The 56309-nt window shown below is 58.4% G+C and carries 59 protein-coding genes (1 of these 59 running past the window's edge); 17 read left to right on the top strand and 42 right to left on the bottom strand.

All coding sequences use genetic code 11. The annotated features are described in order from the left end of the window. The first annotated feature begins 43 nt into the window (after nt 1–43). The 3 genes from H035_RS0106130 to H035_RS0106120 all read left to right on the top strand — a co-directional run bounded on the left by H035_RS0106130 (nt 44) and on the right by H035_RS0106120 (nt 3227). Nucleotides 44–1264: an IS110 family RNA-guided transposase gene (locus tag H035_RS0106130; RefSeq protein WP_022947256.1), complete on the top strand. Its 1221-nt coding sequence runs from the start codon at nt 44–46 to the stop codon at nt 1262–1264. Nucleotides 1265–1376: 112 nt separating this feature from the next. Then, the gene (locus H035_RS0106125) at nt 1377–2225 is read left to right on the top strand and encodes a transposase (protein WP_026596318.1); all 849 of its coding nucleotides are present in this window, start codon (nt 1377–1379) and stop codon (nt 2223–2225) included. Between the two features lie 450 nt (nt 2226–2675). Continuing rightward, a complete protein-coding gene (locus H035_RS0106120; protein WP_022948118.1) occupies nt 2676–3227 on the top strand; it encodes a pyridoxamine 5'-phosphate oxidase family protein in 552 nt (183 codons plus the stop codon). Nucleotides 3228–3347: 120 nt separating this feature from the next. Here H035_RS0106120 and argC read toward each other — a convergent pair whose 3' ends face one another. Next, the gene (argC, locus tag H035_RS0106115; RefSeq protein ID WP_022948117.1) at nt 3348–4376 is read right to left on the bottom strand and encodes an N-acetyl-gamma-glutamyl-phosphate reductase; all 1029 of its coding nucleotides are present in this window, start codon (nt 4374–4376) and stop codon (nt 3348–3350) included. A 109-nt stretch (nt 4377–4485) separates the two neighbouring features. On the opposite strand from argC, the gene H035_RS0106110 reads away from it, so the two are divergent. Further along, the gene (locus H035_RS0106110) at nt 4486–5838 is read left to right on the top strand and encodes an aspartate kinase (RefSeq protein ID WP_200861531.1); all 1353 of its coding nucleotides are present in this window, start codon (nt 4486–4488) and stop codon (nt 5836–5838) included. 87 nt (nt 5839–5925) lie between these two features. Here the strand turns inward: H035_RS0106110 and mltF are convergent, their stop codons facing one another. Next, complete coding sequence (mltF, locus tag H035_RS0106105) at nt 5926–7293, bottom strand: membrane-bound lytic murein transglycosylase MltF (RefSeq protein ID WP_022948115.1); 1368 nt, start codon at nt 7291–7293, stop codon at nt 5926–5928. Between the two features lie 441 nt (nt 7294–7734). On the opposite strand from mltF, the gene H035_RS0106100 reads away from it, so the two are divergent. The 3 genes from H035_RS0106100 to tsaD are packed head-to-tail and all read left to right on the top strand — an operon-like array spanning nt 7735 to nt 12040. Further along, a complete protein-coding gene (locus tag H035_RS0106100) occupies nt 7735–8973 on the top strand; it encodes an ATP-grasp domain-containing protein (RefSeq protein WP_022948114.1) in 1239 nt (412 codons plus the stop codon). An 11-nt stretch (nt 8974–8984) separates the two neighbouring features. Beyond that, entirely contained in the window at nt 8985–10970 is a 1986-nt protein-coding gene (locus H035_RS0106095; protein WP_022948113.1) for a hypothetical protein, read from the top strand. 2 nt (nt 10971–10972) lie between these two features. Then, a complete protein-coding gene (tsaD, locus tag H035_RS18455; RefSeq protein WP_022948112.1) occupies nt 10973–12040 on the top strand; it encodes a tRNA (adenosine(37)-N6)-threonylcarbamoyltransferase complex transferase subunit TsaD in 1068 nt (355 codons plus the stop codon). 110 nt (nt 12041–12150) lie between these two features. On the opposite strand, the gene H035_RS18450 is transcribed toward tsaD, so the two are convergent. After that, a complete protein-coding gene (locus H035_RS18450) occupies nt 12151–13029 on the bottom strand; it encodes a DUF6748 domain-containing protein (protein ID WP_051149749.1) in 879 nt (292 codons plus the stop codon). Between the two features lie 112 nt (nt 13030–13141). After that, nucleotides 13142–13702, bottom strand: coding sequence for a glycerol-3-phosphate 1-O-acyltransferase PlsY (gene plsY, locus H035_RS0106075; protein ID WP_022948111.1), 561 nt, complete (start codon nt 13700–13702; stop codon nt 13142–13144). 128 nt (nt 13703–13830) lie between these two features. Between plsY and folB the strand changes: the two genes are divergently transcribed. Together folB and folK are read left to right on the top strand one after the other, a co-directional pair. After that, nucleotides 13831–14193, top strand: a complete 363-nt coding sequence (gene folB, locus H035_RS0106070) for a dihydroneopterin aldolase (RefSeq protein ID WP_022948110.1) — start codon at nt 13831–13833, stop codon at nt 14191–14193. Further along, nucleotides 14186–14722 (top strand): 2-amino-4-hydroxy-6-hydroxymethyldihydropteridine diphosphokinase, encoded by a 537-nt coding sequence (gene folK / locus H035_RS18445; protein ID WP_022948109.1) that lies wholly within the window; start codon nt 14186–14188, stop codon nt 14720–14722. The genes folB and folK overlap by 8 nt, the downstream gene beginning before the upstream one ends. On the opposite strand, the gene H035_RS0106060 is transcribed toward folK, so the two are convergent. From H035_RS0106060 to def, 21 genes are all read right to left on the bottom strand, one after another. Next, a complete protein-coding gene (locus H035_RS0106060) occupies nt 14679–15407 on the bottom strand; it encodes a pteridine reductase (protein WP_022948108.1) in 729 nt (242 codons plus the stop codon). The two genes, folK and H035_RS0106060, sit on opposite strands and share 44 nt — an antisense overlap. Further along, on the bottom strand, nt 15397–16194 hold the full coding sequence (locus H035_RS0106055; RefSeq protein ID WP_022948107.1) for a sulfite exporter TauE/SafE family protein: 798 nt from the start codon (nt 16192–16194) through the stop codon (nt 15397–15399). Before H035_RS0106055 ends, H035_RS0106060 begins: the two co-directional genes overlap by 11 nt. 6 nt (nt 16195–16200) lie before the next feature. Continuing rightward, entirely contained in the window at nt 16201–16641 is a 441-nt protein-coding gene (gene gspG / locus H035_RS0106050; RefSeq protein WP_022948106.1) for a type II secretion system major pseudopilin GspG, read from the bottom strand. Nucleotides 16642–16705: 64 nt separating this feature from the next. Then, nucleotides 16706–17455, bottom strand: a complete 750-nt coding sequence (gene tatC / locus H035_RS0106045; protein ID WP_022948105.1) for a twin-arginine translocase subunit TatC — start codon at nt 17453–17455, stop codon at nt 16706–16708. Further along, the gene (tatB, locus tag H035_RS18440) at nt 17439–17819 is read right to left on the bottom strand and encodes a Sec-independent protein translocase protein TatB (protein WP_022948104.1); all 381 of its coding nucleotides are present in this window, start codon (nt 17817–17819) and stop codon (nt 17439–17441) included. Before tatB ends, tatC begins: the two co-directional genes overlap by 17 nt. Nucleotides 17820–17868: 49 nt before the next feature. Next, complete coding sequence (gene tatA, locus H035_RS0106035; protein ID WP_022948103.1) at nt 17869–18132, bottom strand: twin-arginine translocase TatA/TatE family subunit; 264 nt, start codon at nt 18130–18132, stop codon at nt 17869–17871. 10 nt (nt 18133–18142) lie between these two features. After that, nucleotides 18143–18472 carry a phosphoribosyl-ATP diphosphatase gene (locus tag H035_RS0106030; protein WP_022948102.1) on the bottom strand — a complete coding sequence of 110 codons (330 nt, stop codon included), beginning with the start codon at nt 18470–18472 and terminating at the stop codon, nt 18143–18145. Continuing rightward, nucleotides 18462–18869 carry a phosphoribosyl-AMP cyclohydrolase gene (hisI, locus tag H035_RS0106025; RefSeq protein ID WP_022948101.1) on the bottom strand — a complete coding sequence of 136 codons (408 nt, stop codon included), beginning with the start codon at nt 18867–18869 and terminating at the stop codon, nt 18462–18464. Before hisI ends, H035_RS0106030 begins: the two co-directional genes overlap by 11 nt. Next, complete coding sequence (hisF, locus tag H035_RS0106020; protein ID WP_022948100.1) at nt 18866–19624, bottom strand: imidazole glycerol phosphate synthase subunit HisF; 759 nt, start codon at nt 19622–19624, stop codon at nt 18866–18868. The genes hisI and hisF overlap by 4 nt, the downstream gene beginning before the upstream one ends. Next, the gene (gene hisA, locus H035_RS0106015) at nt 19624–20355 is read right to left on the bottom strand and encodes a 1-(5-phosphoribosyl)-5-[(5-phosphoribosylamino)methylideneamino]imidazole-4-carboxamide isomerase (RefSeq protein WP_022948099.1); all 732 of its coding nucleotides are present in this window, start codon (nt 20353–20355) and stop codon (nt 19624–19626) included. Before hisA ends, hisF begins: the two co-directional genes overlap by 1 nt. Before the next feature lie 12 nt (nt 20356–20367). Next, a complete protein-coding gene (gene hisH, locus H035_RS0106010) occupies nt 20368–21003 on the bottom strand; it encodes an imidazole glycerol phosphate synthase subunit HisH (protein ID WP_022948098.1) in 636 nt (211 codons plus the stop codon). Beyond that, nucleotides 21000–21599 (bottom strand): imidazoleglycerol-phosphate dehydratase HisB, encoded by a 600-nt coding sequence (gene hisB, locus H035_RS0106005; RefSeq protein WP_022948097.1) that lies wholly within the window; start codon nt 21597–21599, stop codon nt 21000–21002. Before hisB ends, hisH begins: the two co-directional genes overlap by 4 nt. Nucleotides 21600–21690: 91 nt before the next feature. Further along, nucleotides 21691–23508 carry a translational GTPase TypA gene (gene typA, locus H035_RS0106000; protein ID WP_022948096.1) on the bottom strand — a complete coding sequence of 606 codons (1818 nt, stop codon included), beginning with the start codon at nt 23506–23508 and terminating at the stop codon, nt 21691–21693. 35 nt (nt 23509–23543) lie between these two features. After that, on the bottom strand, nt 23544–23966 hold the full coding sequence (locus H035_RS0105995) for a rhodanese-like domain-containing protein (protein WP_022948095.1): 423 nt from the start codon (nt 23964–23966) through the stop codon (nt 23544–23546). After that, nucleotides 23956–24561: a class I SAM-dependent methyltransferase gene (locus H035_RS0105990; RefSeq protein ID WP_022948094.1), complete on the bottom strand. Its 606-nt coding sequence runs from the start codon at nt 24559–24561 to the stop codon at nt 23956–23958. The genes H035_RS0105995 and H035_RS0105990 overlap by 11 nt, the downstream gene beginning before the upstream one ends. Before the next feature lie 40 nt (nt 24562–24601). Next, the gene (locus tag H035_RS0105985) at nt 24602–25957 is read right to left on the bottom strand and encodes a sigma-54-dependent transcriptional regulator (RefSeq protein WP_022948093.1); all 1356 of its coding nucleotides are present in this window, start codon (nt 25955–25957) and stop codon (nt 24602–24604) included. Between the two features lie 98 nt (nt 25958–26055). Further along, entirely contained in the window at nt 26056–28275 is a 2220-nt protein-coding gene (locus tag H035_RS18435) for a sensor histidine kinase (protein ID WP_022948092.1), read from the bottom strand. After that, nucleotides 28257–28811: a DUF4390 domain-containing protein gene (locus H035_RS21225; RefSeq protein ID WP_084684939.1), complete on the bottom strand. Its 555-nt coding sequence runs from the start codon at nt 28809–28811 to the stop codon at nt 28257–28259. Before H035_RS21225 ends, H035_RS18435 begins: the two co-directional genes overlap by 19 nt. Further along, a complete protein-coding gene (rsmB, locus tag H035_RS0105970; protein ID WP_022948090.1) occupies nt 28796–30100 on the bottom strand; it encodes a 16S rRNA (cytosine(967)-C(5))-methyltransferase RsmB in 1305 nt (434 codons plus the stop codon). Before rsmB ends, H035_RS21225 begins: the two co-directional genes overlap by 16 nt. Nucleotides 30101–30128: 28 nt before the next feature. Then, nucleotides 30129–31052 carry a methionyl-tRNA formyltransferase gene (fmt, locus tag H035_RS0105965; protein ID WP_022948089.1) on the bottom strand — a complete coding sequence of 308 codons (924 nt, stop codon included), beginning with the start codon at nt 31050–31052 and terminating at the stop codon, nt 30129–30131. Nucleotides 31053–31057: 5 nt separating this feature from the next. Beyond that, nucleotides 31058–31588 carry a peptide deformylase gene (def, locus tag H035_RS0105960; RefSeq protein ID WP_022948088.1) on the bottom strand — a complete coding sequence of 177 codons (531 nt, stop codon included), beginning with the start codon at nt 31586–31588 and terminating at the stop codon, nt 31058–31060. Between the two features lie 175 nt (nt 31589–31763). Here def and H035_RS0105955 point away from each other — a divergent pair, with 175 nt between their 5' ends. From H035_RS0105955 to H035_RS0105935, 5 genes are all read left to right on the top strand, one after another. Next, nucleotides 31764–32807 (top strand): LysM peptidoglycan-binding domain-containing protein, encoded by a 1044-nt coding sequence (locus H035_RS0105955; RefSeq protein WP_022948087.1) that lies wholly within the window; start codon nt 31764–31766, stop codon nt 32805–32807. After that, a complete protein-coding gene (gene dprA / locus H035_RS0105950; RefSeq protein ID WP_022948086.1) occupies nt 32804–33919 on the top strand; it encodes a DNA-processing protein DprA in 1116 nt (371 codons plus the stop codon). Before H035_RS0105955 ends, dprA begins: the two co-directional genes overlap by 4 nt. Before the next feature lie 27 nt (nt 33920–33946). Beyond that, entirely contained in the window at nt 33947–34411 is a 465-nt protein-coding gene (locus H035_RS0105945; RefSeq protein ID WP_022948085.1) for a DUF494 family protein, read from the top strand. 63 nt (nt 34412–34474) lie between these two features. Further along, on the top strand, nt 34475–36790 hold the full coding sequence (gene topA / locus H035_RS0105940) for a type I DNA topoisomerase (RefSeq protein ID WP_022948084.1): 2316 nt from the start codon (nt 34475–34477) through the stop codon (nt 36788–36790). A gap of 14 nt (nt 36791–36804) precedes the next feature. Then, the gene (locus tag H035_RS0105935; RefSeq protein WP_022948083.1) at nt 36805–37374 is read left to right on the top strand and encodes an L-threonylcarbamoyladenylate synthase; all 570 of its coding nucleotides are present in this window, start codon (nt 36805–36807) and stop codon (nt 37372–37374) included. A gap of 160 nt (nt 37375–37534) precedes the next feature. Here H035_RS0105935 and H035_RS18425 read toward each other — a convergent pair whose 3' ends face one another. The 7 genes from H035_RS18425 to H035_RS0105900 are packed head-to-tail and all read right to left on the bottom strand — an operon-like array spanning nt 37535 to nt 43981. Continuing rightward, nucleotides 37535–38272 (bottom strand): 4'-phosphopantetheinyl transferase family protein, encoded by a 738-nt coding sequence (locus H035_RS18425; protein ID WP_022948082.1) that lies wholly within the window; start codon nt 38270–38272, stop codon nt 37535–37537. A 2-nt stretch (nt 38273–38274) separates the two neighbouring features. Continuing rightward, on the bottom strand, nt 38275–39948 hold the full coding sequence (gene ggt, locus H035_RS0105925; protein WP_022948081.1) for a gamma-glutamyltransferase: 1674 nt from the start codon (nt 39946–39948) through the stop codon (nt 38275–38277). Next, nucleotides 39948–40196, bottom strand: coding sequence for a YfhL family 4Fe-4S dicluster ferredoxin (locus H035_RS0105920; RefSeq protein ID WP_022948080.1), 249 nt, complete (start codon nt 40194–40196; stop codon nt 39948–39950). The genes ggt and H035_RS0105920 overlap by 1 nt, the downstream gene beginning before the upstream one ends. Nucleotide 40197: 1 nt before the next feature. Then, nucleotides 40198–40689, bottom strand: a complete 492-nt coding sequence (gene coaD, locus H035_RS0105915; protein ID WP_022948079.1) for a pantetheine-phosphate adenylyltransferase — start codon at nt 40687–40689, stop codon at nt 40198–40200. After that, nucleotides 40686–41252, bottom strand: coding sequence for a 16S rRNA (guanine(966)-N(2))-methyltransferase RsmD (gene rsmD / locus H035_RS0105910; protein ID WP_022948078.1), 567 nt, complete (start codon nt 41250–41252; stop codon nt 40686–40688). The genes coaD and rsmD overlap by 4 nt, the downstream gene beginning before the upstream one ends. Next, nucleotides 41236–42573: a M16 family metallopeptidase gene (locus tag H035_RS0105905; protein ID WP_022948077.1), complete on the bottom strand. Its 1338-nt coding sequence runs from the start codon at nt 42571–42573 to the stop codon at nt 41236–41238. Before H035_RS0105905 ends, rsmD begins: the two co-directional genes overlap by 17 nt. Further along, complete coding sequence (locus H035_RS0105900; RefSeq protein WP_084684938.1) at nt 42563–43981, bottom strand: M16 family metallopeptidase; 1419 nt, start codon at nt 43979–43981, stop codon at nt 42563–42565. Before H035_RS0105900 ends, H035_RS0105905 begins: the two co-directional genes overlap by 11 nt. Before the next feature lie 128 nt (nt 43982–44109). On the opposite strand from H035_RS0105900, the gene cyoE reads away from it, so the two are divergent. Further along, nucleotides 44110–45009 carry a heme o synthase gene (cyoE, locus tag H035_RS0105895; RefSeq protein ID WP_022948075.1) on the top strand — a complete coding sequence of 300 codons (900 nt, stop codon included), beginning with the start codon at nt 44110–44112 and terminating at the stop codon, nt 45007–45009. A gap of 4 nt (nt 45010–45013) precedes the next feature. Here cyoE and rpoH read toward each other — a convergent pair whose 3' ends face one another. The 6 genes from rpoH to H035_RS18420 all read right to left on the bottom strand — a co-directional run bounded on the left by rpoH (nt 45014) and on the right by H035_RS18420 (nt 51141). Continuing rightward, nucleotides 45014–45874 (bottom strand): RNA polymerase sigma factor RpoH, encoded by an 861-nt coding sequence (gene rpoH / locus H035_RS0105890; protein ID WP_022948074.1) that lies wholly within the window; start codon nt 45872–45874, stop codon nt 45014–45016. Between the two features lie 132 nt (nt 45875–46006). Beyond that, on the bottom strand, nt 46007–46972 hold the full coding sequence (gene ftsX / locus H035_RS0105885) for a permease-like cell division protein FtsX (protein ID WP_022948073.1): 966 nt from the start codon (nt 46970–46972) through the stop codon (nt 46007–46009). Between the two features lie 7 nt (nt 46973–46979). Further along, on the bottom strand, nt 46980–47633 hold the full coding sequence (gene ftsE / locus H035_RS0105880) for a cell division ATP-binding protein FtsE (protein ID WP_022948072.1): 654 nt from the start codon (nt 47631–47633) through the stop codon (nt 46980–46982). 111 nt (nt 47634–47744) lie between these two features. Then, on the bottom strand, nt 47745–49757 hold the full coding sequence (ftsY, locus tag H035_RS0105875; protein ID WP_022948071.1) for a signal recognition particle-docking protein FtsY: 2013 nt from the start codon (nt 49755–49757) through the stop codon (nt 47745–47747). Nucleotides 49758–49783: 26 nt separating this feature from the next. Next, nucleotides 49784–50392 (bottom strand): hypothetical protein, encoded by a 609-nt coding sequence (locus tag H035_RS0105870; protein WP_040574351.1) that lies wholly within the window; start codon nt 50390–50392, stop codon nt 49784–49786. Further along, nucleotides 50389–51141 (bottom strand): SURF1 family protein, encoded by a 753-nt coding sequence (locus H035_RS18420; protein ID WP_022948069.1) that lies wholly within the window; start codon nt 51139–51141, stop codon nt 50389–50391. Before H035_RS18420 ends, H035_RS0105870 begins: the two co-directional genes overlap by 4 nt. A 33-nt stretch (nt 51142–51174) precedes the next feature. Here H035_RS18420 and H035_RS18415 point away from each other — a divergent pair, with 33 nt between their 5' ends. Continuing rightward, on the top strand, nt 51175–51420 hold the full coding sequence (locus H035_RS18415) for a twin transmembrane helix small protein (RefSeq protein WP_022948068.1): 246 nt from the start codon (nt 51175–51177) through the stop codon (nt 51418–51420). Nucleotides 51421–51445: 25 nt separating this feature from the next. On the opposite strand, the gene H035_RS0105855 is transcribed toward H035_RS18415, so the two are convergent. The 4 genes from H035_RS0105855 to H035_RS0105835 form a co-directional block, all read right to left on the bottom strand. Then, nucleotides 51446–52318 carry a cytochrome c oxidase subunit 3 gene (locus H035_RS0105855; protein WP_022948067.1) on the bottom strand — a complete coding sequence of 291 codons (873 nt, stop codon included), beginning with the start codon at nt 52316–52318 and terminating at the stop codon, nt 51446–51448. Between the two features lie 198 nt (nt 52319–52516). After that, nucleotides 52517–54124, bottom strand: a complete 1608-nt coding sequence (gene ctaD, locus H035_RS0105845) for a cytochrome c oxidase subunit I (protein WP_022948065.1) — start codon at nt 54122–54124, stop codon at nt 52517–52519. A gap of 34 nt (nt 54125–54158) precedes the next feature. Continuing rightward, on the bottom strand, nt 54159–55286 hold the full coding sequence (coxB, locus tag H035_RS0105840; protein WP_022948064.1) for a cytochrome c oxidase subunit II: 1128 nt from the start codon (nt 55284–55286) through the stop codon (nt 54159–54161). 34 nt (nt 55287–55320) lie between these two features. Then, nucleotides 55321–55803: a DUF2244 domain-containing protein gene (locus tag H035_RS0105835; protein ID WP_022948063.1), complete on the bottom strand. Its 483-nt coding sequence runs from the start codon at nt 55801–55803 to the stop codon at nt 55321–55323. Nucleotides 55804–55947: 144 nt separating this feature from the next. Here H035_RS0105835 and H035_RS0105830 point away from each other — a divergent pair, with 144 nt between their 5' ends. After that, a protein-coding gene (locus H035_RS0105830; RefSeq protein WP_161624007.1) for a cytochrome c oxidase assembly protein crosses the window boundary here: on the top strand, nt 55948–56309 show its 5' end (the start). Its footprint extends 604 nt past the window's final position; only the first 362 of its 966 coding nucleotides appear in the window; the start codon lies at nt 55948–55950; its stop codon lies off the right edge, out of view.

The following is a 56309-nucleotide window of genomic DNA, read 5'->3' as shown; positions in this document are numbered from 1 at the left end:
GATGATTTTCTTCTACTGGTTCTGACTTACGGAGACACCAACAATGACAACAACCTCCGACATTCGCGTCAGCATTGATGTGGGCTGTCACAGTCACAGTGTAGCGATCGGCCTGCCCTGTGGAGAAGTGCTGGACGAATTCGACCTGCCCCACCGGCCGGAAGGCTTCGAGCTTTTCTTCGAGCGAATCGAACACCACCACCATCGCTATGGGGGTGAGGTCTCGGTGGCCATGGAAGGGTATAACGGCTGGGCTCGCCCGTTGGACACCCTCGTGCGCTCCCATGGTTATCGCCTTTTCAATATCAATAATCTGAAGCTTGCCCGCTTCAAGGAGATTTTCCCGGCGGCGGCTAAAACAGACCGAATCGATGCACGGAAAGGCCTCGAGCTGTTCCAGCTGCGGGACTATCTCCCATCGGCCAAAGGGGTGCTCCAGGAGGTCTCAGCAACGCCGGTTGAGAACGAAAAACTGAAGCGTCTGACCCGCCGGCGCCGTTCGCTGGTTAATGAGAAAAGTCGCCTTCTGAGCCGCATGCAGGCTGATTTGCAGGCGGTTTGCCCCGGATTGCTGGCAATCACCAAGGATGCGGAAAACCTCTGGTTTTTGAACTTTATCACCTATAGTGACGACCTTCGTAAGCTTGCCCGTATCCGTCGGAAGACGGTGCTTTCGATCAAAGGCATCGGACGCACATACGTCGAGGTGATAGGCGGTTGGCAGAAGGCTGCGAGCTTCAGCCACGATGTTGAGTGGGTCGGCCCGATGATTGTTGAAGATGCCCGTCGAATACTGGACCTGAGACAGAAGATAAAGGCGCTTGAAGTCCGCTGTGAAGAACTCATGGGCCAGTCAGAGATTGCACAGCTGGTCGATACCATACCCGGCTTTGCGACCGTATGTGCGTCGGAGCTGGCCGGTGAACTCGGTACCATCGAGCGCTTCGCCAAAGAAGGTAGTCTTGCGGTCTACGTGGGCATGGCGAACCTCGACAACAGCTCAGGAAATCAGCGCGGCTCGAAGAACCCAAAGCATGTGAATACGCGCGCAAAAGCGGCGATGCTGGTGGGTGTCGATCGGCACCGAAAGCAGGTTCCTGAATCACAGCGCTTCTATGAGAAAAAGCGCGCCCAGGGTAAGAGCCATAATCAGGCTATCCGTGCGTTGGGGCGCCATCTGTGCCGCGTGCTATTTCGAATGCTCAAACAGGGAAGGGCGTATGAGCTCAGGATAGCTTCACCAGAGAAAACTAGCTCGAAATAGCTTGAAAATACCAGCGGGATGTTCAGTTCTAACATTCCGACATTCAATATTCTGCGACATAGGGGTCAGTTCTAACATTCCGACATTCAATATTCTGCGCTATACTCGCTTCATGGCTAGACCTTTACGATTGGAATTTGCGGGTGCCGTCTACCATGTGACCTCGAGAGGAGACCGGCGCGAGGACATCTATCTGGACGATGAGGACAGGCTGGCATGGCTGGAAATCCTGGGCCATGTCTGCGCCCGCTTCAACTGGGTAGTGCATGCGTATTGCCAGATGACCAACCACTATCACTTGGTGGTGGAAACGGTCGATGGACACCTGTCCAAAGGCATGCGGCAGTTGAACGGCGTCTATACGCAGCGTTTTAATCGTCGCCACGGCCTGGTGGGTCATCTATTTCAAGGGCGTTACCAGGCAATCCTGGTGCAGAAGGAAACTTACTTGCTGGAACTGGCCCGCTATGTCGTGTTGAATCCGCTCAGAGCCCATCTGGTGGAACAACCGGAAGATTGGCCCTGGAGCAGCCATCGGTCGATGATCGGCGAAGCGAAGGCGCCGGCGTGGCTGGATAGGGATGGACTCCTCGGCCAGTTTGGCAAGAAACGGAAAAGCGCAATCGAAGCCTACCGCCGATTCGTCATGGAAGGCCAGGGGCTGTCCAGCCCACTGGACCAGACCCGACATCAATTGTTGCTGGGGGATGATGGATTCGTGGCACGGCACCGGCAAGACAAAACGCCGGAAGCACTCCGGGAAGTTCCCAAGGCGCAGCGGCGCGCCGTCGCCCTTTCCCTGGACGACTATCGAAAACGCTATCGGAACAGACATGAGGCGATGGCCCGGGCCTATCTGTCCGGCGCTTACACCATGGCTGAAATCGGTGCGTATTTCGGGGTGCATTATATGACGGTGAGCCGTGCGGTGCGGCGATTTGAGCTGAATAACCGGGATTAATGTTTGAATGTTAGAACTGACCCCGTTCTAAGATCCCATAATTTTTTTATTTAAAATTGATAATTGGGCATAATTGGAAACATACCTCTTCAAACTGAGTATTACAGCTGGCTTTTGTTATGAAAGTATTATGTTTCATAATCGCAACATTAATTTCGGCTTGGTATGTTAATCCTGTTACAGCAGGTCCCCTTTTGGACAATACACAAGAAGATTTGTGTCTGCTCAACAATCTGCCGGAAATGAAAACTAACGAGTCTATTTCTCTGGTCAGGGAAATGTGCAGAGAAACCCAAAAGAAACGATTACGCATATCGACGGAGAAGAGAGAATACTACTCATGTGCTGTCCGCCATTTACGAGGTGTCGATAATCCTGATATTGCATCAGAAATCATTGATATATGCAGACGTCTTCACTTGAAATAGCTTTCAGCATTATGGAATCCCCATGGGCCAAACATTCAACGCACTTTCCGAGAAACATATCCAGTTCATTTCCCGGCAGAAAATTTTCTTTGTCGGGACGGCTACCGAGGACAGTCGGGTAAACGTTTCGCCAAAGGGCATGGACTCGTTGAGAGTGCTGAGCAAGTCCCGTGTCGCCTGGCTGAACGTGACCGGTAGCGGCAACGAAACGGCCGCTCATGTCCAGCAAGATCCGCGCATGACCCTTATGTTCTGCGCTTTCGAGGGCAAGCCGTTAATTCTTCGGCTGTACGGCTCGGCGAAGGTGGTGCATAAAAACGACCCCGATTGGAAGCGCCTCTTCCCCTTGTTCAATCCACTGCCCGGCGCCCGGCAAATTTTCGATGTCGCAATCGACCTGGTGCAAACTTCTTGCGGAATGGGCGTCCCTTATTTCTCTTATAGCGGAGATCGGGAATTACTCTCCGACTGGGCCGCCAAAAAAGGCGAGGAAGGCTTGAAACGCTACTGGGAGGAAAAGAACACAGTGAGCATCGACGGCATTCCTACGCGCATCGGCGAAAAAAATAGCTGACTTGACGACACCGGGAAATACCGACTCCCGCTCCCGACGGGATGGCGGACGCATGGGGCGCAGGTCGATCGGGCAGCGGAAGATTGCGCTGAATCGAGCGATCGGCAGCCGCACTCAGGGCTAAGGATAGAGCGCGATCGTTTCCAAGCCCGTGATTTCCGGCAAGCCGAACACCAGGTTCATGTTTTGAACCGCCTGCCCCGCCGCGCCTTTGACCAGGTTGTCGATCACCGCGAGCACCACCACCGTCTCTCCGCCGCCGGGACGATGGACCGCGATCTGGCACCGGTTGGCGCCACGCACGTCGCCGGTATCGGGATGGGCGCCTGCGGGCAACACATCCACGAAAGGTTCGTCGGCGTAATGGGTTTCGTAGAACGCCTGCAAGTCGATGTCTTCCAGCAAGCGTCCGTAAAGGGTGGCGTGGATGCCGCGGATCATGGGAATCATGTGGGGGACGAAAGTCAGCCCGACGGATTTTCCGGTCAGCGCCCGGAGCCCCTGCCCGATTTCCGGATGATGGCGGTGGCCGGGCACGCCATAGGCTTTGAAGCTCTCTCCGGTCTCGGCCATCAAGGTGGCGACCCGGGCTTGGCGGCCGGCACCGGAAACCCCGGATTTGCAGTCGGCGATGAGATGATCCGTATCCACGATGCCTTTTGCGACCAGCGGTCCGTATCCCAATTGGACCGCGGTGGGATAGCATCCGGGACACGCCACCAGGCGTGCTTTGCGAATCTGTTCGCGGTTGACTTCCGGCAATCCGTACACCGCCTCCGGAAGCAATTCCGGACAGGCATGAGGTTGACCGTACCACTGCTGCCACACCCCGGCGTCGCGCAGACGGAAATCGGCCGAGAGATCGATCACCGTTCGCCCCCGGGCGAGCAATTCTTTGGCCGATTGCATGGCGACACCGTTGGGAGTGGCGAAGAAAACCACGTCACACGCGGCCAAAGCGTCCACTTCCGGTGCTTCGAAAACCGCGTCCACCGCACCGCGCAAACTGGGGTAGACCTCCCCCACCGTTTTACCGGCATCGCTCCGAGAGGTGACCGAAGTGATCGCCACTTCGGGATGGCGGGCCAGAAGGCGCAATAACTCCACTCCCGTGTAACCGGTTCCGCCGACAATTGCCGCTTTGATCATTACATCTCCCAAGACAAACTAAATCCTGGAATTATAACAAGCTTTGGTTTTGTTATACTGATACTCTACTTCATAGATAATAAAATCTTTTTATATGTCAGATGCTTTTGTGTGCAAATTCGGCGGGAGCTCGGTTGCGAGCGCCGGCCAAATAGAAAAAGTCAAACAAATCGTCCAAGCGGACAAGCGGCGCCGGTATGTGGTGGTCTCCGCACCGGGTCGCAGCCGCTCCGACGAACAGAAAGTCACCGACCACCTGATCAATATCGCCACTTCCGGCGCGCACTTCCGCGATCAGCGCCTGTCCATCACTCCCAATGAGAGCAAGAAAGCCGTATTGGAAAAATTCACCCGAATCGCCTCCGAATTGGGGGTGGATGCGGGAGATATCCTGGCGTCCTTGAAAAAGGATTTGGCCACCTCCCTGGAAGGAGACCGCCGCATCGCTTTCCTCGCCTCCCGCGGCGAGCATTACAACGCCCGCATCGTGGCCGAATATTTCCAAAACTCCGGCATGACCGCCCGGGCCCGCCTCCCGGAAGATTTCGGTCTGCTGGTCAGCGACGATTATCTGGGCGCCAAGGTGCTCAGCGAGGCCTACGCCAATATCGCCGAGCTCACCTCCGAGGATGGCATCGCCGTGATTCCCGGCTTCTACGGGGTCACTCAGGCCGGCGAAGTGGCGGTGTTTTCCCGCGGCGGTTCGGACCTTACCGGCGGCGAAGTCGCCTACGCCATCGACGCCGATACCTACGAGAACTGGACCGATGTGAGTGGTGTGTTCGAGGTGGATCCCAGCCTCATCCCCGAGGCCCGGGCCATCCCCCGGCTGACCTTCAAGGAAATCCGCCTGCTCTCCTCCAAGGGCTTCAACGTCTTCCATCTGGACGCCATGTTGAGCTGCAAGGAGCGCAAAATCCCGATCCACATCCGCAACACCAACCGTCCGCAAGAACCCGGCACCATCATTCTGAACGAGCGGGTGCCCGAAGAAGGCATTGTCGGTATCGCGCGGCTGGAAAACATGGCGTATATCTATCTGGAAAAGGACATGCTGGGGGAAGAGGTGGGCTTCACCGCCTCCTTGCTCCAAATCTTCCAGGAATTCAATATCAACACCTACCACTACCCGACCGATAAGGACGATATCGCCGTGCTGGTGAATCAGGACGACCTCACCGGCAACATCAACGATCTGCGCCGTCATATCGAGAAAAAGCTCAAACCCGACTACATGGACGTGGTCTACAACCTGGCCATCATCACGCCGGTGGGCCTGGGACTCAAGGGCAACTCCTACCCGATCGTGGACGCCCTGCTCGCCCTGAGCCGGAACCATATTCCCATCGAGATGATCGATCAGGCCCCTTCCCAAATCTGTTTCCACATCGGGGTGAGTCAAGCGGTGGCGGACGACGCCTTGAAGATCCTTTACGATCAGTTGATCAAAGGGGGCGTGTAACCGGCCGATTTTCCGCGACGCCTTTTCACAAGCGGGTATCCCAACGCCGCCGGATACCCGCCTGTAAGGGGGTGACGAACCAAGGAATCAATTCAACGCGTTCTCCAAAACGTGCCGGTATTCCCGAATGCGTTGCACATAACGGACCGGTTCCGTCCCGCGCGCGTAACCGTACTTCAAATTTTTGTAATATTCCTTCTTCGCCAAAAGCGGGAGGACTTGCTTCATGTCCTTCCACCGATAAGGACTGAGTCCGAGCGTCCTGGCCAAGGATTGCGCATCGTGCATATGGGCACGGCCGACGTTGTAAGCCGCCAGGGCCAGCCAGGTACAATCCGGTTCCACGACCTTTTCAGAAAAGCGATTCATCATTTTGGCCAGGTATTTGGCACCGCCGAATATGCTCTGACGAGGATCGAGGCGGTCTTCCACCCCCATGGATCGGGCCGTATTGAGGGTCAACATCATGATGCCGCGAACGCCGGTGGGGGATTTGGCCCTGGGATTCCAGTGCGATTCCTGATAGCCTTGCGCCGCCAGTGTCAGATAGGGGACCCTATATTTTTCCGCCGCTTCCTTGAAGTACTGTCGGTATTTAGGAAAGCGTTGATCGATTCGGCGGATGTAGGTTTTGATATCCGTATAATCGAACACTTCGAAAAAACCGTAATAGCGCTCCCGGACGCCGGCCAGGCGACCGCTGGCGCGAAATTTCTCGAACCAGTCTTTGACCGCCTGTTGCAGATCCTCCCTTTGCCGGGACATCAGCCAGCCCAAGGATTGCGAGCGCGATAGATTCATGGGCGCGATCAATTCCGGGAAATAACGGCGATTGATATCCACGATGTTGGAATCCGCCACCGTGCAGTCCAGCTTCCGACGCCAAACGTCCCGAAGCAGCTGCTCGGTGGTCTTGGTTTGGGTCTCGGTCCATTCGAGCCCCGGAAATTCGGTATGCTTGAGTTCGGCCAGACGATGGCTGTAACTACTGTCCGCCAAGACTTCGATGTTCAGCCCCACCAACTCTTTGACCTTTTCCGGCTGCACATTGTCGCGGCGACAGACCACCTGCTGGGTCACTTCCTGATAGGCGGGACCGAAGCGGAATGTCTTCCTGCGCTCATCGAGAATGGTCAAACCGGCCGCCGCCAGATCCCCTTCCCCTTTTTCCAGGGATTCGAGAATTTCCGGCACCGTGGCTTTGACTTTAAACGCCACTTCCACGCCGAGATGGGAGGCAAACGCTTCGACCATCTCGTATTCCGGGCCGGCGGGCACGCCTTCGCGGCCGATATACCAGGTGGTCGGGGCATTGCGAGTAAGTACGATAAGTTTGCCGGACTCCTTGATGGCGGCAACATCCCGGCTGCCGAAATCGATCCCCAGCTTTTCGTTGCAAGCGGCCAGAAGGGCCAACAAAATCGGGAGAGCGACAAGATAACGAGTGAAAAACATAAAGATATGGCCTTCCTTGCTTGTTCCAGGCATAAAAGAAGGGTAGCAAATCCCCGCAGTGATTCCGGGCCAACACCTCAATTTAACCAACTTGTGTCCCCCAACTTGTTTCAACTGAAAGGATGTGTGAATAAGTTCATGTTTTTCGCTTCTACGCTCAAAAATTGCAACTTCTTCTCTCATTTGTTTAAAATGAATTCATTGCAGGCAACCACATGGCGGTTCCCATCGACGGGCCCATCCGAAATCATTCCTTAATTTTTCCTGCTTCTTCATCAGAAACCCCATCTGTTTTACCGCCTTCCCCATTCCACCCCCTGAGAAATGCTTGGATGATACCGTGTGCCCCTTGCCTACCGGGCATAATACGACGCCGATCCCCTTTAACAACTCGCATTGTCAGAGGCAGTAGCTTATTCGCGAACTCATAAGGAGCGTTTCATGACTGATCGCATTACCCAAAAGAATCCGGATAAAGGTTATGTCGCAATTCTTGGCTGGAGCTTGAACGCCATCGATGCCATCGACCGTTTCGACCGCCGCTACATTATCGTCGCCCCGGAATGGGCCGAGGAATACGCGAGAGAGCACGGCATTCCTTTCATCTCTTGGAACTTCGAACGTCTAAACGATCGCTCAATGGAAATCGCCGAACGTCTGCAAGAAGAGGGCGTGGATGTGGCTATTCCCCTGTACGAAGAAACGGTGGAATGGGCGGGAGCGATCAACTCGGTACTGCTCAATAATCCGCGTTTGATGGGACAGGCCATGTTGTTCCGCGACAAGGCGTTGATGAAACGCCGCGCCCAACTCGGTGGCATCCGCGTGGGAATTTTCGAGGAGGCACACGACAAGGGCGACGTCATCCACTTCCTCAAACGCGTCAATCAGGCCTTACTGAAACTGGACGGCGATCCCAACGACCCCATTCACTTCAAGGCCTTCGACAAGGCCGGCTGCTTGGGACATCGGGTGATCCGCACCCCGGACGACGTGGACAATATCCCCGAGGAGGAATTTCCCGCCCTCATGGAAAGCCACCTGGACGGTTGGGAATTCGCTGTGGAAGCTTTCATCAAGGATCGCAAGATCCATTTTCTCAATATTTCCGAATACGTCACCCTGGGTTATTCGGTGTTCGTTCCCGCCACACCGGACTTGGAGAAGTGGCGCCCCCGGGTCACCGAGGAAATCGAGAAGCTCATCGAGACCTTCGACATCGACTTCGGTTTCATCCACCCGGAATACTTCGTCACCAGTGACGGCAAGATGTATTTCGGGGAGGTGGCCTATCGCCCGCCCGGCTTCAACGCCTTCGAGCTCATCGAACGAGCCTACGGATTCAATGCATACCAGGCGCTGGTGCTGATGTTCGACCCCAAGACCACAGAAGAGGAAATCCAGGCGTTCTTCCCGCGGGAGGTGGTGGACGCCAAAGGCCACGCCGGATGCTTCGGCGTTTATCCGCGCCGGCGAGTGATCAGCGAGCTGCGCATCCCCGAGGAGACGGAAATCGATCCTTACTTCGAGTACCACGAACTGCAATCGCCGATGCAGAACAAAGTCCCCAAACGCAGCGCTTTCGGCACCCATTGGGGCCTGGTTTATTTTTTCGGCGAGGACCCGTATCGTATGCGTGATCTACTCAAGGCACAGGAAGAGCTGGACTTTTATATCTAACGAGGGAAACGATGAACTCCAACATGGAACCGGGCGCTCCCGACCCTCAATCCGGACTTCTGGAAGAAAAGCTGGAGCATGCCCTGGTTCGGCTGGAACAGGCCCGCTCCTTCACCAAACCCCGCTTTCAGGGGCCCGTGCTGGATCTGGCCGGACGCCTGATGACTCGGCCCGACGGCATGCAAAGGCTTTATCGGCTTGCCCCGCGCCTGGATATGGCCGGGGTGTTTTCCGGCACCGACTGGGACGATCCTGCGGCCCTGTTACCGAGCCTGGTACGCAACACCCTGGAACACGGCGAAAAATCCACCGTCGTACTCGAGTGCCTGAGTCAGTTGCGCCTGCTGGCGGTGGCCAACGGTGCTTGTACCCATCCGGGCGTGTCGGTGGAAGGAGCGCGGCACTTTCTCACTCAAGTGTTGGCTCTCAACTTGAGTCACTTGTTCGGTGCCACCGCCGAAACCCAGAGGATTCGATTGGGACCGATCGGGGAGGCGGTGGGGAGATTGTTCCGGTTTTTGTTGGACCACATCGGTTTCAAAGACATCCTGGGCAGTCTGATCGACGAAATCTGGCGAATCCTCGCGCAACGCCCGATTCAGGTGGATCATATCAAGGCGATGATCACTCAGATCGCGGTGACTCTCTCCCAAGGAACCGGCAATATCGGCGAGGCGCGACTGGGAGCCGACCGGCTGATCAGCGCCCTGTTCGGGCCCACCCAGGGCTGCCTGGACGACCCGGGGGTGGGCGTTTACGAAGGGCGGCTGGAAATGATGGACTTCGCCGGTCTGCAACAGGAAGCCAACGGCTTTGCCCGCGCCATGCACGACGTCGGGCTGGTGTCCGACTACCACGCCATTTTCCTCCGCTGGATTCTGAACCACCGCCAAGCCCATTTGATCCCCGACGCGCTGGGGTTAAGCAGCACCGGGCGGGATGTTCTTCACTGCTACCAGGATTTGATCCATCGCCTGATCCTCGAAGCCATTTATCCCGAGACGGCCCAAGTCGTCTATGGTTTAGCCATGCTCCTGGAGCGCGGCATTCTCTATGCTTCCCCCATCGCCCCGGGTCTATGGCGCCAAATCGGCCTCAAGCTCTCGGCGCAAACCTCGGCCACGCTTGCCGGCGTATTCGGCGATACCCTGCCGACCCGGGTTCACTTACTGGCGGGAGTCATCGCCCTGTTAGGTCAACCTCTCGGCGTGGGCCAGGGCAACAACCCCACCTGTCAGTCCGCACGCGCCATCTCCATGTGGTCGTATAATGAACCGGATTATCTGCTGCATCTGATCGCCCAGGCTGCCTGCTATGACGGCATCTTGATGCATTTCGAGGGGACGCCCCTCGCCTCGGCGCAATTGCCGGCAGGGCTCGCCCATTCCGCGCCCTTGGATACGGATCCGGTTTCGGTCTTACTGGTCCCGCATCTGGATCGCATCTACAATGAAATGGGCCGGATATGTGCAAGCCGCAGCGGAGATCCTCACCGCTGGATCAACCCCGAGTTTCACGGCTGGTGGGTGGGTCGCGAATTCGCGATTGCGGTGGATGTGGCCACCGGAGGTCTCAAGGATTACGATGATTTTCTGCATAAGTTTTATACCAGCTATCACCCCTACTACAATGGCAACCAACCCGTCATTCATCCCCAACCGATCGGGATCGCGGTTACCGACAGCACCGCCCAATTCGTCGGCTGGCACGCCATCACTCTCATCCGCGTGGCCCTCGACCAGGAAAATGTGATGCGAGTGTATTTTTACAATCCCAACAACGACAGCGGCCAGAATTGGGGCAACGGGGTGATTGTGTCCACTCACGGCTACGGCGAGCGCTTTGGCGAAGCGTCACTGCCATTTGCGCAACTGGCATCCCGGCTATACATTTTTCATGACGATCCGGTAGAGGCGCGGGGCGATCGCCAGGTATCGTCCGAAGAACTGGAAGCAGTCAAGGCAATGGCCTTGTCGAGCTGGGCGGCAGGGCGGTAACGATGTACGTCCTCGGTCTGGAAACCTCCTGCGACGAAACCGGTGTCGCCGTTTATCACGCTCGGCGCGGTTTGCTTGCCCATCGGTTGTTCAGCCAAATCCGGCTTCACGCCCCTTATGGCGGCGTGGTCCCCGAATTGGCTTCCCGCGATCACATCCGCAAACTGATTCCGCTGATCCGCCAGACCCTGGACGATGCCGGGCTGACCATCCGAGATCTCGAAGGGGTGGCCTACACCGCCGGCCCCGGACTGATCGGCGCCTTGCTGGTGGGCGCGTCGGTGGGTCACAGTCTCGCCCGGGCGTTGAACGTGCCGGCAATCGGCGTGCATCATATGGAAGGCCATTTGTTGGCTCCCCTTCTGGACAACCCCGAGCTCAGGCCGCCTTTTCTGGCGCTGCTTATTTCCGGCGGCCACACCCAATTGATTCAGGTGGATGATCTGGGTGCCTATCGGCTATTGGGAGAATCCATCGACGATGCCGTGGGAGAAGCCTTCGACAAGGTCGCCAAGATGTTGGAATTGGGCTATCCCGGCGGGCCCGCCCTGGAACGCGTGGCGTTGGAGGGGAATCCCGAACGGTTCCGTTTTCCTCGTCCCATGACCGACCGGCCGGGACTGGATTTCAGCTTCAGCGGTCTCAAGACCTTTGTCATGAACACCCTGGGCAAAACTTCGGCCACTTCCCAAGATCGGGCCGACATCGCCTACGCCTTCCAAGAAGCGGTGGCCGATACGCTCGCCATCAAGTGCCGGCGGGCCTTGCGCCAGACCGGCCTGAAGCGTCTGGTGGCCGCCGGCGGGGTGTGCGCCAACCGGACCCTGCGCCGGCGCCTGGGAGAAGTGGCGGCTCATGAAGGCGCCCAGTTGTTCCTGCCCCGGCTCGAGTTCTGCACCGACAACGGCGCCATGATCGCTTTTGCCGGCTGCTTGCGGCTGCTTTCGGGACAAAGGGAAAAAGGGGAAATCAAGGCCCAGGCCCGCTGGCCATTGGAGGAATTGCCGCCGATCGCTTGCCGAGCCGAGTTTCCTCTCCCGGAAATTGCCGCCGAAAGTTATCCCAGATAAAGCCTAATCAATTTCCGCCGATGACCAACAGCATCATCACCATAGTGGTTTAATTGGGGTACGCAGTGCCAGTCAAATAGCAGAAAACCAGGACTCGCAGAGCCGACGTCCTATCGCCCGTTTTTGAATGGAAGCGGCCCTGATTCTGACTGTTCGCAAACCATCTGGATGCACGCACCGTTCAAAGGAGCGCAGATCCCGCAGCTTGCATTACAGCAATACTCGCCCTCACCGCAAATATTATCACCGCACGGTTCACCCACATCGCAATTCTCGCCAACGCAAGATTTCCCTTCCTCTGAAGGAAAAGGGAGATAGAACTCGCTAGCAATCAGTTCCAGCCCTACCCCGCCCGGCCCGATCTCCGTGCGATGCACGCCTGCCACCAGAATGCCCGATTCCAGCGCTCTATACGCCTCGTCAAGCTCCTCCTGACTCGCGCCTGAGGCGGCGAGATTCACCGTCGATATCCTTTGACTCACACCGGAAGTATTGAGCCGAGTCTCCTCGAATGACGGGCAGGGGCTGGTAATACAGACAATTCCGGTTCCAATCACACTGTAAAAAGTCCCTACCGATTCCGATTGAGCCTGACCAAGCCATAATTCATCCGCGACTAACACCGGAATTGGTTCGTCAGCACCCGCTTGTTCGACGAGCTTGCCTCGCACCAATCCCCCCTCTTGGGAGAAGGCATGGTCGTATTCCGCCTTTTCTTCCTCCGTCAGATTGAGCGCCGCCATATCGAGGTGAAACACCTGACATTGAGCCCGCCTTTGACCATTTGCACAAAGCGTCATAGCACGATTCACTGCTTTCACAAAATAGCCACCGCAACTGGGATAGAGACACTGCCTCATATCCTGTCGAGTGACAATATAGTAATTGGGGTCATCAGGATCGTTAGGGGCAGCAAAAGCGAAAAAGGAACTCCCCAAAAGCCCGAATAGACTCAGCAAAATCATGACCGGAGATCGCAGGATACGCATCGGTTCCTCCCTATTCTTAGGATTAATTAGGCATTTAAAAACCAATTTCCGTCCTATCGATAAACCAAGCCTACATCAAAGGTAATTCAACTGGCAAGCGTTTATGAACGGATTACCCGCCGATCCGGCCTTCCTCTCCCTGAAGCAGCCGCCGAATATTATCCCGATGTCGCCAGATCAACCAGCCGGCAATGATTGTCGCCATGGCGGTGATCCAGGGAGTACGCAGGATCCAATGGACGTAGATGGGTGCCAGTGCCGACGAGGTGAGCGCCGACAAGGAGGAGATCCTGGTGAGTTTGGCCATTGCCAACCAGGTAGCCGCCAAGAGCAACCCCACCCCCCAATGGATGCCGGTAAACACCCCCAGAGCGGTAGCCACTCCCTTCCCCCCCTGAAAACCGAAAAACACCGGGTAGAGATGCCCCAGAAACGCCGCCAGACCGGCCGCCGCCGCGATGGTGGGATCGCCGGTCAGCCATTGGGCCAGCACCACCGGAACCCACCCCTTGAGCACATCTCCCAACAGGGTCACCGCGGCCGCGCGCTTGTTGCCCAACCTGAGCACGTTGGTGGCGCCCGGATTGCCGGAACCGATGGTGCGCGGATCCGGCAGCCGCCACAGTTTACATACAATCACCGCGCTGGAAATCGAACCCAACACATAACCCATAGGCACCCACAGCCAAGACCACACCTTGCTTTCCCCCTTCTTCTTATGTCAATCTAAACGGTCAACTGAACGAGACTCGAACAGTGATCGGACAATCTTTGCCATTCCTTAATTAAAAATCAACCAAGATGGACATTATATTTCTGCGCGGCCTCGAGATCGAGACGACCATCGGCATCTACGAATGGGAACGCGAAATCAAGCAAGTCGTGATTATAGACTTGGAAATGGCCACCGACATTCGTCAAGCGGCCGCCACCGACGATATCCAGCATACAGTGGATTACAAATCGGTCGCCAAGCGGCTCATCGCGTTTGTGGAAGAAAGCGAATTCTTCCTGGTGGAAACCCTGGCGGAAAAAATCACCGGGATCGTGCTTGACGAATTTTCCGTTCCCTGGGTCAAGCTTTGCTTGAACAAGAAAGGCGCTATCCGCGGCGCCAGCGACGTGGGAATCATCATCGAGCGGGGTCGCCGAACCGATGCCTAAAACCTTCGTCAGCATCGGCAGCAACTTGGAGCGCGAAGAGCATATCCCGCAAGCGCTTGCGGAGCTGGAGGAAACCTTCGGTCCACTGTCCGTATCCAGCGTATACGAAAGCGAGGCCGAGGGTTTTGAAGGACCGCCCTTTTACAATCTGGTGGTGGGGTTCGACACCGAGTTGTCCCGTCCGGCGGTCTTGGAAAAACTGAAGGAAATCGAACATAACCACGGACGGGGTCCCCAGAGCCGAAAATTCGCCTCCCGCACCTTGGACCTGGATCTGATCCTCTACGGCGATCTGATCCTCGAGAAACCCGATTCGGATCGGTTGCAGCTGCCTCGGGAAGATATCCTGCGATACGCTTTCGTGTTGGAACCTTTGAACGAAATCACACCGGAACGACGGCATCCCGTGACCGGCAAAACCTATCGCGCCCATTGGCAAGCATTCGATCCCGGCAAAGTCAAACAGCGGCGCCTTCCCTTGTCGGTCATAGGCTACGCCCCCCGTCCACGGCCAGAATCTGACCGGTGACGTAATCGGCGTCGCAAACCAGGTAACGCACGGCCTTGGCGATGTCGTTCACATCGCCCATCCGGCCCAGGGGAATCGATGCCAACAGGGCTTCCTTTTCTGCTTGACTGACCTGGTCCTCGGGCCACAGGATCGCTCCCGGCGCCACCCCGTTGACCCGAATCTTCGGCGCCATCTCCCGGGACAGGGCCAAGGTCAAGGCCGCCAGACCCGCCTTGGTCACGCTGTAGATGGGATAGCCGGGGCGGGGGCGATAGGCGTAAATATCGATCAAATTGACGATGCAGCCACCGTGGCGTTGCAACTCGGGAAACGCCGCCTGAGACAAAAAGAACGGTGCCTTCAGATTGCTGTCGAGAAGCTCTTCCCAGTGCGCTTCGGTCGCCTCCCCCAAGGGCGTCGGATAGAATGCCGACGCGTTGTTGACCACCGCGTCGAGCCTTCCCCAAGCGGCGACCGCTTGCTGCATCATTTGCTCGATGGCATTCACCGAGCGCAGATCCGCCTCGACCAACCGTACCGAGCCGGGCCGCCGCGCCTCCAAGCGACTTTTCAGCGAGGCGGCCTCACCCTGCGAGCTGCGGTAATGCAGGACGATGTTAAACCCCGCCTGATGAAGCGTTTCGGCAATGGCTGCCCCGATGCGACGGGCACCCCCGGTGACCAAAACGACTTTAGCCGCCATATAGAACCTTTCCTCCAATCAAGATCAAGACCCCGGCAAACAGTTGCCTGAGCGTTTCTGCCGGCAGCCGATGGGCCAGCCGAGCGCCCAAGGGAGCGGTCAGCATACTGGCGGCGATAATACCGAAAAAAGCCGGAAGATACACATAGCCGGCGCTGCCCGAAGGCAGATCCGCTACCTCCCAACCCAATATTCCGTAAGCAATCGTTCCCGCGAGGGCGATGGGAAAGCCGCAAGCACTCGAGACCGCCACCGCCACCCGCATGGGATAAGCACATTTCACCAGAAAAGGCACCGTCAGGGTCCCGCCGCCGATACCCAGCATAGCCGACAAGGTGCCAATGGCGCCGCCCACTCCGGTCAGAAGCCAGGGTTGGGGTTGGGTGACAGCCGGGGCGGGTCGCCAACGCCAAAGCATTTGCATGGCGACCCCTAACAAATAAACGGCAAATACTGTTTTGAGCCAATCACCAGGCAGCTGGTCGGCCAACCAGGCGCCGAACAAGGAACCTATGACGATCCCCGGAAAAAGACGGGATGCCGCACGCCAATCCAGCGACCCCAAGCGGTGATGGGCGCCAATTGAAACGATGGCGGTCACCATAATCGTCGCCAAAGAAGTGGCCACGGCGGCAACGGGAATGTAGGGAGGCGGAAATCCCTGCCAGGCGAACAGATACAACAAAGCCGGCACCAATACCACCCCACCGCCCAGCCCGAACAAGCCGGCGGTCAAACCCGCCAGCCCGCCGGCCGCGGCATACAGCAGGTACGGGACTGTCTCCATCGAGACTTACCAATTGCCGATATCGGCGTCCTCTCCTTCACCGCCTTCGCTGTTGTCGGCGCCGAGGGAATAGAGATCGTAATCCATGCCGCCGCGGCGGGGTGGATTTTCATAATGGAAGGGAAAACCCCAGGCGTCCTTGGGCAGTTCTTTCTTGCGCAAATAGGGGCCGTTCCAGTTGGCAAGCCCTTCCGGCGCAGTCAGCAAAGCCTCCAAGCCTTCTTCCTGGGTGGGATAGCGGCCGTTGTCGAGGCGGAAAGTATCCAGCGCGGTCGCCAGCATCTCGATCTGGGATTTGGTGGTCTTGACCTGGCCCTGCCCCAAGGCATTCATCAAGCGGGGACCCACCAAAGCCGCCAACATCCCGAGAATGGCCAACACGATCAACAACTCGATAAGGGTAAATCCCGAATGTTTCCGCCGCAATTGTCCAATTCGTTTTCGCATTGCTCACTTCTCCTGTTTGCTCATTTTCAAATCCAAAAGACATTTCTCCGACCGCGAGGCACCGTCAGGTTTCACGGGCGAAAGGCCGGGAAAACAACAAACCCAGTTCATACAAAAGCCACACCGGTACCGCCAGCAGCGTCTGGGAAATCACGTCGGGCGGAGTCAGCAGCATGCCGATCACGAAGGCCGCCACGATCACGTAGGGACGCTTGGCGGCCAGGGCCTTGCGGGTGGTGATTCCGCTCCAAATCAGCAAAATCGTGGCGATGGGCACTTCGAACGCCACCCCGAAAGCGAAAAACAGGGTGAGAACGAAATCCAAGTAGCGGCTGATGTCGGTCATCACCGATACCCCCAGGGGAGCGGTGGCGGTCATGAATTGAAACACCAACGGCAGTACCACGAAGTAGGCAAACGCCGCGCCCGCGTAGAACAACACGGTGCTGGCCGCCAACAGAGGCAGCAGCAAGCGTTTTTCGTGGCGATACAGTCCCGGGGCGACAAAGACCCAGATCTGATACAGGCTGAACGGCATGGTCGCGAAGATCGCCGCCACCAGCGCCAACTTGAACGGGGTCAAGAAAGGCGAGGCCACGTCGATGGCGATCATGCTGCTTTGCTCGGGCAGGTACTTGAGCAAGGGACCTGCCAGATAGGTATAGAGTTGATCGGCGAACGGCGCCAAACCCAGAAACACCACGAGCACCACCGCGATGATCTTGAGCAAGCGGCTGCGCAACTCGATCAGATGAGCGATGAAAGGCTGCTCCTGGCCTTCCGGTTCCGCTTCGCGCTCAGGTGGAGTTGTCATCGACAACGCGGGGTCTTTTCTCGGTAGCAGCGTGGCTTGTCCGCTTATCTCCGGGGGCAGCGGCGGGAGACGATCTTTCGGAGGAATCACCCTCGCCGGTGCGCGGCTCCACTTCCACCGGCCGGCGCAATTCACGCTCCAGCGCTTTCAGCTGGCGGAAGGATTGGTCCCGCTCCAGGGACGACTTGACATCCTCCAGGGCCAGTTCGTGCTCGATCTCGGCTTTCACCGTGGCCGCCATCTGACGCGCCCGGCGCAGCCATAGAGCCGTCGTGCGCACCGCGCCGGGCAAACGCTGCGGCCCCAACACCAACAAGGAAATCAAACCGATCAAGGTCAATTCCCAAAAACCGACGTCAAACATTGCACGGCCTCATAGGTGTGGTGAACGCTCCGCCTCATCGTCGGTTTTTTCAAAGCGGTTTGCGTTCGGGCTTGTCCGCCTTTTCGTGGGTCGATTCGGGGTGAGCCTCGGAGCGCCATTCGGGCGCTTGATCCGCTTCCAGATGCTCGGGGTTCTCCGTTTTCCCGGCTTCGCTTTCCTCCTCGCCCATCGCATTCTTGAAACCCCGGATCGCGCCGCCCAGATCCGATCCGAGATGCCGCAACCTGCGGGTGCCGAACAACAACAGCACGATCGCCAACACGATCAACAACTGCCAAATACTGATTCCCATCTAAGTCTCCTCACGACTGATTGCGTGCGGCCTTTTCTTCCAGTCCCGACAAACCGAAACGCCGCTTGAGTTCGGCCAGCACATTTTCCGGCCCCAAACCCTGATGGGCCAGCAATACCAGGGTATGAAACCACAAATCGGCGGTCTCATAAATCAACTGCTCGCGATTTTCTCCCTTGGCCGCGATCACCGTCTCGGTGGCCTCCTCGCCGATCTTCTTCAAAATCCCGTCCATGCCCTTGGCATAAAGGGACGCCACGTAGGACGTTTCGGGATCGGCGTGCTTGCGTTTTTCCAAGACCTCGGCCAACTCCTCCAATATCCGCTCGTCAAGCGCCATAAATCTCCTCCGGATCTTTCTTGACCGGATCGACGATCCGCCAGCGACCGTCTTCCCAGCGGCGGTAAAAACAATGGTGACGACCGGTGTGACAAGCGACGCCGCCTTCCTGGACCACTTGGAGCAACACCGTGTCGCCGTCGCAATCGAGACGCATCTCACGGACCCACTGGCGATGGCCCGAGGATTCGCCCTTGCGCCACAAGCGTCTCCGCGAACGCGACCAATAAACGGCCACGCCCTCTTCGGCGGTCAGACGCAAGGCCTCGCGATTCATCCACGCCAACATCAATACCCGCCCCGTTTCCTGTTCCTGCGCAATGGCCGGCACCAACCCCTCGGGATTCCAGGCCACCTGATCCAGCCATTCTACTTGATCGGTTCGGGAATCGCTCATTGGCGCACCTCGATTCCTCGCTCGGTCAGATAAGCTTTGGCCTGGTGAATGGAATACTCGCCGAAGTGGAAAATGCTGGCCGCCAACACGGCATCCGCGCGGCCTTCCACAATCCCCTCGGCCAGATGTTCCAGATTTCCCACGCCACCGGAGGCGATGACGGGAATTCCGACCCGCTCGCTTACCGCCCGGGTCAAGGCCAGGTCGAAGCCTTCCTTGGTGCCGTCGCGGTCCATGCTGGTGAGCAGGATCTCCCCCGCCCCCAGCGCTTCCATTTTGGCGGCCCAATCCACCGCATCGAGGCCGGTGGGTTTGCGGCCGCCGTGGGTGAATATTTCCCAGTGATCGCCGACCCGCTTGGCGTCGATGGCCACCACGATGCATTGGGAACCGAAACGCTCGGCCGCCTGCTGGACGAATTCCGGATGGAACACCGCGGCGGTATTGATGGCAACCTTATCGGCGCCGGCATTGAGCATCCGGCGAATGTCGTCCAAGGTCCGGATGCCTCCGCCCACCGTCAGGGGAATGAACACGCAGCCGGCCACCTGCTCCACCACGTGCACCATGGTATCGCGGCCTTCATGGCTGGCGGTGATATCGAGGAAAGTCAGTTCATCCGCCCCTTCCTCATCGTAGCGCCGGGCAATTTCCACCGGATCGCCCGCATCGCGGATGTCCACGAATTGAACCCCCTTGACCACCCGTCCGCGATCCACATCGAGGCATGGAATGATGCGTTTGGCCAATCCCATCAATACTGCTCCGCCAATTTCAAGCCCGCCGCGAAATCCAGGGTCCCTTCATAAATGGCGCGGCCGGTAATGGCGCCGATGACCCCGTTCTCGGCGATCTTTCCCACGCTGCGGACATCGTCCAAGCTGCGAATCCCGCCGGAAGCGATCACCGGAATCTGAATCGCCTCGGCCAGACGCGCGGTCGCCTCGACGTTGACGCCCTGCAACATGCCGTCCCGACTGATATCGGTGTAGATGATCGCCTCCACCCCTTCGTCCTCGAAACGCCGGGCCAGGTCGATCACATCGTGGCGCGAGAGTTTCGACCAACCGTCGATGGCCACTCGCCCCTCCTTGGCATCCAGGCCGACGATGATGTGGCCGGGAAATTCCATCGCCATGTCTTCCACGAAATGGGGCGCGGTCACCGCGCGCGTCCCGAGAATGGCATATTGCACCCCCGCGTCCAGATAGGCTTGGATGGTATCCCCGTCGCGGATTCCGCCCCCCACCTGCACGGCCACTTCCGGAAAGGCTTCGGTGATGGCTCGGATCACGTCGGCGTTTCGAGGCTTGCCGGCGAAGGCGCCGTCCAGATCCACCAAGTGCAAGCGCTTCGCGCCCATTTCCACCCAGCGTCGCGCCACCGCCACCGGATCATCCGAAAACACCGTATCGTCCTCCATTCGTCCCTGACGAAGACGCACACATTTACCGGCTTTCAAGTCAATCGCGGGAATCAACAACATGATTTCAATCTCTCAAGGTGACCAATGCAAAAAGTTAGACAATAGACGCAGCCCTTGGATCTGGCTTTTTTCCGGATGAAACTGCACCGCGAATAGGTTATCGCGGGCCAGCGCGCAGGCGAACGGATCGGGATAATCGCAAGTTCCGGAGATATCTTCGTTTCGCTCGGGCCGGGCATAATAGCTATGGACAAAATAAAACCAACTTTCCGTAGGAATACCCTTCCACAGCGGATGGGGTTGAACCTGGCGCACCCGGTTCCACCCCATATGGGGAATTTTCAAAGGCACGCCTTGAACTTCGCGTCCCGGTGAGAAACGCACGACCTTGCCCGGAAAAATCCCCAAGCAGGGCACATCGCCCCCCTCTTCGCTCGCCTCCAAAAGCGCTTGCAGTCCCAGACAGATACCCAGCAGGGGACGGGTGCGCGCCACGTGCTGCAGCACATCGACCAGATGCAAGCGGCTCAGGGCGGCCATGCAGTCGGCGATCGCCCCCACCCCCGGAAACACCACCCGGTCGGCGGACAGAATCCGCCCCGAATTGGCGGTCACATGAATGTGGGCCTCGGGCGCCACATGGTGGAGCGCCTTGGCGATGGAGTGCAGATTTCCCATTCCATAATCGATGACGGCAACGCGAATCATACCAGCGTCCCCTTGGTGGAAGGAACGATCCCACCGCGGCGTTCGTCCACCGCCAACGCAGCTCTCAAGCTGCGACCGAAAGCCTTGAACACGGTCTCGGCGATGTGATGGGCGTTGCGGCCGCGCAAATTGTCGATATGCAAAGTCACTTGGGCGTGATTGACGAAACCTTGAAAGAATTCTCGGATCAAGTCCACGTCGAAACCGCCGATCATCGCGCGCTGGAAGTCCACCTCATACACCAGTCCGGGGCGGCCGGAAAAATCCACCACCACCCGCGACAATGCCTCGTCCAAAGGCACATAGGCGTGGCCGTAGCGATAGATGCCCTGCTTGTCGCCCACCGCCTTGGAAAAGGCCTGGCCCAGGGTGATCCCGATGTCTTCCACCGTATGGTGGGCGTCGATGTGAAGATCCCCCTCGGCGGTGATTTCCAGGTCCATGACGCCATGCCGGGCCACTTGATCCAGCATGTGTTCGAGAAAAGGCACGCCGGTCTCGAAGACGGCGCGCCCGGTTCCATCCAGGTCCAGGCGGACGGCCACCCGGGTTTCGAGCGTGCTGCGCTCCACCGCAGCTTGACGGGAATGGGTCATGTTGGTCTCTTCTTAAACGCTACAAGTCGGCTTTGCTTGAAAAGCTTCTATCATAAACGGAAGGCCGGCTGGGCAAAAGCGTATCCCCGGATCAACTGGCGGCGCGCATCGCCCGTTTACGCTCGTGCTCCTTGAGGAGTTTTTTGCGCAAACGGATCGCTTCCGGCGTCACTTCCACCAATTCGTCCTCGTCGATGAATTCCAACGCCTGTTCCAAGCTGAATTGGACCGGCGGCGTCAAGAGCAGGTTCTCGTCGCTGCCGGCGGCGCGGACATTGGTCAACTGCTTGGCCTTGGTGGGGTTGACCACCAGATCGTTGCCGCGTGAATGGATACCGACGATCATGCCTTCGTACACCTCGTCCCCGTGCCCGAGAAACAGCCGCCCGCGTTCCTGCAGGTTGAACAAGGCGAAGGTCAAGGCCTTGCCGTCCGTATTGGAAATCAAAACCCCCTGGTTGCGGCAGCCGATGTCGCGAGATTTGATCGGGCCGTAGTGATCGAACACATGATAAAACAAGCCGGTCCCGGAGGTGGCCGACAAAAATTCGGTCTGAAAACCGATCAACCCCCGCGAGGGAATCAGATATTCCAGCCGGACCCGACCGCGTCCGTCCACGTTCATATCCTTCAGCTCTCCCTTGCGCGCGCCCAGGTTTTCCATCACCGCGCCTTGATGCGTCTCGTCCACTTCCAGGGTAACCTGTTCATAGGGTTCGCACATTTGACCGTCGATCTCCCGGAGAATCACTTCGGGGCGCGAAACCGCCAATTCATAGCCTTCCCGGCGCATGGTTTCGAGCAGGATGGACAAATGCAGTACGCCGCGTCCGGAAACGCGGAACTTGTCCGGATCGTCCCCTTCTTCCACCCTTAATGCCACGTTATGCTGCAACTCCCGGGTAAAACGCTCGCGCAGATGACGGGAAGTGAGGAATTTCCCCTCCCGACCGGCGAAGGGCGAGGTGTTGACCTGGAAGGTCATGCTCACGGTCGGCTCGTCCACGGTCAAGGCGGGCAAGGCCTCCGGCTGGGCCGGATCGCACACCGTATCGGAAATATGCAGGGGATCGAGGCCGCAAAAGGCCACGATGTCGCCCGCCTGGGCCGACTCGGTTTCGATCCGCTTGAGCCCTTGGAAACCGAACACTTGGGCGATCTTGCCGCCACGCGTTTGGCCGTCGCGGTCCACCGCGGTCACCGTCTGATTGCGCTTGAGACTGCCGCGTTGAATCCGGCCGATGCCGATCACCCCCACGTAGGCGTTGTAATCCAGACTGCTGACCTGGAGCTGCAAGGGGCCGTCCGGAGAGACCGGCGGCGGCGAAACGTGGTCGACGATGGTCTCGAACAAGGGGGTCATGTCGCCGCTGTCGATTTCCGCATCCATATTCGCATAGCCCTGCAGGGCGGAAGCGTAGACCACCGGGAAATCCAGCTGTTCGTCGGTGGCGCCGAGCCGGTCGAAGAGGTCGAAGGTTTGGTCCAGCACCCAATCGGGACGCGCGCCGGGGCGATCGATCTTGTTGATCACCACGATCGGCCGGAGACCGCGCGCCAAGGCCTTCTGCGTCACGAAACGGGTCTGGGGCATGGGGCCTTCCACCGCGTCCACCAGCAGCAGGACCGAATCGACCATGGACAGGACGCGCTCCACCTCGCCGCCGAAATCGGCGTGTCCCGGAGTATCCACGATATTAATCCGGAAATCGCGCCATTGAATGGCGGTATTCTTGGATAGAATGGTGATTCCCCGCTCGCGCTCCAGATCGCCCGAATCCATCACCCGATCGTTGACTTGCTCGTGGGAGGCGAATGCCCCGGACTGCTGCAAGAGCTTGTCCACCAAAGTGGTCTTGCCGTGGTCCACGTGGGCGATGATAGCGATGTTACGGATATTTTGAGTCACGTAGTTGAAAACTCCTGCATGAGAGGTTCGAAAAATTAATTCTGTTCCCAGGGTAAATCATGGAAACGCCAGCCGCCCCGGGTACCGCGGTGTTTTTTTTCGTCCAGCGGCCCTTCGAAGCCTTCGTCGATGTTGATCAAAGTCCGATAGCCGGCCTCCGCCATCGTCTTGGCCGCTTCCATGGAGCGCTGGCCGCTGCGGCACAGAAATAAGACCGGGATTTTCGGATCGGGCACGGCTTCCTTGACCGCCCCCACGAAATCGGGATGGGGCTGCATGGGAATGCCGTCCTTCCAAGGAATCAGCTTGCAGCCGGGAGGATGCCCGACGAACAGGTGTTCGTAAGTGGTGCGCACGTCGATCAATACCGATTCCGGATGTTCCTGCATGAATTTCCAAGCGGCGGGGGGCTTCAGATTCATGATTTGAGGTTCTGCTTCGCGGCTTTTATCGGACATGATTGTATTCTCCTTCAGGTCGTTGGCCCACCAGGCAGGCCTCGTTACGGAAACCCCGGCGGATATCGCCGCAGCCGGCTTCCTCTCGATAGACTCGGACGATTAGACCGGGAAACAAGCGCAACAATTCGTTCTCGTCCAACAAATACGCCGGATTACGGGGCCCTTCCGGGGCCACCTTGGCACGGACGAAGGTTTGATAAAAAAGCACCCCGCCCGGCTTTAGCGCCGCCTCGATGACGGGAACCAAGGCCCGAATCAAAAAGCGGCCGACCACGATCACATCGAAAGCCATTTTCGGCCACGCAATCGCTTCCGCGTCCACCACTTGGGCATCGATCGGCAAGCCCACGGCCCGGCGGCGCAATCGTCCGATCGCCTCCACGGAAAGATCCCACGCCTGGACGGCGAAGCCCCGCCGTGCCAGGAACAAGGCGTTGCTTCCCAGCCCGCAGGCCACATCCAAGGCGGTCCCGGAATCCGGCAACAAATGGTCATTCTCCGCCAATACCCGGGAAGGCTCCGGAGACTCGTTTCGATCGCGGTAAATTCGATCCCATTTGGATTGAAGGGATGGGCTATCGGCCGAAGTCATGGGAACAAGACGAATGCTCGTGCAAAGCTAAGGCGATTATTCAGCGCTTGTCCTTGAATTTGATCCCCAACGCGTGAAGCTTGCGATACAAATGGGTCCGCTCCATCCCGATCGCCTGGGACAGGCGAGCCACGTTGCCGCTGTGCTTTTCCAAATGGTATTCCAAATAAGATTTTTCGAATCGTTCGCGCGCTTCCTTGAGGGGTAAATCGTAGAACTCGGGCGCCTCCACCGATTCCTTGGTGACGATTTCGCCCAAGGCGGTCTTGACCTCTTCCAGTTCCACCTCCTCGCCGCTCCCGAGAATCAACAAGCGGTGGACCAGATTTTTGAGTTCGCGGATGTTACCCGGCCAGGCATAATTGCGCAAGAAATTCTGCACTGCCACCGGAAAACGCCGGAAATCCAATTTTTCCCGCGTCACGAAGCGATCCACGTAGTAGTTCAAAAGCTCCGGCACATCCTCGTTATGTTGACGCAGGGGAGGCACGCCCAAGGTGACTTCGTTCAACAGGTAAAAAAGATCCTTGCGGAACCTCCCCGCCTTGACTTCTTCCTCCAGGTTACGTCGGGTCGAAGTCAATACCCGCATATCCACCTTGACCTGTTCGCTCCCCCCCACGCGCAGGAACGCCTTGGATTCCAGGGCGCTGACCAGACGCAGTTGGGTTTCGGCGTCCATATCGCCCACTTCGTCCAGGAACAAGGCGCCGCCGTGCGCCTGCTCCAGCAAACCGTGATGAATTTTGCCTTGCTCTTCTTTACCGAAAAACTCCACCGCCGAATATTCCGGCGCGATGGTTCCCACCCCGACGGGAATAAACGGACCCTCGCGGCGCAAGCTGTGTTTATGCAGATAACGGGCGAAGGTTTCCTTGCCGCCCCCCGGCTCGCCCACGAACAATACCCGGGTATCGTACTGGGCCAAACGCTTGACTTGGTCGCGCAAACGCGCCATTGCCGGGCTTTTTCCGATCGGTTCGATGCTGGCCTCGCCGTCAACGCGCTGGGGAATCCGTTGGTATCGCCGACTCTCCAAAGCACGCTCCACGGTGGACAAAAGCTTGGCCATGGAGAGGGGTTTTTCCAAATAGTCGAACGCCCCCAGCCGGGTCGCTTCCACCGCCGTCTCGACCGTCCCGTGGCCAGACATCATGATCACCGGGCAAGGGGCGACCCCGTCCACCACCCACTCGTTGAGCAGACTGACGCCGTCCACATCCGGCATCCAAATATCCAGCAGCACCAGATCGGGGCGCTCTACTTGCCAATGACGCCGGGCCTGCGCCCCGTTTTCGGCGGTCACGACTTGAAACCCCTCGTCCTCCAGGATTTCCTGGAGCAGGTGGCAGATATCCGGCTCGTCATCGACGACTAAAATCGTTGCCTGGGTCATGGTGCATCTCCCTGTACACCACTCTGAGGGCGTACTACAGTGGGTGCAAATTTTCCATCCTGATAATTTGTCATGGGGTACTCGCCGCAAATTCTCTTCTACTCATTGTGCCACAGCTCGCTGACTTCTCCTTGCGCCTGGGTCAAGGCGCTGAACGCGGCCGGCAATCGGATCACGAATCGGGCACCGCCGGTAAATTGCCGATCCAAATAAATCGCTCCGCCGTGTTCCTCGATGATTTTCCTGACGATCGCCAACCCCAATCCGGTGCCTTTGGATTTCGTGGTCACATAGGGGTCGAAAACCTGATCCATCCGTTCCGGTTCCACCCCCGGACCATCGTCTTCCAATACCAATTCGACGCCCGCAAATCCGCGCTCATCCACCCGCTGGGCGACGATATGCATATGGACGGGGGGCGTGCCGGCCTCCAACGCATTCTTAATCAGATTGTGCAACACCTGGCGCAGCCGCGAGGGGTCCACATTCACCTCAGGCAGATCCGGCGCCAACGCCACCTGAAATTCTAACCCCGAAGACGACGGGTACAACGCCAGCACCTCGTCTACCAGTATACTCAGATCCAAGGCTTGTGGCTGCATCTTCGGCAGGCGGGCATATTCGGAAAAAGCGTTGACCATCGCTTTCAACGCCTCCACTTGTTGGACGATGGTGGCGGTGGATCGTTCCAGTACGGCCTGACCGTCCCGCTCCAACTGCGGTTTCAATTTATGCGACAAGCGTTCGGCGGACAATTGAATGGGCGTCAGAGGGTTTTTGATTTCATGGGCCAGGCGCCGCGCCATTTCGCTCCAGGCGGCGTGCTTCTGAGCTTGCACCAGCGCGGTGATATCGTCGAACACCAGCACCGCGCCGTGATGACGTCCGTCGGCGCCGAGCAGGGAACTGCCGCGGCACAATAGGACTTTCTGTCCCTGGGCGCCGGTCAGCGTCACTTCTTCCTGCCAGACGCCTTCCTCGCGCGCCAGACGCGCCCAAATCAACTGCACCAAATCCACCAGGTCCGGATTGATTTCACCCAGAGATCGCAAAGGTTTGTCCTGGATTTGCTCGAGGTCGATCTCCAGGATCGTTTCCGCCGCTTGATTGACGGTCTTGAGACGAAACTGCTCGCTGAGAGTGAGCACCCCGGAGGAAAGATGCCCCAACACCGTCTCCAGATAGGCACGCTGATCTTCCACCTGACGCCGGGAGCGTTCGGCTTCGTCTCGGGCACGAGCCAAGCGGGAGGTCATGGCATTGAAGGAACTGACCAAAAACCCCATGTCGTCCTTTTGCAGAATCGGCAAGCGTTGATCCAGATCCCCCTGGGCCACCGCCCGAGTTCCTTGGACCAACATTTTCACCGGGGCCACGATCCGCCGAATGCTGAGGAAGGCCGCCCAAATCGCGGTCAACATGCTGACCAAAAGAATCAGGGCGAGGGTCAGGGAAAAACTGAATTTCAGCGAACGGCGCAAATAAACCATCTCCCGGTAATGGGCGTAGGCCGACTCCACCGTCTGGGCCAGTTGATTCAAACGCCGCGGGAGATGATAAATCGCCTGCAAAATATACGGGCGCTGGTCTCTTTGCAGCGGCGCCAAGGCGCGCACTTGGAAGACCGGCTCTTTTTCGTCCACCACCAACGGACCGGTGGCCGGATCCAAGCCCACATAACCGGCATCCTCGGCCCAGGTCAACAAAGTGGGATCGGGTAAATTGGGCAGAATCAACTCGATCCCCGCGCTGCTGGTCGCCACGATCCGCCCTTGGCGGCTCAACAGAGTGAGTTCCACCGCATCGCTGCGTTCGCGCAAATGGTCCAGCTCGATGGGCAAAATCCCCTCGGGCACATCTCCGAGTTCCTCGGTCAAATGACGCGTCCGCTGCAACAGGGTCCGCATCCGCTGGTCGAGTGCGGCCTTGCTCAATTCCAGCGAACTTTCCATGGCCCGATCGATCTGGACGTCGAACCAGCTATCGATGCTCCGATGGAGAAATTGAAAAGAATAATAAAATACGATTGACGCCGGCGTCAGGGCCAGAAACACGAACAACAAAACCATCCGCAAAGCCAAGCGGGAACCGGCCGCGCGTTTGCGAAATTGGCGCACCAACCACCAGATATTGGCGCCCACCAGCCCCAGCAGCAACATCCCCCCCAAGACGTTGAGAACGAGCAGCCAGGAATACCAGCGGCTGAGCTCGGACGCCGCCTGGGTCGCCGAGCTCATCAAGTGCAAAGGCACCAGGATGACCCCGAACAGGATCATCACCAAGAAACTGAGAGGGAACTTTAATCGTTCAGTTGCCATCGGTATTTCGGCGAATGCAAACGCCATTGGGGCGAGAAATAGGCCGGCACGCGCAGTGCCCAGGGCAAGCGTTCAATATTGAGTTCGACCGCCACCTCGGCATAATGCTCGGAGCCGGTCAAGCGCCATTCCTCGGCCACCGGCAAGGCGATATCCTGCAGGTCGCCCAAGGCCCTGAGGGCGGCGGACAACTCGGCGAAACTGCGTTGGAAACGATTGGTCTCGTCGATCACACGGTAAACCTTGGCCAAGGGATAATACTGGATACGGAAATTCAGCGTCCGCTGCCACCGGGTCGTATCCCATAACCAATCGTGCGGCTGGCGGATTCGGGTGGTCACCGTAAGCACCACGGGTAAACCGTGATTCAAGGCATCGATCACCGGCGGACTGAAACGATAGTCGATCTCGGCGGTCAAGGTATAAGCATCGCTCTGGCGCAACAGTCTGGCCTCGCGGACCCGGAAACCGTAGTCGGCCGCAAGCGCGGTCGCCCATAGGGCGGCTGCGGCGGCAACCGTCAAGACGACGCGCATTTTTCCAGGCAGGCGTAAAAGAAGCCATCCATGTCCGGTTCGCCTCCGGTCAGAATCTGGCGGCCGCCTCTCCGATCCTCACCCCAGGCGCCCTCGATGGGAGCACAGCGCGCCTCGGGATGGGCTTGCAAAAAATCCCGGATTTGCGCTTCGTTTTCCTCGGGCAGCACCGAGCAAGTAGCGTATACCAACCGGCCCCCTTCGGCCAACAGCGGCCAAACTTGGCGCAAAATTTCCTGCTGCCCTTCCACCAAAGCGGCAATATCCTCTTCCCGGCGCAGCACCTTGATATCCGGATGCCGACGAATGACGCCGGTGGCCGAACAAGGGACATCCGCCAAGATACGATCGAAAGGCTTGCCGTCCCACCAATCGGCCGGGGAGCGGGCGTCGCCGCAGATAAGCGCAACCCCTGCTTCCTTCCTTGCCGCCCGGGCCAAATTCTCCCGGATACGCGCCAAACGCGTCTCCGAGATGTCCACCGCCACGATTTCGGAAAATCCGGAGCAGGACTCTAATAGATGCAATGTCTTGCCGCCGGGAGCGGCGCAGAGATCCAACACCCGCTGCCCCGGCCGTAGGTCCATCAGAGAGGCGGCCAACTGGGCCGCGGCATCCTGCACCGAAACCAGTCCCTCGGCGAACCCCGGCAACGCTTCCACCGGCACCGCCCGCGCCAATATCAGCGCCGAATCCACCCCCGCCACGGGCAAGGCCGTCATGCCTTCGTCCAGCAAACGATTGCGGTAGCGCTCTCGATCGATTCTCGCCAAATCGACTCTCAAGGTCATCGGCGGCTGACGGTTGTTGGCGGTCAAGATGGCCGCGGCTTGCCGGGGCCAATCACGCTCGAGCCGGCGGCGCAGCCAGGCGGGGTGGCTGACGGCGGCCTCGAAATCGGCATCGGCGGCCGTTTCCAAGGCTTCCCGACGGCGCTGAAAGTTGCGCAAAAGCGCGTTCAAAAGAGGTCGCGCCCAAGTCTTGCTTCCCGCCGCCGCCACCGTTTCGGCCACGGCGGCGTGGGGTTTGACCGCCATGAACGCCAACTGATGGAGTCCAATCAGGGCCAGGGCATGAATTTGGGCGTTCTTGATGGGCCGGTGCGCCAACTGCTGTAAAATGAACTCGAGCCGGTGAAACCAACGCAAGGTACCGAAACACAAGGCTTTCAGAAGGGCGTGTTGGTTTGGGGGAAGCTTGGCCAATGCCGACGGCAACGCATCGGCGAGAGATTGGCCGGCCAACACTTGGCGCACGACGTCGGCGGCGGAAGAACGGACATTGCTCACGACGCGAAAAGCTCTGCAGGAGAAGCGTTCAGATCAGGCACAGGCCCTCGCAGGGATGGGCATTGAGAAAAGCTTCCGCCGACATCGGCCTCCCCCCGGGCAATTGCACCTCCAATAGGCGCAAGCAGCCCTCGCCGGTAGCCACCTCCAAGGTTTTCTTGGCGCTGACGACGGTGCCAGGCGCTTCCGAGACCGATCGATCCACGGCTTCGGCCCGCCAAATCCGCAGCGTCTTATCTCCCAGGTGGGTAAAAGCCACCGGCCACGGATTGAAGGCGCGCACGACGAGAGCCAATTGCCGCGCGGATTGGGACCAGTCGAGGCGGGCTTCCTCTTTGCGGATTTTGTCGGCATAGGTGGACCGGGCATCGTCCTGGGGTTCGGCCACGAGCGTACCGGCCGCAACGGCGGGCAAGATGTTTTGCAGGGCTTCCGCGCCCAAGCGGGCCAAGCGGTCGTGAAGCTCACCCCCGGTTTCCTCGGGCAAAATGGGAATGGCCTTGCGAAGCAGCATGGGACCGGCGTCCAAACGTTCCACCACCTGCATGAGGGTGACCCCGGTTTCCCGGTCGCCCGCCAGAATCGCGCGCTGAATCGGTGCCGCTCCCCGCCAGAGGGGAAGGAGGGAAGCGTGGATGTTGATCGCCCCGTGGGTGGGAATTTGCAAAAACTCCCGCGGCAACATCAAACCGTAGGCGACGACCACCAGCAGATCCGGCCGGAGGCGGGAGAAGTCCTCGACCGCCTGACCGCTGCGCAGCGTTTCGGGTTGGTAGACGGGAATGGCGTGGTTCAAGGCCGTTTGCTTGATTGGACTGGCCCGAAGCCGACGGCTGCGCCCTGCCGGCCGATCCGGTTGCGTGTACACGGCGACCACCTGATGATCGGAAGCCAAGACCGCTTCCAGGCTGGGCACCGCAAATTGCGGCGTTCCTGCAAATACGATCCGCATCAACTTCAAACGGTCGCCGCCGCGGGCGCCCTGTCCCTGGCGTGACGCTGGGCCTTGAGTTTTTTCTTGCGAATTCTCTGGCGCTTGAGAGGGGAGAGATAATCCACAAACAGCTTGCCTTCCAGGTGATCGATCTCATGTTGGATGCATACCGCCAACAGCCCTTCGGCCTCCCTCTCGAAAGGCTCGCCCTCGCGATCCATGGCGCGCACCTTGATCCGATCGGCCCGACGCACCTTTTCAAAGATTCCCGGTACCGACAGGCAACCTTCTTCGCTTTCTTCCTCCCCGCTCCGGGCGAGAATCTCGGGATTGATCAGGCACAATGGCTGATCCTTGGATTCGGACACGTCAATGACGATCACCCGTTTTTGGACATTGACCTGGGTCGCGGCGAGGCCGACACCGGGCGCCTCGTACATGGTCTCGAACATGTCATCGACCAGTTGTCGGATAGAATGATCCACCGCCTCCACAGGCTTGGCCTTTTTACGTAACCGAGGGTCCGGAAACTCCAAAATTTCCAATAAGGCCATGAGCGACTCCTACTGCAGATCGTTGCGTTGCTAGCATTTTAGCCGAATTGATCTAAACTTTTAAACGAAAGGAGCGGGACGGGGCCTTCGGCTTCCCTCCGACCTTGTCCCATAAACCATATAGAAATGACCGATCCCCTTGGCAAAAGTTGCAACCGCTGGAGGAACCGTCGCCATGCACGCTTTCCGCGTTTTCGTCATCGCCCTGGCGCTAGGCAGCGCCGTCATCGCTCACGCCAAGGAAATTCCCTTGGCACAGGGCCATCCCCAGCGTTATACCGTGGTCAAAGGCGACACCCTCTGGGACATCGCCGCCCGATTCTTGAAAAACCCCTGGCAATGGCCGAAGATTTGGAAAGCCAATCCCCAAATCGAAAATCCCCATTGGATTTATCCGGGGGACGTGCTGACATTGAAATACATCGATGGCCAACCCCGGCTCGTCCTACAGCGCCACGAAAAAACGGAGAAACTTCAGCCCCAAATCCGGGAAACGTCCCTGGATGAGGCGATTCCCACCATCCCTTATGAAGCTGTCCGCCAGTTCCTGACCACCCCTCGGGTGGTCACCGAGGAAGAAATCGAAGAGGCGCCCTATATCGTTAGCTTGCGCAACAATCGCCTAATCGGCGGCAACGGCGACACCATTTATGTTCGAGGGCTCGAAAAACATTCCAAGGAGATCCGGGGCTATACCATCTTCCGGCAAGACGAACCCTTGAGAGATCCGGAAACCAAGGAAATTTTGGGGTACAACGCCTTGTACGTCGCCGACGCCCACTTGGAACGCAGCGGCGATCCCGCCTCCCTCTCGGTCAGCCGCAGCGTGCGCGAAGTGCTGGTGGGAGACCGTCTCCTCCCCATCGCCCGGGAAGCGTTGGCGATGGATTACTACCCCCACCCGCCGGCCGAGGAAATCGAGGGGCATATCATCGAAGTGATGGACGGTGTCTCGCAACTCGGCCAGTACCATCTGGTGGTAATCGATCGAGGGCGCCAAGACGGGCTGGAAAAAGGGCACGTTCTGGACATCTGGCAGCACGGCGTCAAGGTGCTGGATTCGGTGGGCAAACGGGCATCGGAATGGGTCACCCTGCCGGATGAAAAATCCGGGCTGGTATTGATCTTCCGTCCGTTCGAGCGGGTCAGTTACGGGATTATCATGAAAGCGACCTACCCCATCCATCTGGGCGATTTGGTTAAAAAGCCCTTGCTTTGACCTTTTCCCCCGATCTGCGCCACCTCATCGCCCTGGCGCAAATTCCCGGCGTCGGGGCGCAAGCGTTCAAGACCCTGCTGGAGGCGTTTCCCGACCCGGAAATATTGTTCGAGCAACCGCTCCCCGCTTCCTACCGACGGGGACTAAGCGAGCGAACACGGCAAGCGCTGCGCCAACCCGACTGGGATTTGGTCGATCGTACATTGACTTGGGCGGCCGAACCCGACCGCCACCTCCTGGCGGTGACCGACCCCGGCTATCCCCCGCAACTCAAGGAAATCTCCTCCCCGCCCCCGCTCCTATACGTCCACGGCCAATTGGAATGTTTGCGCCGCCCCCAATTGGCCGTGGTGGGCAGCCGCAACCCCTCCCGCAACGGCCGCCAAATCGCATTCGAGATCGCTCAAGCCCTGGCGGAATTGAACTTGGTCATCACCAGCGGCTTGGCGCTCGGCATCGACGGCGCCGCCCATCAGGGAGCGCTGGCCGGAGGCGAATCCACCGCCGCCGTGATGGGCACCGGCCCGGACCGGATTTACCCCGCCCGTCACAAAAACCTGGCCGCAGAGATTGTCACCCACGGCGCAATCGTGTCAGAATTCCCCCCGGGCACGCCGGTGCGCGCACAACATTTTCCGCGCCGCAACCGAATCATCGCCGGCTTGTCCTTGGGTACTCTGGTGGTTGAAGCAACGCGCCGAAGCGGTTCATTGATCACGGCACGCTTCGCACTTGAACAGGGACGGGAGGTGATGGCGATTCCTGGAGACATCCATAATCCTCAGGCGAAAGGATGTAACGCCTTGATTCGCGAAGGCGCCCAACTGGTGGAAACCGTCGATGATATTCTGGAGGCACTGAATCTGCTCACACCTCCTGTAAACGAACCGGATACCCCGACACCTTCTTCCACTTCCCCTAATCCGAGCAATGAACTCAGCGGCGATTATCGAGACTTATTAAATAAAATCGATTACGCTCCCACGCCCGTGGATCAGCTGGTGGAAACCACCGGAATGCCACCCGCGGAGGTGGCTTCCATGCTGCTGGTATTGGAGCTGGAAGGTTACATTACCGCCGCCCCCGGCGGCTGTTATCAACGGATTCGTTAATCGAGTCCAAGGCCCGGAAAAAGCGCCATGAAAGAGAATGTATTTGACGTATTGATGTATTTGTTCGAAAACTACATGGATGAAGATCCGGAAATGATGCCCGATCCGGACTCGATCCGCACCGAATTGGTGGCGGCCGGATTTCCCCAACGAGATATCGACAAGGCGTTTCAATGGTTGGAATCCCTGACCCAGGGCCAAACCATTCAAACCACCATGCCCACGTTCCGCGTCTATGCGCCGGAAGAAACGAGCAAGCTGGATAAGGAATGTCGCGGACTTCTATTGTTTTTGGAACAAAGCGGCATTCTCAATCCTTCCAATAGGGAACTGGTCATCGATCGCGCCATGGCGCTGAGCCGCGACGATTTAACCCTGGAAAACCTGAAATGGATCGTACTCATGGTGCTATTCAGTCAGCCCGACCAGGAAGTGGCCTTCTCGCGCATGGAGGATCTGGTCTACGACAACACCCCGATCGCGCTGCACTGAGCAATTGCCCGGAGCGCGGGAGGCGCTCCCCAACTCACCAACCCGATAGAATACGCAATATTCATGGCTCAAAATCTCGTTATCGTCGAATCGCCGGCCAAGGCCAAAACCATCACCAAGTATCTGGGACCCGGCTTCAAGGTGCTGGCATCCTACGGTCACGTGCGCGATCTCGTTCCCAAGGAAGGCGCGGTCGATCCCGAGCACGATTTCGCCATGAAGTACGAGCCCATCGATAAAAACAAAAAACACATTCAAGCCATCAAGCAGGCGGCCAAAGGGGCTTCGGCCTTGTATCTCGCCACCGACCCCGACCGGGAAGGCGAGGCGATCTCTTGGCACATTCTGGAGATCCTCAAAAACAGCCGTTGCCTGAAAGGCAAGTCCGTTCACCGAATCGTGTTCCACGAAATCACCCGGCGGGCGATTCAAGAGGCGCTCAACCACCCCGGGGAACTGTCCACCGATCTGATCAACGCCCAGCAGGCCCGCCGCGCCCTCGACTATCTGGTGGGTTTCAATCTCTCGCCGCTATTGTGGAAAAAGATTCGACGGGGCCTGTCGGCCGGCCGGGTGCAAAGTCCGGCCCTGCGCATGATCGTCGAACGCGAGCTCGAAATCGAGCAGTTCGAGCCGCAGGAATACTGGACCATCGACGCCGCCTGTCGGGCGGAGCAGCAGCCTTTCAGCGCCAAGCTGACCCGGTACCAAGGCGAGAAAATCAAGCAGTTCAGCATCACCGATGCCGAGCGAGCCAACGCGGTCCGGCAAACTTTGCTGGATTTGGCTCAAGGCCACCTGACCGTGGCCAAGGTGGAGAAGAAGCAGCGCAAACGCAATCCGGCGCCCCCCTTCATCACCTCCACCCTGCAACAGGAAGCGGCGCGCAAACTGGGCTTTTCCACCCGCCGCACCATGACGGTGGCGCAGCAGCTCTACGAGGGCATCGATATCGGCGGCGAAACGGTGGGTTTGATTACCTACATGCGCACCGACTCCACCCAATTGGCGCAAGAGGCGGTGGCCGAAATCCGCGATCTGATCGCATCGAGCTACGGGCAAGACCATCTGCCGTCCAAGCCCCGCATTTTCAAAGCCAAGTCCAAAAACGCCCAGGAGGCGCACGAAGCGATCCGTCCCACCTCGAGCGCCCGCCTGCCCGATCAGCTCAAGCCGCATTTGACCTCGGATCAATTCAGGCTGTACGAGCTGATTTGGAAACGCACGCTGGCGTGTCAGATGATCCACGCCACCCTCAATACCGTCGCTGTGGATCTGACTTGCGGCACCCCCGACAATCTGTTCCGCGCCACCGGCTCCACTATCGCCCATCCGGGTTTCTTGGTGTTGTACGAAGAAGGCAAGGACGATGCCGGCCGGGAAAACGGGGACAAATTGCTCCCTCCCTTGAAAGAAGGCCAGCAAGTGGCATTGGAGGATATCCTTGCCGGTCAGCACTTCACCGAGCCGCCGCCCCGCTACACCGAAGCCAGCCTGGTCAAGGCCCTGGAAGAATACGGCATCGGTCGACCTTCCACGTATGCCAGCATCATCTCGACTTTACTCAACCGGGAATACGTGGTATTGGAAAGCAAACGCTTCCAACCCACCGACGTGGGCCGGATCGTCAACCGCTTCCTTACCGAGCATTTCACCCGCTACGTGGACTACCACTTCACCGCCAATCTGGAGGATCAACTCGACGCCGTCTCCCGCGGGGAAACGCAGTGGGTCCAATTGCTGCGTCAATTTTGGCGTCCGTTCAAGGAATTGGTGGACGACAAGGAAGTCAGCGTTCAGCGCAAGGACGTCACCCAGCAACCGATCGACGAACGCTGCCCGGAATGCGGCGGCCAATTGGCGATCCGGCTGGGACGCAACGGTCAATTCATCGGCTGCAGCAACTACCCGGAATGCAAATATACTCGCAACCTGGGCGAAGACAAGGAAGCACCTCAACCGGAAACCCTCGATCGGGCCTGTCCCGAATGCGGCGGTCAGCTGCAGATCAAAACCAGCCGTTACGGCCGCTTCATCGGCTGCAGCAATTACCCCAAATGCCGTCACATCGAGCCCTTGGAAAAACCGGAAGACACCGGGGTTACCTGTCCCCAATGCGGCAAAGGGACGCTTCTGAAGCGCAAATCCAGGAGCGGTAAAATTTTCTATTCGTGCTCCACCTATCCCAAATGCAACTACGCGGTGTGGAATCCTCCCCTGGCGGAACCCTGCCCCCAATGCGGCTGGCCGATTCTGACCCTGAAAACCACCAAGCGCCGGGGGACGGAAAAGGTATGTCCGCAAAAGGCATGCGGTTATGCGACACCCTACGAGGGTGAAACGTCCGACACCGAAGCCAAGGCCGCCGCTTCCCGATAATCCTTTGCAATACAATGAATCGGCGTTTACCCGCTTGGCGGCGACACTTGGCGGTTCGCCTTTTGCGGCATGGAGGCATTGTCGCCTACCCTACCGAGGCGGTGTACGGATTGGGGTGCGACCCTTGGAATCAAGCGGCGGTGCAAGCCATCCTGCGCCTCAAGTCGCGCCCCTGGCAGAAGGGTTTGATTCTCATCGCGGCTTCGTTCGAGCAGCTATCGCCGTTCATTCTGCCGCCGCCTGCGGACATTCTGACCCGGATCCTGCCCACCTGGCCGGGGCCGGTCACCTGGCTCCTTCCCGCCGCTCCGGGCGTGCCGCGCTGGCTTAGGGGGAACCACGCCACCCTCGCGGTGCGGGTCACCGCCCACCCCGTCGCCGCCGAGTTGTGCCGAGCCTTCGGCGCGCCGCTGGTATCCACCAGCGCCAACCCGGCCGATCTCCCGCCGGCTCGTTCTCTCCTCAAGCTGAGGAAATATTTCGCCGAGTTCGCGGAAAATCCTCTAATCGTTCCCGGCCCCCTGGGAGGGCTGGAACGCCCGACGCCGATCCACGACCCTTACCGCAATCAAAGACTTCGTTAAGTGCCGGAGTGTTGGCGTGGGGGATGGCTTTCGGGGAACGCCGTGAACCCATCCCTGGGAGCTTGATGGCGACCATCCAGGTCGCCAACATCCCCGAAAGCCATCCCCCACGCCCTTAGCAACGTGTTCCGGATCGTTCTCTCCGGCTCCCCTTCAAGGGTCAACAGAGTCTAGAATTCTCGATCCAGTCCGCCGGCAGGCAACGGTCCACCACCCGGATATTCCCCGGACGCGCGCAGAGCGCGGCGCAATAATTGTCTTTTCCCGTCAATTCGTGAACCGTCCAACTGGCGGGCAGCCCGCATTCCTTCGGCGCCGTGAGCAAACGGGCGCGATCGTCCAGGGCGAAAGCGCAGTGCTGAATCCCGAGCCCCAAGCCCCGCCCATGGGCTTTGGCCAAGGCCTCCTTCAGGGTCCAGAAACGCAGAAACCCCGTCAGACGATCCGCTTTCGCGAGGCTTGTCCACGTTTTCCATTCCGCTGGCGCGAGGCAGCGCCGTGCCAGGCGCTCCAAATTGGCGTGCGGTCGGATCGCTTCCACGTCCACCCCCAACGCCCGATCCCTTCCCACCGCCAGCAATAGGTAATCTTGAGAGTGGGAAAGGTTGAAGACGATCCCCTCCGGTCCCGGAAGAAACGGCTTGCCCCATTGGCCGCGGATGAAATGCACTGCCTCGGGGGATTGATTCAAGCAAGCACCCAAAATCCGGCGTACTTGCCCCCAGCAAGCGATTAAACGCCTCCGCCCTTCCGGGCGAAGCAATTTATCGGCCTGCATTCTTTCCTTCGCCGAGAGCACCGCCTTACAGCGAACCAGTGCCTTGGCGGAAAGCGACAGGGACAAGCGCCAGACAATCACCTCGTCGGTGGCGGGACAGGAAAAAGCGGACGGATCCATAGTTATTCGACGCGGGCCGATCCCTCGCCGCGAGGATCGGAAGCCGCTTCCACTCGGTTCAGCACCCGGTCCCAGACGATGGCTTGCATGTTGCCGTAAGGACGCTTCCGGGCTTGAAGACGATGCCCCAGGGACTTGAGCGCTTGCCGTTCGCGGGCCGACAGGGCGCCCGGTTCGTATTGAATCTCATCGGGCAGATATTGATGGTGAAAGCGCGGCCAAGCCACCATCGTGGCGGGCGTGAAACCTTGAGCGAAATCCAAAACCGCCAAGGTCACCATGGAGATGATGCGGCTGCCTCCCGGCGTCCCCACGATCCCCACCCGATTCGGCGACTCCAGGAAGGTCGGCGTCATGCTCGACAACATTCGTTTGCCCGGGGCGATGGCGTTGGCCTCGCCGCCCACGAGACCGTAAAGATTGGGCGTACCGGGCTTGGCGGCGAAGTCGTCCATTTCGTCGTTGAGCAAAATCCCGGTTCCGGGAACGGTGAAACCGGAACCGAACAGATAATTGACGCTCAAGGTGGCCGCCACCCGGTTACCCTTCCGGTCGAGAATGGAAAAGTGGGTGGTATCGGCGCCCCGGGCCACGGGTTTGAGCTCGGAGGCCAACCAGGCGCTGGGCAGGGCCCGATCGGGACGGATGGAAGCGCGCAGCCCGGCGGCATAATCGGGGTTCAACAAGCGCCCCAGCGGCATCGTCACGAAATCCGGATCCCCCAGGTACAGCGCCCGATCGCGATAGGCACGGCGCCAAGCCTCGACGATCAGGTGCTTGGCGGTGGCGCTGTCGAGATCGGTCAGATCCCAGCGGGACAGGATATGGAGAGTCTCCAACAAGACCACGCCGCCGGAGGACGGCGGGGCGGCGGAAGTTATCCGGACGTTTCGGTACTTCCCCCGCACCGGCTCGCGTTCCACCACTCGATAAGTGGCCAGGTCCTCACGGGACCAGATCCCTCCGGCGCGGCGTACCTCCTTCACCAAGCGCTCGGCCACCCATCCGGCATAGAAGCCGTCACGCCCCCGTTGGGCAATCGCCTCCAACACCCGGGCAAGATCGGGCTGCACCAAGCGGAAGCCGGGGTCGGGTGCCCGGCCTGGTGGCAAAAAAATCCGGGCGGTTTCGGGATAGCGTTGCATCACTGCTATCCGGCTTCGGCTTTGGCGCAAATAGCGATCGCCGACCACGAAACCCTCGCGGGCAAGGCGGATGGCCGGCGCCAGCGTCGTCTTCAAGGGCAGGCGACCGTCCTTTTCGGCCAGATGCGCCAACGCCGCGGGAAGCCCCGGAATCCCGGCGGCCAACGGGCCGTCGACGGAAGCCCGGGGAATCACTTTTCCCCGGGGGTCCAGATACATATCGCGGGTCGCTGCCAGGGGCGCTCGTTCGCGCCCGTCCAGCATCACCTGGGAATCGTCCGCGGCCCGGTGCAACAAAAAGAAGCCCCCGCCGCCCAATCCCGAGCCGGCCGGTTCCACCACCGCCAAAGCGGCCGCCACCGCCACCGCGGCGTCGAATGCATTGCCTCCTTGGCGGAGGATTTCCAATCCCGCCTCGGTGGCGAGCGGATGAGCGGAGGCAATCGCAGCTTGCGGCGGGGGCTCGGCAGCGAGCGCGATCAGCCCCCATCCGAGCAGGCAGGCGGCGAGAAGACGGCGCAAACCGGCCATTATTCCTGCTCGAGCCGCAAATACCTCTGATACAGGGTATCCCGATCTTCGGGCCGATCCGGATCGGAAATGATGCAATCCACCGGACAGACCTCCACGCACTGAGAAGTCTCGTAATGCCCCACACATTCGGTACAGCGCTGTGGATCGATTTCGTAGATCTCCTCGCCCAAGGCGATCGCCTCATTGGGACATTCCAGAACGCACACGTCGCAGCAGATACATTCATCGGTGATTTTTAACGCCATCTCATGCACCTGGTTGGAAAATTTCTCGTAGCCGCCGCTCCACTTGCGGAGGGACGAAATCGGAGACCTCGCCTCCCAGACGCGCCACCTCCTTGATCATGCTGGAGGAGACGAAAGCGTACTGCTCGGCGGGAGTGAGGAACATGGTTTCGATTTTTTCCTTGGCCAAGCGGCGATTCATCGCCGCCAACTGAAACTCGTATTCGAAATCCGACACCGCCCTGAGCCCCCTGAGAATCACCCGGGCCCCGTGCCGACGCGCGCAATCCACCAATAAATTGGCAAAGCCGGTCACCTCCACGTTGGGCAATTCGGCGAGCACCCCACGGGTCAGATCGACCCGCTCGGTCATGGGCAACAACGGCCGCTTGTCACGATTCTCGGCCACCGCCACCACTACCCGGGAGAAAATACCGGCCGCCCGACGCACCAAATCGACATGCCCGTTGGTAATGGGGTCGAAAGTGCCGGGATAAATGGCGATGACCTTCATGTCGCCTGCCTTTGATACAAATGACAACCCGCTTCTCCGACCCGCTTATGGCGCAGCCGCTCCCAATTGGCCGGTACCGGCGGACAGTCGAGCTCGCTTTCCGCCTCCACGTAAATTTTGGCGTCGGGCGTCAACCAACCGCCGGCTTCCAAGAGACGACAACAGGCACCGACGAGACCCCGACCGAAAGGCGGATCGAGAAAGACCAAATTAAAGGTTCGGTCCGGCGTGCGCTGAAGGAATCGCTTTACATCCCCCCTGACCGTCTCGATTTGCTCGGCACCCAATTTTCGCCGATTGTCCATCAGCATTTTCAGAACCCGCAGGTTGGATTCCACCTGCACCACCGTCGCCGCACCGCGCGATGCGGCCTCGAAACCCAAGGCCCCGCTGCCGGCGAATAGATCCAGGCACCGGGCACCGCTCACCTCCGCGCGCAGCCAATTGAACAAAGTCTCGCGCACCAGACCGGGCGTCGGGCGCAACCCGGCCACCGGGGGAAAGACCAGTTTGCGGCCCCGCCAGCGGCCGGCGATGACCCGAATTTCATTTTTCCTGGCCATCCGCCGCCGGAGGTTCGGTCACCGCGCCGCCCACGAGCACGGTCTGGAAGCGGTCCGGATCGAGGCGCCGCGAAAAGGCGTCGACGATATCGCGGCGCGTCACCGCCTTCACCCGAGCGGGAAAGGTATCGAGGTAATCCAGGGGCAAGCCGTAGAAGGCGACCATCCCTACATATTCGGTCAAATCGGCGTTGCTGTCGTAGTTGAGGACGAAGCTGCCGATAATGTTCTTCTTGGCGGCGGTCAATTCCTCCTCGGTCGGACCCTCTTTCAAAAACCGGTGAATGGTTTGATGCAAGACCTCCAAGGCCGCTTGAGCCTGGTCGTTACGAACCTGCAGACTGGCAAGATACGGCCCTTTCTCCTGCATGGGCATAAAGTAGCTCGCCACGCTATAGGAAAGACCTCGCTTCTCGCGGACTTCCTTGACCAGCCGGGAAGTGAACCCGCCCCCGCCCAATACGTGGTTGCCCACATAGAGGGGGAAATAATCCGGATCGCCGCGGGTGATCACCGGCATACCGGTATAGATGTGGGTCTGGGCGGAGGGGAATGGCGTTTCCCGCACTCCCCCGTCGGGCACCTCTGCCACCTTTTCGATAGGAGGCGCCGCCTCACCTCGGGGCAAGCCGCCCATCAATCTATCGGCAAGCTGTTTGGCTTGACTTCGATCAAGCGCCCCCACGATGACCACCAGGGCGTTTTCGGCTGCGTAGTAACGGCGGTGAAAAGCCTCCAAGTCTTCCCGCTGAATGGCCTGGACCGTGGGAATATGCCCTTCGCTGGGATGGGCATAGGGGTGATCCCCGTAGATCGCATCGAAGAACTGTACCCCGGCGATCCGCGCCGGTGATTCTTCTCGTCGCTTGAGCGCCATCAGCAGGCGCTTTTTCTCGCGGTTAAAATCCTGCTCGGAAAACCGCGGATTCGCGAGGATTTCCCGGGCCGTGCTCACCGCCACCCGCAGCTTGTCCGCTTCGGTCAAGCTGCGCAGTTGCAGCCAAGCCGCGTCGCGCGAGGCCCCGGTGCTCAGTTGCGCCCCCACGTTTTCCAACCGCCCTGCGATCGCGCTGGCGTCCCAGTCGCCGGCACCGGTATCCAGAAGGGTGGCGGTCAAAGCAGCCAAACCGTGCTTTTCTCCGTCCCGGGCGCTGCCGGCGGCGAATAACACCTGTATATCCACCAGCGGAAGCTCGGGGTTGTGGACATAATAAACCCGCACCCCTTCCGGGGTCCGCCAATGCTCGATCTTGGGGCCGGCCCAAGCGGCCATCGTTCCCAGCAAAAGAAGGATGAAAACGCATCCGCGCTTAATGAACATACTCGCCTCCGATGGCAGATCCGCTTTCCCGTGCCGACGGGGTTTCCCGATCGACCGGCAGGGGCTCCAAATGGGCCACGGTCAACCCGTCGGCGGAAAGATATTTATTCGCCACTTCCTGTACCTGCTGGGCGGTCACCTGACGCACCCGATCCACATATTCGTCCATTCGCTGCCAACCGAGCCCGACGGTTTCCAACAAACCGATCTGCATCGCCTGATAAAACATGGAATCCCGCTCGTAGATCGCCTCGGCGGTGACCTGGGCCTTGACCCTTTCCAATTCCTCGGCGGTGACTCGCTCCTCCTGCAGTTTGCGGATCTCCTCGCGCAAGGCTTGCTCCAAATCGTCCAGCGTGTGTCCCTGGGATGGCGTCCCGTCCAAGTTGAACAAGGTCGGCAGACGATCGTAGAGATTGTAGCTGGCGCTGACGGAAGCGGCGACTTGGCTGCCGCGAACCAGGCGGCTGGCAAGGCGGGCGCTTTGTCCGCCGTCCAGAATGCCGCCCAGTACGGTCAGGGCATAGGCTTCCCATTGGCGATCCTCCGGCAGATCGGCCAGAACCGGCGCTTTATAGCCCATCACCAGATAAGGCAGCTGGGCCGGCAGACGCATGGTCATGCGCCTTTCCCCCACTTGCTCGACTTCAGTTCGAGGCTTGGGAGGTGGAATCTCGCTGGGCTCGTGCTTTCCGAACCATTTCTCGGCCAGGGTCAACACGCGGCGCGGCTCCACGTCGCCCACCACCACGAGCGTGGCGTTATTGGGCGCATACCATCGCTGGTACCAGACTTTAAGATCGTCGAGGGTGAGATTCGCCACATCCGCCGGCCATCCGATGATGGGGTTTCGATAAGGCCCGTTGGTAAAGGCGGTCGCCATGAAATGTTCGTAAGTCTTGGCGCGCGGCTTATCCTCGGTGCGCAAGCGGCGTTCCTCAAGCACCACCTGTTGTTCCTTGGCGAAGGCTTCTTTTTCCAAGCGCAGATTTCGCATCCGGTCCGCTTCCAATTCCAGGGCGATCGGCAAATGGGATTTTTCCAGGCTTTCGAAATAGGCGGTGTAATCCGTACCGGTGAAAGCGTTCTCCCGTCCCCCGTTTTCCGCGATGATGCGAGAAAATTCTCCCGGACCGTGTTTTTCCGTCCCCTTGAACATCATATGTTCCAGCATATGGGAAATGCCGGTAACGCCCTCACGCTCGTAGCTCGAACCCACCTTGTACCAAATCTGGGACACCACCACGGGCGCCCGATGATCCTCCTTGACCACCACTTTCAACCCATTGTCCAACTTGAACTCATGCACCTGCTCGGTAGTCGCGCATGCCGCCAACGGCGACAGCAAAACCACCCAAGCTGCCATGCGAAGCCATGTCTTGGCCGGCTCGAGCAGGGGATGTTTCATTTTTCGACCGAATCCCATCACTGGTATATAACTTTTCATCGCCGCCCTTTATGCAGAGTGATCACATAAATTCCCACGGATTTAGTATAAAATGCAGGGTTCTATTGTAAACGATTCCCTTCCCGCCGATGAAAACGAATACGTCGACCTCCCCGCAGATACCCCTCTGGCGAGCCTATCTGAACCTGTGCAAACCCAAGGTGGTGGCTTTGATCGTGTTCACCGCGGTGGTGGGGATGTTTCTGTCGGTACCCGGCATGGTGCCGTGGCAACCGCTTTTGGCCGGAACTTCGGGCATCGCCTTGGCGGCGGCGTCGGCGGCGGCCTTCAATCACTATCTCGATCGCCACGCGGATGCGGTGATGGGGCGGACACGCAAACGCCCCCTTCCCCGAGGGGAGATCCAACCGCGCCATGTGCTGATGTTCGCCTCCCTGCTCGGCGTCGCGTCCATGGTGATTCTGGTGGTATGGACCAACGGGTTGACGGCGGTATTGACCTGCCTTTCCTTGATCGGCTACGCGGTGGTCTACACCGTCTTTTTGAAACGGGCCACGCCTCAGAACATCGTCATCGGCGGCGCGGCCGGGGCGGTCCCCCCGATCCTGGGATCGGCCGCCGTGTTGGGTGTGGTGCATCCCTATTCGGTTTTATTGTTTTTGATTATCTTTCTGTGGACACCGCCCCACTTCTGGGCGCTTGCGATCGCCAAACGGGATGAATACGCCCAGGTGGACATCCCCATGCTGCCGGTCACCCACGGGGTGGAATTCACCGGCCTGCAAGTATTCCTCTACACGATTTTATTGTTCGTGATCAGCTTGATACCTTATTTAACCCGGATGAGCGGCCTGATCTATTTGGCGGCCGCGGTCATTCTGGGGGGAATATTCCTGTATCTGGCCTGGCAACTCCGCCGCCGCCCCGAAGACGGCCGCCTGGCCATGCGCACCTTCGGTTACTCCATTATCTATCTGATGGGGATCTTCGCCGCTTTGCTGGTGGATCACTACCTGCCCTGGCCTTGACGACTCAAGCGGCCCCTTCCACCATGCGTTCCTTGAGCTTGAGGATGGCGCTTTTTTCCAATTGACGGATGCGTTCGGCGGAGACGCCGTAACGATCGGCCAACTCGTGCAGCGTGGCCTTCTTCTCCCCCAGCCAACGGGATGCGAGAATATCGCGACTGCGCTCGTCCAAACGGCTCAAGGCCTGACGCAAGCGCTCCTGGGTAAGAAGCCGCCATTCGCTGTCTTCCAATTGGCGGGCCGGGTCGGCATCGGCCTCGCCGGCCAGATACTGCACGGGGGCAAATTGCCCCTCTTCTTCGCTGCTACCGACGTCAAACGCCATATCCTGGCCGTTCAGGCGCTGTTCCATTTCCCGCACGGTTTCCACTTTCACCCCCAGATCCTCGGCGATCGTCTCGGCTTCTTTTTGATTGAGCCAACTGAGGTGTTTTCGAGCTTTGCGCAGGTTGAAGAAGAGTTTGCGCTGGGCTTTGGTGGTGGCGATTTTGACGATCCGCCAGTTGCGCAATACAAATTCGTGAATTTCCGCCCGGATCCAATGGACGGCAAAGGAAATCAGCCGCACTCTCAAGCTCGGATCATAGCGCTTGACCGCTTTCATCAAACCGATATTCCCTTCTTGAACCAGATCCGCCAAAGGCAAGCCGTATCCCAGATAGCCCCGGGCGATGGGCACCACATGGCGCAAGTTGGACAATACCAGTTGTCTGGCCGCTTCGATGTCGTCTTCTTCGCGGTAACGCGTCGCCAACGCCCTTTCTTCCTCCGCACTCAAGACCGGGATCTGATTGACGGCAGCGAGGTAATCGCTGACGGAGCTGATGGATGTGCCGATACCGGGAAGTGCCAATGCGTTACTCATTCCGTCCCTCCTTTTTTATTTGAAGCGCTACCGAGCAGCCTTTGAGATTAGCATCACTTTCATGAGAGTGCCAATCGTTTAGAGAGTTCCCTGGCCGGTTTCGTTTCCAAAGGAAGCTCCCCGGGTTCCAAATTAGACCTTGAGCCGCCACAAATGACGGGTAGCCACCAACCACGCACCAAGCATGCCCAGGCCACAAGAAAACATCCAAAATTCGAGGATTTCGCCCAAAGACAGGAAATGCAGGGAAAAACTGCCGTTATACAAAGCGACCAAACGCTGCACCGGAGGTTGCAAAGCCAACCATATCCCGCCCACCGTCAACCAGCCCAGCAACCCCCCCATCCAGCCATACCAGAATCCCGCGTACAGGAAGGGGCGACGGATGAATCGGTGGGTGGCGCCTAAAAGCTTCATGACCTCGATCTCCGGTTGCCGGCTTTGCAGCTCCAAGCGAATCGTATTGCCCACGGTCAACAAGACCGCCAAGCCCAGAATCCCTCCCAGCAATATTCCGCCCCGCTCGGCCATCTGCAGCAGAGCCCGCAGTCGTTGCAACCAATGCATGTCCCATTGGGCGAGATCGACCGCCGGGTATTCCCGCCATTCCTCTACCAAGGTTCGGAGGCGCTGGGGAGTACGCCAGCGTTTTTCGGGCAATACTTCGATCACCACCGGGAGCGGATTCTCTTCCAGGGCGTCCAGCACTTCGCCAAACCCGCTATAACGCCGAAAATCGGCCAATCCGGCCTCTTTGTCGATCAGTTTGGCCGCAGCCACCGCCTCGTGCCCGCGAAGCTTGGTCAACAACTCGATTCCCTCGGACTCGCTCACTTCGGGTTGCAGATAGAGGGAAATCCGCCAACTCTCCTCGAAACGTCCGCTCAAGGCGTAAAGATTGTCGAGAGTCAGATAAAACGTCAACGGCAAAGCCAAGGTCACGCCGATGGCCATCAGGGTCATGACCGTCACCCAAGGATTGCGCCATAAGGCCCCCAAACTGGAAAACAGCGCATAACCATGCAACCGCCCGTAATGACGCAACCGCGAGCGTAACCGGGGGAGTCGGGGCGAGTGAGAGGATGGGCTTTTGGACATAAGCGGATTATGCTGCCAGGCGACCGCGATCCAGATGAATGACCCGATGCGCGAATCGACTGACCAGATTTTGGTCGTGGCTGGCGATCAACAAGGTGACGCCGACCCGGTTGAAATCCCGGAACATTTCCAGGATTTCCAGGGACAATTCGGGATCCAGGTTCCCCGTCGGCTCGTCGGCCAAAATCAAGGGGGGGCGAGCGACGATGGCGCGGGCGATGCCGACCCGTTGCTGTTCCCCGCCGGACAAAGTCATCGGATAACGACGCTCGTATCCTGCCAGACCGACCTTGTCCAAAGCGGCGCGCGTCCGGCGCCCGATTTCTTCCGACCCGAACCCGGCGATCAACAGCGGCAGAGCCACATTGTCGAAAACGCTGCGGTCGTAGAGCAAGCGGTAATCCTGAAAAATCAGGCCCAATTTGCGGCGCAGAAACGGGATCCGGCGATCCGGCAAGCGGCTCAAATTGACGCCGTTCAGGAAAATCGTGCCCCGGGTCGCACGCTCCATCAGGGCGACCAAGCGCAGCAAAGTGCTTTTACCGGCGCCGGAATGGCCGGTAATGAAAATCATTTCTCCCGGCGAAACCTGAAAGCTCAGTCGAGTCAAGGCATCTCCGCTGCCGGGATAGCGTTTGCTGACCTGATCGAACTTCAGCACGCGAGAATTAAAACCCGTTGATTTCCAGGTTAAACCGATTCCGCCCACTCGCGTCTAAAACCGGGCAATCCAACCAATTAACATCATAGTCTATCGGCGACTTCAATGGCATTAATGCACCGTAACCGCTTGTTCTTCCTGGAGCTGATCGGCGAACAACGCGTCCACGAAGGCCTCAGCGTCGAAATCCTGCAAATCGTCGATGCCTTCGCCGATGCCGATGAAGCGGATCGGAATTCCGAACCGCTTGGCCAAGGCGAAAATCACGCCGCCCTTGGCGGTTCCGTCCAGCTTGGTCAAAGCCAATCCGGTCAAATCCACGGCTCGATGGAATTGCTCGGCTTGAACCAGCGCGTTTTGACCGGTGGTGGCATCCAAGACCAACAGCACCTCGTGAGGAGCGGCCGGGTCGAGTTTGGCCATGATTCGCTTGATTTTGGCCAATTCCTCCATCAGGTTGGACTTGGTGTGCAAGCGGCCCGCGGTATCGGCGATCAACACATCGATCTGCCGGGCCTTGGCCGCCTCGAGGGCATCGAAGACCACGGACGCGGAATCGGCGCCGGTTTGCTGAGCGATCACCGGCACTTGGTTACGCTCTCCCCAGGCTTGGAGTTGTTCCACCGCGGCGGCGCGGAAAGTGTCCCCCGCCGCCAACATCACCCGCTGGCCCTGGCGTTGGAATCGCTGGGCCAATTTGCCGATGGTGGTGGTTTTCCCCACGCCGTTGACCCCTACCACGAGGATCACGAAAGGATTGGCATCCGGATCGATGTGCAAAGGCCGGCTGCTCGGCTCCAGGATCTCCGACAAAGTATCGCGTAGCGTCCGCATCACCTCGGTGTTGTCTTGTAGCTGGTGACGCTCCAACTTGGAAGTCAAACGGTCGATGATTTCGGTGGTCGCATCCACCCCCACATCCGCCATCAGCAGATGGGTTTCGATCTCCTCGACCAACTCGTCGTCCAGGGTCTTGCCGGCCAACGGCAGACCCGCCAGAAATCCGGTCAACCCCCGGCGGGTTTTTCCCAGTTGGCTCTTGAGGCGGTCATACAGGGTTTCCGGCTTCGGCGGCGGAGGCAATACCTCGGCTTCCACGGCCGGCGGACGGAGCGCTTCCTCGGCGGGCGGCGCCACCGCTTCCGGTAAAGGCGGCGCATAGCGGAGATGGAATCTGACCGCGCCGACCGTCAGCAACAAGATTACGCCCACCAGCCCGTGCGCCACCGTCAATGCCGGCTGGATGTATCGCAACACGCCCAGCCCCAAGGCGATCTCCACCAACAGCAGGAAATTCAGTAATATGCCCGTCTTACTCAGATGCGGGACTTTGGGGTTGGAACTGATACCGATTCCCAAGCCGAACAGCACCACGAATGCCAAGGCGGCACCGACCCGATGTAGCCAGTGGATCGTGATCCTGGCTTGGGCATCCGGCAAGGTCCAGGCGGTCAGGCCCCCTTGCCATTGCTCCCAGAAGGCGATGGCGTGCCAATCCAAATCCGGCCACCACACCCCTCGGCAAGTGGGAAAATCGGGACACGCCAGGGTGGCGAAATTGGCGCCGACCCAAGCGCCCAAGACGATCTGGCCCAGGGCGACCCACCATGCCAGCGCGGCATAGCGGCGCAAGCCGGATGGGGTCTCCAAAATTCGCCATTCCACCGGTTTAAGGCGCAAATACAACCGCCAGGCGAGCGCTGCCATCAATACCGCCACCAGCAAATGGGCGGTGACCAGCGTCGGCATCAAGCCGCTCTTCACCACGGCGGCGCCCAATCCCCCTTGAAGTAGATACAAACCCAACAACCCACCGCTGCCCAGCACGGCGATCCGCCGATTCGGCTGAATCCATGCCAGGACGGCCAGTGCCAGCAAGACGATGCCGAGCAATCCGGCGGTCAACCGATGACCCATCTGGGTCCATGCCTGGACTGGGTCGTACAAAAAGCCGGGATGGGCCTGGAGCGCTTGGGCGCTCGGCTTTTCCGGCGGCCAGAGATAACCGTAGCAAGTAGGGACGTCGGGACACGCCAACCCCGCCCCGGTCGCCCGGACGTAAACCCCGGAAGCCAGGACGGTCAAAATCAACAAGAGTGCGATGAAGGTGAGTTTTTTATACATCTAATTCTTATACTGCTACCGGACGGTCATCCGATCCGCGAGGCGCGCAACAGACGACGCAAATCGTGGTAAAGGCCGAAAGGATCGAACTCGGAATCATACCACATCATCAAATTTCCCAAGGGATCCATCAGGATCACCTGCCCTCCGGGGGATGGAGTGGCGAGAATTTCCTTTTCCAAGCGCTCGAGAAAGACGGGCGGCACTTGCGCGAGATACAAATGCTCGTCCTCGGCCAAAGCCTCCAGGGTTTCCGCTTCCGGCGTCCGGTTCTGCGCCCAAATGACCATCCGCCTGACCCGGGGAATGTCTTTATTGAGCAATACGTGGAGTTTGCCGGTATCGGCCAGGTTCTCCCGGCACGCCTTGCCGCAGCGCTCGGGGAGCCAATGGATGACCACCCAGCGCCCCCGGATTTCCTTCAACGGCCGGGAGGGCACATCCGCCACCGGTTGAAACAGATCATAGACAACCGCTTCGGGCGGATCGATCAATGTACCGTGATTGCCGGGCGTTCCCAGCCAACCCGGATGGTTAACCAAATACCAGGCCGCCACCATCGGCAACACGCCGATCAAGACGACCGCCCAAAATATCAACCCATTGCTGACGCTTCGTTTCGCTTTCTTAGTCACTTGCTACCTTCTGCTTGCATATCACGCGCCCGTTTAAGGCCGTGCCGAATCCATAAACCCAATACAATCAGGGCGAATGCCGCCCATTGCACGGCGTAGCCCCAACTGGTATGGGGACGGATATGGTCGAGGCGCCATTCCCGCAAATAGCCGTCCGGCAATTCGGGGGCCATTTTAATTTGAAAATCCAATATCGGTTGGCCCAGTCGTTCGGCAATGATCTCGGGGTTGATGTGTTGCACGACGGCCGGCCAACCTTCGGTGGGCGTTTCCATGCCTTCGAGAGACATCCCGGGCTTGGAAAAATGATCCGCCATTCCCCGCACCGTCACTGGTTCATTGGCCAAGGATACATCCGGCAATTGGCTGCGATCCCGGCGCAGGGGGACCCACCCTCGATTCACCAGCACCGTTTGACGGGAGTCTTCGATTTTCAGGGGCGTCAATACTTCGTAGCCGACCCGACCTCCCCGGGTACGGTTGTCCAACAGGATTTGATGAGCGGAATCCCAAACGCCGCTGACAATCACCTTTCGATATCGCAGGCGGTTTCGCGTCAACTGCTCGTCGCCGGATAAAACCATCGCCGACGCCTGCCTCCTGCGTTCATTCATATCCAGCAGGCTTTGTTTTTCCTCCGCCCGATGCACCTGCCAGCGCGCCAGCAAAAGGAACAACCCCACCGCCACGACAGTCAAAGCGGTCAATGTCCATTTGGGTTTGAAATAGCCCCTTCTACTCTTTACCATCCTCAATCTTTATCTCACTCATACCCACCCATTATGTGGATCAAATTACTCGTTATCCTTGCGTTCCTGGGGATTGTCCTAAGCCTGGGCTCGGCGCTTTATCATCTCCTCAAGCACGAAAATCTGTCTCAAGGAACGGTGAAAGCGCTGACCATTCGAATCATCTTGTCCTTGGTCTTGTTTTTGTTCCTATTGTTCGCCGCCAGCCAAGGGTGGATCAAACCCCACGGAATTCAAGGCGGACTTCTAGACAGCCAAAAAAAAGGCGCTACCGGGTAGCGCCTTGAATCGGGAAAAGCCTTTCTTAGAACCAGTATACAAAGATAAATAGTCCCAACCAGACCACGTCCACAAAGTGCCAATACCAGGCAGCCGCTTCAAAAGCGAAGTGGTGGCTCGAATCGAAATGGCCGCGCATGGCGCGAAGCAGCACGACCGTCAAGAATATCGCCCCGATGGTCACATGCATACCGTGAAATCCGGTCAGCATGAAGAAGGTGGAACCGTAAATCCCCGCACCCAGGGTCAAGCCGATCTCGGTATAGGCGTGATAATACTCGTAGCCCTGCAAAAGCACGAAGGCGAACCCCAAAGCGATCGTGGCGATCAAGCCCTTGATGAACTGGGAACGCTCGTCCTTCAACAGTCCCCAATGGGCCCAAGTCACCGTCGCGCCGCTGGTCAACAGAATCAAGGTATTCAACGCTGGAATGCCCCAAGCTCCCATGGGTTCGAACTCGCCCCCCACCTCGGCGGGACCGTTGGTGGGCCATTCCGAGACGAACTCCGGCCAGAGCAGATGGGTATATTCGCCCACGCCGGAGGCGCCTTCCCCCCCCAGCCAGGGCACGGCATACATGCGCACATAAAACAAGGTGCCGAAAAAAGCGGCGAAGAACATCACTTCCGAGGCGATGAACCAAATCATTCCCCAGCGGAAGGACCGCTCCACCTGCTCGTTGTACAACCGGGCCACGCTTTCATGGACGACTTCCCCGAACCAACCGAACATCATTCCGAGAATAATGAGAAGACCGAGCACCATGAAAAAACCGCCGGCGCCGGAACCGATCAGTTTGGCGGAAAAGCCGCTCATAAAGATGAACAGGCCCAAGGAGCCCCAAATCGGCCATTTCGCCTTGTGAGGCAAATAATAGCTATCGCTTGCAGACGACATAACTCTCCCCTTCGTTTTTCTATATCAAACCCTTGACCGGCTCGATTTCACAGCGCGCGGCCGAAAACATTCAAAATGGTTAGAACATAAAGCGCAATCGCCAGCAGCCCCAACCCCACGGCAATAATCAGGTTTCTCTTACGACTACCCATTAGATCTCCGCATCGCCCCTCTCCGGAGAGAGGGGCGTAACGATACTTACTCCCATTCAATGGCCTTGGAAATATTGACCTTCTCGAAGGAATGATGATAGGGCATCGGTGACGGAAGATTCCATTCCAAGCCGTGGTGTTTCGCACCTTCCCACACCTCGTCGCCGGCTTTTTCACCTTCTCCCTTGATCGCTTTATAGGCGATGTAGACCAGAAGCAATTGCGTGAATCCGAAAATGAAGGCGCCTACCGTGGACATCTGATTGAACTCGGTGAACTGAACCGCGTAATCCGGAATCCGCCGCGGCATCCCCGCCAATCCGAGAAAATGCTGAGGCATGAACAATATGTTGAAGCCCAGGAAGGAAAGCCAAAAATGGAACTTGCCCAATCGCTCGTCGTACTTGACCCCGGTCCATTTGGGCAGCCAGTAGAAGAAGCCGGCGAAAATACCGAAGACCCCGCCGCCCACCAGCGCGTAGTGAAAATGGGCAACGATGAAATAGTTATCGTGATAATACAGATCCGCCGGTGCCTGGGACATCATGATCCCGGTGAAACCGGCCAAGACGAACAGCACCAGGAACCCCAAGGCATGCAGCATCGGAGTCTCGAAGGTCAAGGCCCCCTTCCACATGGTGGCCAGCCAGTTGAACACCTTCACCCCGGTGGGGACCGCGATCAGCATGGTGGCGTACATGAAGTACAATTCCGCCGGCACCGGCATTCCCACCGTAAACTGGTGATGGGACCAAACGATGAAAGACAGGAAACCGATTACCGCGGTGGCGTACACCATGGAGTTTTTACCGAACAACGGCTTGCGGGAGAAAGTGGGAATCACCTGGGAGACGATCCCGAAGGCCGGCAGAATGATGATGTACACTTCCGGATGCCCGAAGAACCAGAACAAATGCTGGAACAGCACCGGATCCCCACCGCCGGCCGGATTGAAGAAACTGGTGTCGAAATATTTGTCGGTCAGCAGCATGGTCACCGCGCCCGCCAGCACCGGCATTACCAGAATCAGCAAAAAGGCGGTGATCAACCATGCCCAACAAAACATCGGCATCTTCATCATAGTGATGCCCGGGGCACGCAAATTGAAAATGGTGACGATGATGTTGATCGCCGCCATGATCGAGGACATCCCCAGCAAATGCACGCTGAAGATGGTGAAGGGCAAAGAATTGCCCATCTGCAGCACCAGCGGCGGATACAAGGTCCAGCCGGCAGCCACCGCGCCGCCGTCCATGAACAGGGTCGAGCTCAACAGCGCGCCCGCGAACGGCAGCAACCAGAAACTCCAGTTGTTCATGCGCGGCAAGGCCATATCCGGCGCGCCGATCATCGGCGGGATCATCCAGTTGGCAAAACCGGCGAACGCCGGCATCACCGCCCCGAACACCATGATCAAAGCGTGCAGCGTCGTCATCTGATTGAAAAAATGGGGATCGACCCATTGCAAGCCGGGCTGATACAACTCCACCCGGATGATCAACGCCATCGCTCCGCCCACCAGGAACATAAGCATCGCGAAGACCAGATAGAGGGTTCCGATGTCTTTATGATTCGTGGTGGTTATCCACCGCAGCCAACCTTTGGCGGGACCGTGTTCATGATGCGCGTCATGCGTATCCGCTACCGTTGCCATGCCACTTACCTCTCGTAGTTTTCAGTCAATTCGTTCAGCGAAGCTCGGCGATTGCTTCCGGTTTCACCAGATCCCCGCTCTCGTTTCCGAAAGCATTGCGGACATAGGTGATCACCGCGGCCAGACTTTCATCGCTGATATTTTCATCCTGGCCAAAAGCGGGCATCATCCCCTTGCCTTCCAGGACAACCGCCAGCATTTGGTCGACATCCCCCGTCGCTACGGGGCTGTCCGCCAAGGCGGGAAAAGTACCCTGAATGCCGCTGCCGTCGGCCTTATGACAGCTGGCGCAATGGGTGTTGTAAGCGGACTTACCCATGTTCATGGCCTGGTCCATGCCCCACGATCCTTCTGCTTCCGCAGCCCCGCGACTTTGCTTCCACTGGGCAACCCAAGCATCGTATTCCTCCTGAGTCACCGCCTTGACCACAATAGGCATATAACCGTGATCGCGGCCGCACAGTTCGGCGCATTGACCGCGGTAGAGACCCGGCTTTTCAATGGTGGCCCAAGCGGCGGTGATGTACCCCGGGATCGCGTCTTTCTTCCAACCGAATGCCGGTACCCACCAGGCGTGAAGAACATCCGCCGCCGTGATCATAAAACGTATTTTCTTGTTGATCGGCACCACCAAGGGATGATCGACGTTCAACAAGTAATTGGGTACTTTTTCCGGATCCATACCGGAATTCATTTGGCGCGCCCGGTTGCTTTCCTCGTCCAGGCTGCTGAAAAATTTGATGCCTTCTTCGGGGTACTCGTAGTGCCACTTCCATTGATAGCCGGTCACCTTGATCGTCATATCCGAGCCGCTGGTATCTTCGATCTTGATCAAGGCTTTGGTGGCCGGTATCGCCAGGCTGATCAGAATCAGCACCGGAATAACCGTCCAAATGATTTCGAGCTTGGTGTTTTCGTGAAAACTGGCCGGCACGGGGTTCTTGGACTTGCGGTGGTTGATGATCGAGTAAAACATCACCCCGAACACCACGACCCCGATTCCCACACACACCCAGATGGCGTACATGTGGAAGCCGTAGATCATACGGCTGGTTTCCGTCGGCCCCACGGGGATGTTGACATGGTAATCGGCCCATGCAGCCGCCGCCCCCAAACTTAGGGCTACCGCGAGAAACAACCGGCTGAGATTAAATAGGATCACGGAAAACTCCCCTCATGTTGATCAACCACACAAATTAAAATTCGGATGACAAGGCTTGTTGTAATGATTGTGCCAGCGCCTGCTTTTCCTCTTCGATCAAAAAGGCGCCGATCTCTACCTGCTTGCCATGGGAACCGACATATAGCCGTCCACATTCGTTTAAGCGCGTCGGACCGGACCATTCAATCCGTACCCAAGCCCGCAAGAATTCATGAAATCGTTCAACGTCGGGTACGGCGCGCTCGATTCGAAGCTTTTCCCGATCGAGGGTGATAATCTCGCGGATGGCACTTTCCCGCATACTGCGAGTCAGACCATATCCAAGCAACCAAAGTTCGGCCCCGGAGAACGGTAGAACAGGCCATGCACCCGCCAGCGCAAATCCCGTCCCAATTGCCGCCATCCCCAAACCCATCACACCGATCAACATTTTTGCCTGGCGCCGGTTCAAAGACGCGTTGGGCCGCAATATCCACTGATATTCGCGGGGCTGTTCGCCCTGCCGATGCCGAATCATGCCTGACGGGGGTGGCTGACGGTCGATTTCAAAGCCGCAAAACGCACTAATAAACCCGATTTAATGTACCCTATGAGATTACCCGCCGCAAGCAGCATTGCCGAATCCGGCGTCGACTTTAACCTGGATCAAACTTTTGTTCCGATGCCCGATCGTTCACGTATTTCCCTGTCGTTAGGCGTTACCCTCATGTTTTTGGGGTATTGGGTTGCCGGACCGGCAATCGCCCATGGTGAATTTCAGGAAAAAGACCATTTCTGGTCCATGTGGCAATTCACCCCGGCCATCGCCTTGCCGCTTCTTCTCACGTTGGCTGTTTACTTCCGCGGTTGGTGGAAACGCTGCCGGCAAAAAAAGCCCGTATCCCGGGCACGTACCTTGGTCTTTTTAACGGGTGTGGGATGCTTTTGGGTGGGGCTGCAATCTCCCATCGAACCCCTATCCGACCATTTCCTTTTCATCCATCAAATCGAACACCTATTGCTTAGAGTGTTCGGGCCGCTGCT

This window comes from Methylohalobius crimeensis 10Ki (assembly GCF_000421465.1).
GTDB classification, from domain to species: Bacteria; Pseudomonadota; Gammaproteobacteria; order Methylococcales; family Methylothermaceae; genus Methylohalobius; species Methylohalobius crimeensis.
This window is presented reverse-complemented; position numbering and strand designations above follow the sequence as displayed.

Excerpts from the sequence above, each read along its gene's own strand:
- H035_RS0106130 (WP_022947256.1), top strand. The coding sequence starts at position 44 with ATGACAACAACCTCCGACATTCGCGTCAGCATTGATGTGGGCTGTCAC.
- H035_RS0106125 (WP_026596318.1), top strand. The coding sequence starts at position 1,377 with ATGGCTAGACCTTTACGATTGGAATTTGCGGGTGCCGTCTACCATGTG.
- H035_RS0106120 (WP_022948118.1), top strand. The coding sequence starts at position 2,676 with ATGGGCCAAACATTCAACGCACTTTCCGAGAAACATATCCAGTTCATT.
- argC (WP_022948117.1), bottom strand. The coding sequence starts at position 4,376 with ATGATCAAAGCGGCAATTGTCGGCGGAACCGGTTACACGGGAGTGGAG.
- mltF (WP_022948115.1), bottom strand. The coding sequence starts at position 7,293 with ATGTTTTTCACTCGTTATCTTGTCGCTCTCCCGATTTTGTTGGCCCTT.
- H035_RS0106100 (WP_022948114.1), top strand. The coding sequence starts at position 7,735 with ATGACTGATCGCATTACCCAAAAGAATCCGGATAAAGGTTATGTCGCA.
- H035_RS0106095 (WP_022948113.1), top strand. The coding sequence starts at position 8,985 with ATGAACTCCAACATGGAACCGGGCGCTCCCGACCCTCAATCCGGACTT.
- tsaD (WP_022948112.1), top strand. The coding sequence starts at position 10,973 with ATGTACGTCCTCGGTCTGGAAACCTCCTGCGACGAAACCGGTGTCGCC.
- H035_RS18450 (WP_051149749.1), bottom strand. The coding sequence starts at position 13,029 with ATGCGTATCCTGCGATCTCCGGTCATGATTTTGCTGAGTCTATTCGGG.
- plsY (WP_022948111.1), bottom strand. The coding sequence starts at position 13,702 with ATGGGTTATGTGTTGGGTTCGATTTCCAGCGCGGTGATTGTATGTAAA.
- folB (WP_022948110.1), top strand. The coding sequence starts at position 13,831 with ATGGACATTATATTTCTGCGCGGCCTCGAGATCGAGACGACCATCGGC.
- folK (WP_022948109.1), top strand. The coding sequence starts at position 14,186 with ATGCCTAAAACCTTCGTCAGCATCGGCAGCAACTTGGAGCGCGAAGAG.
- H035_RS0106060 (WP_022948108.1), bottom strand. The coding sequence starts at position 15,407 with ATGGCGGCTAAAGTCGTTTTGGTCACCGGGGGTGCCCGTCGCATCGGG.
- H035_RS0106055 (WP_022948107.1), bottom strand. The coding sequence starts at position 16,194 with ATGGAGACAGTCCCGTACCTGCTGTATGCCGCGGCCGGCGGGCTGGCG.
- gspG (WP_022948106.1), bottom strand. The coding sequence starts at position 16,641 with ATGCGAAAACGAATTGGACAATTGCGGCGGAAACATTCGGGATTTACC.
- tatC (WP_022948105.1), bottom strand. The coding sequence starts at position 17,455 with ATGACAACTCCACCTGAGCGCGAAGCGGAACCGGAAGGCCAGGAGCAG.
- tatB (WP_022948104.1), bottom strand. The coding sequence starts at position 17,819 with ATGTTTGACGTCGGTTTTTGGGAATTGACCTTGATCGGTTTGATTTCC.
- tatA (WP_022948103.1), bottom strand. The coding sequence starts at position 18,132 with ATGGGAATCAGTATTTGGCAGTTGTTGATCGTGTTGGCGATCGTGCTG.
- H035_RS0106030 (WP_022948102.1), bottom strand. The coding sequence starts at position 18,472 with ATGGCGCTTGACGAGCGGATATTGGAGGAGTTGGCCGAGGTCTTGGAA.
- hisI (WP_022948101.1), bottom strand. The coding sequence starts at position 18,869 with ATGAGCGATTCCCGAACCGATCAAGTAGAATGGCTGGATCAGGTGGCC.
- hisF (WP_022948100.1), bottom strand. The coding sequence starts at position 19,624 with ATGGGATTGGCCAAACGCATCATTCCATGCCTCGATGTGGATCGCGGA.
- hisA (WP_022948099.1), bottom strand. The coding sequence starts at position 20,355 with ATGTTGTTGATTCCCGCGATTGACTTGAAAGCCGGTAAATGTGTGCGT.
- hisH (WP_022948098.1), bottom strand. The coding sequence starts at position 21,003 with ATGATTCGCGTTGCCGTCATCGATTATGGAATGGGAAATCTGCACTCC.
- hisB (WP_022948097.1), bottom strand. The coding sequence starts at position 21,599 with ATGACCCATTCCCGTCAAGCTGCGGTGGAGCGCAGCACGCTCGAAACC.
- H035_RS0105995 (WP_022948095.1), bottom strand. The coding sequence starts at position 23,966 with ATGTCCGATAAAAGCCGCGAAGCAGAACCTCAAATCATGAATCTGAAG.
- H035_RS0105990 (WP_022948094.1), bottom strand. The coding sequence starts at position 24,561 with ATGACTTCGGCCGATAGCCCATCCCTTCAATCCAAATGGGATCGAATT.
- H035_RS0105985 (WP_022948093.1), bottom strand. The coding sequence starts at position 25,957 with ATGACCCAGGCAACGATTTTAGTCGTCGATGACGAGCCGGATATCTGC.
- H035_RS18435 (WP_022948092.1), bottom strand. The coding sequence starts at position 28,275 with ATGGCAACTGAACGATTAAAGTTCCCTCTCAGTTTCTTGGTGATGATC.
- H035_RS21225 (WP_084684939.1), bottom strand. The coding sequence starts at position 28,811 with ATGCGCGTCGTCTTGACGGTTGCCGCCGCAGCCGCCCTATGGGCGACC.
- fmt (WP_022948089.1), bottom strand. The coding sequence starts at position 31,052 with ATGCGGATCGTATTTGCAGGAACGCCGCAATTTGCGGTGCCCAGCCTG.
- def (WP_022948088.1), bottom strand. The coding sequence starts at position 31,588 with ATGGCCTTATTGGAAATTTTGGAGTTTCCGGACCCTCGGTTACGTAAA.
- H035_RS0105955 (WP_022948087.1), top strand. The coding sequence starts at position 31,764 with ATGCACGCTTTCCGCGTTTTCGTCATCGCCCTGGCGCTAGGCAGCGCC.
- H035_RS0105945 (WP_022948085.1), top strand. The coding sequence starts at position 33,947 with ATGAAAGAGAATGTATTTGACGTATTGATGTATTTGTTCGAAAACTAC.
- topA (WP_022948084.1), top strand. The coding sequence starts at position 34,475 with ATGGCTCAAAATCTCGTTATCGTCGAATCGCCGGCCAAGGCCAAAACC.
- H035_RS0105935 (WP_022948083.1), top strand. The coding sequence starts at position 36,805 with ATGAATCGGCGTTTACCCGCTTGGCGGCGACACTTGGCGGTTCGCCTT.
- H035_RS18425 (WP_022948082.1), bottom strand. The coding sequence starts at position 38,272 with ATGGATCCGTCCGCTTTTTCCTGTCCCGCCACCGACGAGGTGATTGTC.
- ggt (WP_022948081.1), bottom strand. The coding sequence starts at position 39,948 with ATGGCCGGTTTGCGCCGTCTTCTCGCCGCCTGCCTGCTCGGATGGGGG.
- H035_RS0105920 (WP_022948080.1), bottom strand. The coding sequence starts at position 40,196 with ATGGCGTTAAAAATCACCGATGAATGTATCTGCTGCGACGTGTGCGTT.
- coaD (WP_022948079.1), bottom strand. The coding sequence starts at position 40,689 with ATGAAGGTCATCGCCATTTATCCCGGCACTTTCGACCCCATTACCAAC.
- rsmD (WP_022948078.1), bottom strand. The coding sequence starts at position 41,252 with ATGGCCAGGAAAAATGAAATTCGGGTCATCGCCGGCCGCTGGCGGGGC.
- H035_RS0105905 (WP_022948077.1), bottom strand. The coding sequence starts at position 42,573 with ATGTTCATTAAGCGCGGATGCGTTTTCATCCTTCTTTTGCTGGGAACG.
- H035_RS0105900 (WP_084684938.1), bottom strand. The coding sequence starts at position 43,981 with ATGAAACATCCCCTGCTCGAGCCGGCCAAGACATGGCTTCGCATGGCA.
- cyoE (WP_022948075.1), top strand. The coding sequence starts at position 44,110 with ATGAAAACGAATACGTCGACCTCCCCGCAGATACCCCTCTGGCGAGCC.
- rpoH (WP_022948074.1), bottom strand. The coding sequence starts at position 45,874 with ATGAGTAACGCATTGGCACTTCCCGGTATCGGCACATCCATCAGCTCC.
- ftsX (WP_022948073.1), bottom strand. The coding sequence starts at position 46,972 with ATGTCCAAAAGCCCATCCTCTCACTCGCCCCGACTCCCCCGGTTACGC.
- ftsY (WP_022948071.1), bottom strand. The coding sequence starts at position 49,757 with ATGTATAAAAAACTCACCTTCATCGCACTCTTGTTGATTTTGACCGTC.
- H035_RS18420 (WP_022948069.1), bottom strand. The coding sequence starts at position 51,141 with ATGGTAAAGAGTAGAAGGGGCTATTTCAAACCCAAATGGACATTGACC.
- H035_RS18415 (WP_022948068.1), top strand. The coding sequence starts at position 51,175 with ATGTGGATCAAATTACTCGTTATCCTTGCGTTCCTGGGGATTGTCCTA.
- H035_RS0105855 (WP_022948067.1), bottom strand. The coding sequence starts at position 52,318 with ATGTCGTCTGCAAGCGATAGCTATTATTTGCCTCACAAGGCGAAATGG.
- ctaD (WP_022948065.1), bottom strand. The coding sequence starts at position 54,124 with ATGGCAACGGTAGCGGATACGCATGACGCGCATCATGAACACGGTCCC.
- H035_RS0105835 (WP_022948063.1), bottom strand. The coding sequence starts at position 55,803 with ATGATTCGGCATCGGCAGGGCGAACAGCCCCGCGAATATCAGTGGATA.